General features: G+C 67.6%; 56 protein-coding genes (1 of these 56 running past the window's edge). 28 read left to right on the top strand and 28 right to left on the bottom strand.

Annotated features, from left to right (window positions below; genetic code table 11):
* The 6 genes from GQY20_RS14235 to GQY20_RS14210 form a co-directional block, all read right to left on the bottom strand.
* On the bottom strand, window positions 1-501 hold the 5' end (the start) of the coding sequence (locus GQY20_RS14235; RefSeq protein ID WP_157217765.1) for a hypothetical protein. 1,119 nt of this gene lie to the left of the window's left edge; 501 of the gene's 1,620 nt are visible here — the first part of the coding sequence; it begins with the start codon at window positions 499-501; the stop codon falls past the left edge of the window.
* Window positions 502-503: 2 nt separating this feature from the next.
* Entirely contained in the window at window positions 504-1,463 is a 960-nt protein-coding gene (locus tag GQY20_RS14230; protein WP_157217764.1) for an AAA family ATPase, read from the bottom strand.
* A 13-nt stretch (window positions 1,464-1,476) separates the two neighbouring features.
* Window positions 1,477-3,015, bottom strand: coding sequence for an XrtA system polysaccharide chain length determinant (locus tag GQY20_RS14225; RefSeq protein WP_157217763.1), 1,539 nt, complete (start codon window positions 3,013-3,015; stop codon window positions 1,477-1,479).
* Between the two features lie 46 nt (window positions 3,016-3,061).
* Window positions 3,062-3,706 (bottom strand): XrtA/PEP-CTERM system exopolysaccharide export protein, encoded by a 645-nt coding sequence (locus GQY20_RS14220; RefSeq protein WP_157217762.1) that lies wholly within the window; start codon window positions 3,704-3,706, stop codon window positions 3,062-3,064.
* A gap of 107 nt (window positions 3,707-3,813) precedes the next feature.
* Window positions 3,814-5,064 carry a pyridoxal-dependent decarboxylase, exosortase A system-associated gene (locus GQY20_RS14215; RefSeq protein WP_157217761.1) on the bottom strand — a complete coding sequence of 417 codons (1,251 nt, stop codon included), beginning with the start codon at window positions 5,062-5,064 and terminating at the stop codon, window positions 3,814-3,816.
* A complete protein-coding gene (locus tag GQY20_RS14210; protein WP_157217760.1) occupies window positions 5,061-6,581 on the bottom strand; it encodes an acyl-CoA ligase (AMP-forming), exosortase A system-associated in 1,521 nt (506 codons plus the stop codon). Before GQY20_RS14210 ends, GQY20_RS14215 begins: the two co-directional genes overlap by 4 nt.
* A gap of 112 nt (window positions 6,582-6,693) precedes the next feature.
* Between GQY20_RS14210 and GQY20_RS14205 the strand changes: the two genes are divergently transcribed.
* The 3 genes from GQY20_RS14205 to GQY20_RS14195 are packed head-to-tail and all read left to right on the top strand — an operon-like array spanning window position 6,694 to window position 8,524.
* Window positions 6,694-7,014, top strand: coding sequence for an acyl carrier protein (locus tag GQY20_RS14205; RefSeq protein ID WP_157217759.1), 321 nt, complete (start codon window positions 6,694-6,696; stop codon window positions 7,012-7,014).
* A complete protein-coding gene (locus GQY20_RS14200) occupies window positions 7,011-7,745 on the top strand; it encodes an alpha/beta hydrolase family protein (RefSeq protein ID WP_157217758.1) in 735 nt (244 codons plus the stop codon). The genes GQY20_RS14205 and GQY20_RS14200 overlap by 4 nt, the downstream gene beginning before the upstream one ends.
* Window positions 7,733-8,524, top strand: a complete 792-nt coding sequence (locus GQY20_RS14195) for a hydrolase 1, exosortase A system-associated (protein ID WP_157217757.1) — start codon at window positions 7,733-7,735, stop codon at window positions 8,522-8,524. Before GQY20_RS14200 ends, GQY20_RS14195 begins: the two co-directional genes overlap by 13 nt.
* A 276-nt stretch (window positions 8,525-8,800) precedes the next feature.
* On the opposite strand, the gene trxB is transcribed toward GQY20_RS14195, so the two are convergent.
* From trxB to GQY20_RS32145, 6 genes are all read right to left on the bottom strand, one after another.
* Entirely contained in the window at window positions 8,801-9,766 is a 966-nt protein-coding gene (gene trxB, locus GQY20_RS14190; protein WP_157217756.1) for a thioredoxin-disulfide reductase, read from the bottom strand.
* Between the two features lie 357 nt (window positions 9,767-10,123).
* Window positions 10,124-12,211 carry a TonB-dependent receptor gene (locus tag GQY20_RS14185; protein WP_232476047.1) on the bottom strand — a complete coding sequence of 696 codons (2,088 nt, stop codon included), beginning with the start codon at window positions 12,209-12,211 and terminating at the stop codon, window positions 10,124-10,126.
* 164 nt (window positions 12,212-12,375) lie between these two features.
* Window positions 12,376-13,317 (bottom strand): acetyl-CoA carboxylase carboxyltransferase subunit alpha, encoded by a 942-nt coding sequence (locus GQY20_RS14180; protein WP_157217755.1) that lies wholly within the window; start codon window positions 13,315-13,317, stop codon window positions 12,376-12,378.
* A 12-nt stretch (window positions 13,318-13,329) separates the two neighbouring features.
* On the bottom strand, window positions 13,330-14,238 hold the full coding sequence (locus GQY20_RS14175; protein WP_269769739.1) for a tyrosine-type recombinase/integrase: 909 nt from the start codon (window positions 14,236-14,238) through the stop codon (window positions 13,330-13,332).
* Window positions 14,235-16,085: a hypothetical protein gene (locus GQY20_RS14170; protein ID WP_232476046.1), complete on the bottom strand. Its 1,851-nt coding sequence runs from the start codon at window positions 16,083-16,085 to the stop codon at window positions 14,235-14,237. Before GQY20_RS14170 ends, GQY20_RS14175 begins: the two co-directional genes overlap by 4 nt.
* A 64-nt stretch (window positions 16,086-16,149) precedes the next feature.
* Window positions 16,150-16,287, bottom strand: a complete 138-nt coding sequence (locus GQY20_RS32145; RefSeq protein ID WP_198350954.1) for a hypothetical protein — start codon at window positions 16,285-16,287, stop codon at window positions 16,150-16,152.
* An 80-nt stretch (window positions 16,288-16,367) separates the two neighbouring features.
* On the opposite strand from GQY20_RS32145, the gene GQY20_RS14165 reads away from it, so the two are divergent.
* Together GQY20_RS14165 and aroB are read left to right on the top strand one after the other, a co-directional pair.
* Window positions 16,368-16,913: a shikimate kinase gene (locus GQY20_RS14165; RefSeq protein ID WP_157217869.1), complete on the top strand. Its 546-nt coding sequence runs from the start codon at window positions 16,368-16,370 to the stop codon at window positions 16,911-16,913.
* The gene (aroB, locus tag GQY20_RS14160) at window positions 16,910-18,016 is read left to right on the top strand and encodes a 3-dehydroquinate synthase (RefSeq protein WP_157217754.1); all 1,107 of its coding nucleotides are present in this window, start codon (window positions 16,910-16,912) and stop codon (window positions 18,014-18,016) included. Before GQY20_RS14165 ends, aroB begins: the two co-directional genes overlap by 4 nt.
* 76 nt (window positions 18,017-18,092) lie before the next feature.
* Here the strand turns inward: aroB and GQY20_RS14155 are convergent, their stop codons facing one another.
* The 6 genes from GQY20_RS14155 to GQY20_RS14130 all read right to left on the bottom strand — a co-directional run bounded on the left by GQY20_RS14155 (window position 18,093) and on the right by GQY20_RS14130 (window position 23,239).
* Entirely contained in the window at window positions 18,093-18,440 is a 348-nt protein-coding gene (locus GQY20_RS14155) for a DUF423 domain-containing protein (RefSeq protein ID WP_157217753.1), read from the bottom strand.
* A gap of 10 nt (window positions 18,441-18,450) precedes the next feature.
* Window positions 18,451-20,223, bottom strand: coding sequence for a cation:proton antiporter domain-containing protein (locus GQY20_RS14150; protein ID WP_157217752.1), 1,773 nt, complete (start codon window positions 20,221-20,223; stop codon window positions 18,451-18,453).
* Window positions 20,220-20,651, bottom strand: a complete 432-nt coding sequence (locus tag GQY20_RS14145; protein ID WP_157217751.1) for an iron-sulfur cluster assembly scaffold protein — start codon at window positions 20,649-20,651, stop codon at window positions 20,220-20,222. The genes GQY20_RS14150 and GQY20_RS14145 overlap by 4 nt, the downstream gene beginning before the upstream one ends.
* The gene (locus GQY20_RS14140) at window positions 20,648-21,196 is read right to left on the bottom strand and encodes a CvpA family protein (RefSeq protein WP_157217750.1); all 549 of its coding nucleotides are present in this window, start codon (window positions 21,194-21,196) and stop codon (window positions 20,648-20,650) included. The genes GQY20_RS14145 and GQY20_RS14140 overlap by 4 nt, the downstream gene beginning before the upstream one ends.
* An 11-nt stretch (window positions 21,197-21,207) precedes the next feature.
* Window positions 21,208-22,578: a DNA repair protein RadA gene (gene radA / locus GQY20_RS14135; protein WP_157217749.1), complete on the bottom strand. Its 1,371-nt coding sequence runs from the start codon at window positions 22,576-22,578 to the stop codon at window positions 21,208-21,210.
* A gap of 229 nt (window positions 22,579-22,807) precedes the next feature.
* Window positions 22,808-23,239 carry a UrcA family protein gene (locus tag GQY20_RS14130; RefSeq protein WP_157217748.1) on the bottom strand — a complete coding sequence of 144 codons (432 nt, stop codon included), beginning with the start codon at window positions 23,237-23,239 and terminating at the stop codon, window positions 22,808-22,810.
* A gap of 221 nt (window positions 23,240-23,460) precedes the next feature.
* Here GQY20_RS14130 and GQY20_RS14125 point away from each other — a divergent pair, with 221 nt between their 5' ends.
* From GQY20_RS14125 to GQY20_RS14110, 4 genes are all read left to right on the top strand, one after another.
* Window positions 23,461-23,922, top strand: coding sequence for a (2Fe-2S)-binding protein (locus tag GQY20_RS14125; protein WP_157217747.1), 462 nt, complete (start codon window positions 23,461-23,463; stop codon window positions 23,920-23,922).
* A 3-nt stretch (window positions 23,923-23,925) separates the two neighbouring features.
* Complete coding sequence (locus tag GQY20_RS14120) at window positions 23,926-26,082, top strand: xanthine dehydrogenase family protein molybdopterin-binding subunit (RefSeq protein ID WP_157217746.1); 2,157 nt, start codon at window positions 23,926-23,928, stop codon at window positions 26,080-26,082.
* 1 nt (window position 26,083) lies between these two features.
* Window positions 26,084-26,689 carry an Isoquinoline 1-oxidoreductase subunit gene (locus GQY20_RS14115; protein WP_157217745.1) on the top strand — a complete coding sequence of 202 codons (606 nt, stop codon included), beginning with the start codon at window positions 26,084-26,086 and terminating at the stop codon, window positions 26,687-26,689.
* A gap of 263 nt (window positions 26,690-26,952) precedes the next feature.
* Entirely contained in the window at window positions 26,953-28,311 is a 1,359-nt protein-coding gene (locus GQY20_RS14110) for a hypothetical protein (RefSeq protein ID WP_157217744.1), read from the top strand.
* Between the two features lie 21 nt (window positions 28,312-28,332).
* Here the strand turns inward: GQY20_RS14110 and GQY20_RS14105 are convergent, their stop codons facing one another.
* Complete coding sequence (locus GQY20_RS14105) at window positions 28,333-28,587, bottom strand: hypothetical protein (protein WP_157217743.1); 255 nt, start codon at window positions 28,585-28,587, stop codon at window positions 28,333-28,335.
* The gene (locus tag GQY20_RS14100) at window positions 28,584-29,117 is read right to left on the bottom strand and encodes a hypothetical protein (protein WP_157217742.1); all 534 of its coding nucleotides are present in this window, start codon (window positions 29,115-29,117) and stop codon (window positions 28,584-28,586) included. The genes GQY20_RS14105 and GQY20_RS14100 overlap by 4 nt, the downstream gene beginning before the upstream one ends.
* Before the next feature lie 286 nt (window positions 29,118-29,403).
* On the opposite strand from GQY20_RS14100, the gene GQY20_RS14095 reads away from it, so the two are divergent.
* The 3 genes from GQY20_RS14095 to GQY20_RS14085 are packed head-to-tail and all read left to right on the top strand — an operon-like array spanning window position 29,404 to window position 32,875.
* Window positions 29,404-30,615 (top strand): hydrolase, encoded by a 1,212-nt coding sequence (locus tag GQY20_RS14095; RefSeq protein ID WP_157217741.1) that lies wholly within the window; start codon window positions 29,404-29,406, stop codon window positions 30,613-30,615.
* Window positions 30,612-31,622, top strand: a complete 1,011-nt coding sequence (locus GQY20_RS14090) for an arginine N-succinyltransferase (RefSeq protein ID WP_157217740.1) — start codon at window positions 30,612-30,614, stop codon at window positions 31,620-31,622. Before GQY20_RS14095 ends, GQY20_RS14090 begins: the two co-directional genes overlap by 4 nt.
* Window positions 31,622-32,875: an N-succinylarginine dihydrolase gene (locus tag GQY20_RS14085; RefSeq protein ID WP_157217739.1), complete on the top strand. Its 1,254-nt coding sequence runs from the start codon at window positions 31,622-31,624 to the stop codon at window positions 32,873-32,875. Before GQY20_RS14090 ends, GQY20_RS14085 begins: the two co-directional genes overlap by 1 nt.
* Before the next feature lie 79 nt (window positions 32,876-32,954).
* Here GQY20_RS14085 and GQY20_RS14080 read toward each other — a convergent pair whose 3' ends face one another.
* Window positions 32,955-33,140: a hypothetical protein gene (locus GQY20_RS14080; protein WP_157217738.1), complete on the bottom strand. Its 186-nt coding sequence runs from the start codon at window positions 33,138-33,140 to the stop codon at window positions 32,955-32,957.
* A 190-nt stretch (window positions 33,141-33,330) separates the two neighbouring features.
* On the opposite strand from GQY20_RS14080, the gene GQY20_RS14075 reads away from it, so the two are divergent.
* Window positions 33,331-34,440: a DUF47 family protein gene (locus GQY20_RS14075; protein WP_157217868.1), complete on the top strand. Its 1,110-nt coding sequence runs from the start codon at window positions 33,331-33,333 to the stop codon at window positions 34,438-34,440.
* A gap of 3 nt (window positions 34,441-34,443) precedes the next feature.
* Window positions 34,444-35,439: an inorganic phosphate transporter gene (locus GQY20_RS14070; protein WP_157217737.1), complete on the top strand. Its 996-nt coding sequence runs from the start codon at window positions 34,444-34,446 to the stop codon at window positions 35,437-35,439.
* A gap of 49 nt (window positions 35,440-35,488) precedes the next feature.
* Here GQY20_RS14070 and GQY20_RS14065 read toward each other — a convergent pair whose 3' ends face one another.
* Entirely contained in the window at window positions 35,489-36,994 is a 1,506-nt protein-coding gene (locus tag GQY20_RS14065) for an FMN-binding glutamate synthase family protein (protein WP_408641114.1), read from the bottom strand.
* A gap of 183 nt (window positions 36,995-37,177) precedes the next feature.
* Window positions 37,178-37,639, bottom strand: coding sequence for a winged helix-turn-helix transcriptional regulator (locus GQY20_RS14060; protein WP_157217735.1), 462 nt, complete (start codon window positions 37,637-37,639; stop codon window positions 37,178-37,180).
* 73 nt (window positions 37,640-37,712) lie between these two features.
* Between GQY20_RS14060 and GQY20_RS14055 the strand changes: the two genes are divergently transcribed.
* Window positions 37,713-38,519, top strand: a complete 807-nt coding sequence (locus GQY20_RS14055; protein WP_157217734.1) for an SDR family NAD(P)-dependent oxidoreductase — start codon at window positions 37,713-37,715, stop codon at window positions 38,517-38,519.
* 148 nt (window positions 38,520-38,667) lie between these two features.
* On the opposite strand, the gene GQY20_RS14050 is transcribed toward GQY20_RS14055, so the two are convergent.
* On the bottom strand, window positions 38,668-40,266 hold the full coding sequence (locus tag GQY20_RS14050) for a phosphoenolpyruvate carboxykinase (protein ID WP_157217733.1): 1,599 nt from the start codon (window positions 40,264-40,266) through the stop codon (window positions 38,668-38,670).
* Between the two features lie 192 nt (window positions 40,267-40,458).
* Here GQY20_RS14050 and GQY20_RS14045 point away from each other — a divergent pair, with 192 nt between their 5' ends.
* From GQY20_RS14045 to GQY20_RS14010, 8 genes are all read left to right on the top strand, one after another.
* Window positions 40,459-41,166: a response regulator transcription factor gene (locus tag GQY20_RS14045; protein ID WP_157217732.1), complete on the top strand. Its 708-nt coding sequence runs from the start codon at window positions 40,459-40,461 to the stop codon at window positions 41,164-41,166.
* Window positions 41,135-42,715 carry a sensor histidine kinase gene (locus GQY20_RS14040; protein ID WP_157217731.1) on the top strand — a complete coding sequence of 527 codons (1,581 nt, stop codon included), beginning with the start codon at window positions 41,135-41,137 and terminating at the stop codon, window positions 42,713-42,715. The genes GQY20_RS14045 and GQY20_RS14040 overlap by 32 nt, the downstream gene beginning before the upstream one ends.
* Window positions 42,712-43,155: an HPr kinase/phosphorylase gene (locus GQY20_RS14035; protein WP_157217730.1), complete on the top strand. Its 444-nt coding sequence runs from the start codon at window positions 42,712-42,714 to the stop codon at window positions 43,153-43,155. Before GQY20_RS14040 ends, GQY20_RS14035 begins: the two co-directional genes overlap by 4 nt.
* Window positions 43,152-44,087, top strand: a complete 936-nt coding sequence (gene rapZ, locus GQY20_RS14030) for an RNase adapter RapZ (RefSeq protein ID WP_157217729.1) — start codon at window positions 43,152-43,154, stop codon at window positions 44,085-44,087. The genes GQY20_RS14035 and rapZ overlap by 4 nt, the downstream gene beginning before the upstream one ends.
* 15 nt (window positions 44,088-44,102) lie before the next feature.
* Window positions 44,103-44,507 carry a PTS sugar transporter subunit IIA gene (locus GQY20_RS14025; RefSeq protein WP_157217728.1) on the top strand — a complete coding sequence of 135 codons (405 nt, stop codon included), beginning with the start codon at window positions 44,103-44,105 and terminating at the stop codon, window positions 44,505-44,507.
* Complete coding sequence (locus tag GQY20_RS14020) at window positions 44,504-44,776, top strand: HPr family phosphocarrier protein (RefSeq protein ID WP_157217727.1); 273 nt, start codon at window positions 44,504-44,506, stop codon at window positions 44,774-44,776. The genes GQY20_RS14025 and GQY20_RS14020 overlap by 4 nt, the downstream gene beginning before the upstream one ends.
* 90 nt (window positions 44,777-44,866) lie before the next feature.
* Complete coding sequence (locus tag GQY20_RS14015) at window positions 44,867-45,670, top strand: TrmH family RNA methyltransferase (protein ID WP_157217867.1); 804 nt, start codon at window positions 44,867-44,869, stop codon at window positions 45,668-45,670.
* The gene (locus GQY20_RS14010; protein ID WP_157217726.1) at window positions 45,667-46,905 is read left to right on the top strand and encodes a hypothetical protein; all 1,239 of its coding nucleotides are present in this window, start codon (window positions 45,667-45,669) and stop codon (window positions 46,903-46,905) included. The genes GQY20_RS14015 and GQY20_RS14010 overlap by 4 nt, the downstream gene beginning before the upstream one ends.
* A gap of 44 nt (window positions 46,906-46,949) precedes the next feature.
* Here GQY20_RS14010 and GQY20_RS14005 read toward each other — a convergent pair whose 3' ends face one another.
* The 3 genes from GQY20_RS14005 to recR form a co-directional block, all read right to left on the bottom strand.
* Complete coding sequence (locus GQY20_RS14005) at window positions 46,950-48,338, bottom strand: DNA recombination protein RmuC (RefSeq protein ID WP_157217725.1); 1,389 nt, start codon at window positions 48,336-48,338, stop codon at window positions 46,950-46,952.
* Between the two features lie 135 nt (window positions 48,339-48,473).
* Entirely contained in the window at window positions 48,474-49,007 is a 534-nt protein-coding gene (gene def, locus GQY20_RS14000; protein WP_157217724.1) for a peptide deformylase, read from the bottom strand.
* Window positions 49,008-49,073: 66 nt separating this feature from the next.
* Window positions 49,074-49,670, bottom strand: a complete 597-nt coding sequence (gene recR, locus GQY20_RS13995) for a recombination mediator RecR (protein WP_157217723.1) — start codon at window positions 49,668-49,670, stop codon at window positions 49,074-49,076.
* A gap of 53 nt (window positions 49,671-49,723) precedes the next feature.
* Here recR and fmt point away from each other — a divergent pair, with 53 nt between their 5' ends.
* From fmt to murJ, 4 genes are all read left to right on the top strand, one after another.
* Window positions 49,724-50,629 carry a methionyl-tRNA formyltransferase gene (fmt, locus tag GQY20_RS13990; protein WP_157217722.1) on the top strand — a complete coding sequence of 302 codons (906 nt, stop codon included), beginning with the start codon at window positions 49,724-49,726 and terminating at the stop codon, window positions 50,627-50,629.
* Window positions 50,626-51,366 carry a tRNA pseudouridine(38-40) synthase TruA gene (gene truA / locus GQY20_RS13985; RefSeq protein WP_157217721.1) on the top strand — a complete coding sequence of 247 codons (741 nt, stop codon included), beginning with the start codon at window positions 50,626-50,628 and terminating at the stop codon, window positions 51,364-51,366. The genes fmt and truA overlap by 4 nt, the downstream gene beginning before the upstream one ends.
* 138 nt (window positions 51,367-51,504) lie before the next feature.
* A complete protein-coding gene (gene secB / locus GQY20_RS13980) occupies window positions 51,505-52,005 on the top strand; it encodes a protein-export chaperone SecB (RefSeq protein ID WP_157217720.1) in 501 nt (166 codons plus the stop codon).
* A gap of 40 nt (window positions 52,006-52,045) precedes the next feature.
* Window positions 52,046-53,623: a murein biosynthesis integral membrane protein MurJ gene (murJ, locus tag GQY20_RS13975; RefSeq protein WP_157217719.1), complete on the top strand. Its 1,578-nt coding sequence runs from the start codon at window positions 52,046-52,048 to the stop codon at window positions 53,621-53,623.
* Window positions 53,624-53,629: 6 nt separating this feature from the next.
* Here the strand turns inward: murJ and GQY20_RS13970 are convergent, their stop codons facing one another.
* Window positions 53,630-54,859, bottom strand: coding sequence for a hypothetical protein (locus tag GQY20_RS13970; protein ID WP_232476044.1), 1,230 nt, complete (start codon window positions 54,857-54,859; stop codon window positions 53,630-53,632).
* 27 nt (window positions 54,860-54,886) lie between these two features.
* Here GQY20_RS13970 and GQY20_RS13965 point away from each other — a divergent pair, with 27 nt between their 5' ends.
* On the top strand, window positions 54,887-55,729 hold the full coding sequence (locus tag GQY20_RS13965; protein ID WP_157217718.1) for a helix-turn-helix domain-containing protein: 843 nt from the start codon (window positions 54,887-54,889) through the stop codon (window positions 55,727-55,729).
* Window positions 55,730-55,747 lie beyond the last annotated feature (18 nt).

Genomic DNA, 55,747 nt, shown 5'->3' with positions numbered 1-55,747 from the left:
CTGGTAGCTCGCGCCGATCTGCAGCGGCCCGGCATGGGTCGAGAGGGTCGGGCCGCCATAGAAGCCGAACACCTGATTGATATTGTCCTTGTCGCCGGTGAGGATCAGCGGCGCCGCGCCGCGAATGTCGGTGCGCGTGCGCGTCGCCAGCGCACCGCCCTCGAAACTCAGCGTGTTCGGGATGATCTGGTACTGGCCGCGCGCGATGCCGCTATGGACGTCGCCGCTGCTCATCTTGTCCTTGTCCCAGGGGATGCGATATTCGTAGCGGTAGCTGACGGTGCCCTCCACCCGATGGCCGGTGGCGCTGGCGTCCACGCCTGCGGCGACCGTCGTGTAGGTGAGAACGTCGCTCGGGCTCGAAAGCTGCGCGTCGAGGACCTGCTGGACCTCGATATAGGGCGTCACCTGGGTGCGCGCGTGCGCGACCTTCGGAAACATCGAGACACCGAAGGCGATCGAGACGAGGCCGATCGTGCGCGGCAGGATATCCTTGGCCATGCTCAGCTGCCCGCGCCGTAATAATCGCCGAAGCGGCGGCCATTGGCCGAGAATTGCACCCCGTTGATCACGAGCTGCAGATGGGGGCAGCCGCTCAGCAGCCCGATCGCGTCACGCAATTGCGTCTCCGTCGTCTGATCGGCCTTCACCACCATCAGGATCTGGCCGACGTGGAGCGCCAGCACCGAAGCCGGCGAAGCCACCAGCGCGGGTGGCGAATCGAAGATCACGATCCGGTCGGGATGACCGGATACGAGCTGGTCGAGCACCTCGCCGGTGCGGTTGGAGGCGACGAGCTCGGTCGCCTCATTGCTCTGCCGGCCGGCCGGCAGCACCGAGAGATTGGGGATGTCGGTGCGGATCACGCAGCTTTCGACGTCGATCTTGGGATCGGCGATCGCGTCGATGAGGCCCGGCCCGCCTTCCAGGCCGAGCGTCGAGAGCACTTCGGGCTTCGCGAAGTCCGCGTCCACCAGCAGCACGTCGACGTCCTTCTCGGTCGCCATCGAGAGCGCGAGGTTGACGGCGCAGAAGGTCTTGCCCTCATTCGGCTCGGCCGAGCAGACCAGGATCATGCGGCCATGATCCAGCCCCTCGCTGCCGCGCCGTCCGGTCGCCGCGAGCAGGAGCTGCCGCTTGATGATCCGGAATTCCTCGTTCAGCGCATTGACCGGCGAGTCGGGCAGGATGAAGCCGGCTTCGCGCAATTCCTCCATCGCCACCGTGCCATGGCGGCCGGTGAAGGCGCGCGGGCGGGGCTGTAACCGGGGCGGCGATCCGGCCTGCGTCGCGGCGGGCGCGGCAGGCGCCGGCGCGGCCGCCGCCTCCGCAGCGGTGGGCGGCGGCGCGGGCGGCGTTTCCACCACCGGCGCATTGTCGCGCATCGCCGCATCCAGATCATAAGTCGCCGCTGCCCGCTCCAGCAGCGAGCCTCGGGATTTGATCGAGCTGATCTTGTTCATGCCCGTTCCTTCCTCAGGCGACCATGCCGCGCTGGACGAATTCGACGACCATCAGCAGCGCGTACACGCCGACGAGCGCCCCCGCCCCGCTGGCGAACCACACCAGCTTGCGCCGGCGCTCCTCGCGCCGCATCGGCGTCAATATCTCGGAAACCGAGCCGATCACCGGCAGGCCGGTCGCTTTTTCCAGCCGCGTCGCGGTCGCGTAGGTGACGGCGAGCTGCGCCTTGCCGAATGCCACGGCGAAGCCGGCGCCCAGCCCGATGATCAGGATCGCGGTCAACATCAGCGGACGATTCGGCGCGACCGGCAGGCGCGGCGCGCTCGGCGGATCGATCACCCGGAATTTCACCGCGTCGGTCTGGCTCTGCACGTCGCTGCGCAGCTTCACATCCTCGCGATCGGCCAGCAGCTTGTCATATTGCGCCTTCAGCACGTCATAGTCGCGGTCGAGCTGCTGCTGCTCCGCGGCGATGCCGGGCTGCTGGGCCTGCTTGGCGATGAACTGGTTCATGTCGGACTGGAGCTGCGACTTGCGCGCCATCAGCGCGGCGACCGTCGCCTGCTTCTCCGCCTGCATCGAACGCAGCGTGACATACATGGGGTTGGGCGTGCCGCCGCCCCCGCCGCCCGCCGGCTCGCGTGCCGCGAGCGGACGCAGGCGGGCGATCTGCTGCTTCAGCGCGATCACGTCGGGATGCTCGTCCGTCCAGCCGCGCGCCTGCGCATCGCTGAGCTGACCCTCCAGCGCCGCGAGTCGCCCGGCATAGCCGCCCACCGCCCCGTTCGCGCCCGGCGTGGCGACGGTCGGCGCCAGCCCCGCAAGCTGGCCGTTCAGTGCAGCCAGCGAGCTTTGCGCGGCGGCGAGATTCGAATCGACGTCGGCCAGCTCGGAACGCGATGCGTCCATGCGCTGGCTCACCGATCCGACGCCCGGCAGCATGCCTGCATATTTCTGCTCGAAATCGGCCTTCTTCTGCTCGGCCTCCTGCAGCTGCTTCTCGCGCTGCGCGAGCTGCTCGTCCAGGAAGCGCAGGCCCTGGCTGGTCTCGTCGCGATTGCCGGCCAGATTCTCCTCGACGAAGATGTCGATCAGCTTCTGCACCACCGCCTTGGCGAGCTTCGCATTCTGCTGGTCGGAAAGGCCGCCGGCGCTCGATTTCGCGCTGATCTGGTAGAGATTGTCCTGCGGCGACTTGATCGAGATGTTGTTACGCAGCCGCTCGACGATCGCCGCCACGTCCTTGTCGCTGGTCGCCTGCAGGCTGAGGTCGGTGCCGCGCACCACCTTCTCGAGGTTCACCGTCGAAGCCAGCGTCTGCTGGACGCGATCGATGTCCCGTATCTGCTCGGTGGAGGTGATGCCGATCTTGTCGGGCAGCACGGACTGCATCTGCACGAAGATCCGCGCCTGCGATTCATAGGTGTTGGGAATCAGCGCGACGACCAGCCAGCCCGCCAGGCACACCGTCGCCGCGACCGCCAGCGCCAGCCAGCGGCGGCGCCAGACGAGATGCAGCGCGATCATCACTTCTTCGTAGATGCTGTTCATCGCTTCCCTGTCGCCCCGTTTCCGCCCCCGTTCCTCCGTGCGCCGATCAGAACATGCTTTCGGGGATGATGATCACGTCGCCCGGCTCGAGCCGCACGTTCGCGCCGGCGTCGCCCCGCTTGAGGAGGTTCGCGATCTTCAGCTGATATTCGTGTTGCTGGCCGGTCGCCGGATCGTAGCGGATCAGCCGCGCCCGGTTGCCCGCCGCATATTCGGAAAGCCCGCCGACCGCGATCATCGCGTCGAGCAGGGTCATGTTGGCGCGATAGGGCAGCGACGCCGGCTTCTCGGTCGCGCCGACCACGCGCACCTGCTGGGAATAGGTGCCGGTGAAATTGTCGACGATCACCGACACGAGCGGGTCGGAGATATATTTCGCCAGCGCGTCCTTGATATCCTCGGAAAGCTGCGCCGGCGTCTTGCCGACGGCCGGCAGGTCCGCGATCAGCGGCGTCGTGATGCGACCGTCCGGACGGACCTGCACCTTGGCCCCCAGCTCCGGATTGCGCCAGACGAAGATGGTGAGCTGGTCCATCGGGCCGATCACATATTGCTCGCCCGGTCCTTCCTTCGGCTGCACGAAGGCCGCGGACGGCAACGCCTGGGTCGGCTGGTCCGTCGCGCAGGCGCTGAGCGTCAAGGCGCTCGCCCCCAGGCTCAGCATCAGCTTCATCATGCCCCGATACGCCATCGATCCCTCACCTCTTACTGCCATGCGCCGCGATGCGAGACCCTCCCATCGGTCGCGCAAGGACGCAGGTTCAGCGGCACATTTCAACTAAAGAGGTGAATATTGCGTTAGGATTGACTCGAAAATGGCGGGTCTGCGAGGATTTCGAGCGCCGGTGGATGGCCCAGAAACGCCTGGGGGCTCGCACTGGCGCCATAAGCCCCGGCCATGAAGAGAGCGATAACGTCTCCCGCCTCGGCACGCGGCAGGCTCACCTTGTTCGCCAGCAGGTCCAGCGGCGTGCACAGGCAGCCCACGACGCTCACCGTCTCCTCCGGTTCGTCGCCCATCCGATGCGCCACCGCGACCGGGTAGTTGCGCCGCACCACCGTGCCGAAATTGCCGCTGGCGGCGAGCTGGTGATGCAGCCCGCCGTCGGTCACCAGGAAGGTTTCGCCATGGCTTTCCTTGCGATCGACGATGCGTGTCAGATAGACGCCCGCCTCCCCGACCAGCCAGCGGCCGAGCTCGATCGCAAAGGCCGATTCGGCCAGGATCGGCACGCGTCCGGCCAGCGTCCCGGCCAGCGCCGATCCGATCGCCTCGACGTCCAGCGGCTGCTCTCCGGGAAAATAGGCGATGCCGAATCCTCCGCCGAGATTGACCAGCGGCGGCGCTGCGCCGACCGCGTCGGACAATTCCCCGGCCAAGGCCACCGTCGCCGCCTGCGTCTCCGCGATCGCGGCGGCATCCAGCGCCTGCGATCCGGCAAAGATATGCAGCCCGCGCCACTCCGCTCCCGCCGAAACGATCGCGCGAATCAGCGGCGCCGCGCGTACCGCATCGACGCCGAACGGCCGCGCCCCGCCGCCCATGCGCATGCCCGATCCGCGAATCTCGAAATCCGGGTTCACCCGCACCGCCAGGCGCGGCCGGATCCCCAGCCGATCGCCGATGGCGAGCGCGCGCGTCGCCTCCGCTTCCGATTCGAGGTTGATCGTCACCCCGGCGGCGATCGCCGCCTCCAGTTCGCGATCGCGCTTACCCGGCCCGGCGAAGGAGATGTCGGCCGCCGCCATGCCGGCATCGAGCACGCGGCGCATCTCGCCGGCCGAGGCCACGTCCATCCCGTCGACATAAGGGCGGATCGCCGCGATCAGCGGCGGGAAGGGATTGGCCTTCACCGCATAATGGATGCCCATCGCCTCCGGCAGCGCGGCACGCAGCCTGGCGATGCACGCCCGCACCATCGCCATGTCGTAGACGAACAGCGGCGTGTCGCCCGCCTCGGCGATCCAGTCTTCCGCGGTGCGCCCGGCGATCAGCAGCGCGCCTTCGCGCATGGCGAAATCCGCCGGTATCGAGCCCATCGGCTTCACGCCATCACCTCCCTGCGAATCGCCGCCCGATCCAGCTTGCCGTTCGGATTGCGCGGCAGCTCTTCCCGCCAGTGCAGCGCGCGCGGCTGCATGAAACCCGGCAGCTCGCGCTTGAGATGGGCGGCCAGCCGCGCCTCGCCATCCTCGACGCCCGCCGCGGCGCGCGCGACGATCACGATGGCCTGGCCCAGCCGCTCGTCCGGCACGCCGATCGCCACCGCTTCGGCCACGGCGCCGCTCGCTATCGCTGCCTCCTCTATCTCCGTCGGGCTCACCCGGTTGCCCGCCGTCTTGATCATCTCGTCGTCGCGTCCCACGAAGCGCAGCAGCCCGTCCGCCCCACGCATCATCGTGTCGCCGGACCAGACCGCCGTACCGCCATAGGCCGAGTGGGCGGGCGCCGGGCGGAAGCGCTGCGCCGTCCGCTCCGGATCGTTCCAATAGCCTTGCGCGACCAGCGGCCCGGCATGGACGAGCTCGCCCGGCTCGCCGTCGGCTGCCGGACTCCCGTCGGCCCGCACCACCATCAGCTCCGCAAAGGGGATCGCGCCGCCCACCGCGTCGGGATGGGCGTCGATCAGCGCCGGATCCAGATAGCTCGAGCGGAAGGCCTCGGTCAGGCCGTACATCGAATAGAGATGCGCCGCCGGGAACAGCGCCCGCAATCGCCGCACCAGCGGCACCGGCAGCCGGCCGCCCGAATTGGTCAGCCGGCGCAGGCCCGTCGCGCTCGCCTCCGGCCATTCCGCCTCGGCAAGCTGGATCCAGAGCGGCGGCACGCCCGCCAGGGTGGTGATCGCGAAGCGCTCCACCGCCCGGATCACGTCGCGCGGCGTGAGATAATCGAGCGGGATCGCGCACGCCCCGGCCGCCCAGGTGGAAAGCAGCTGATTCTGCCCGTAATCGAAGCTCAGCGGCAGCACGCACAGCGTCCGGTCGTCGGCCACGAGCTTCAGGTAGCGCGCGACGCTGACCGCGCCGAGCCACAGATTGGCGTGGCTCAGCATCACCCCTTTGGGCCGCCCGGTCGAACCGGACGTATAGAGGATCGCTGCCAGCGCATCCGGCGCAGCATCGCCGGGCGGCAGCGCGTCCGCCGCGTCCAGCCGTGCCGCGATTTCCGCCTCGTCGACCGCCATGCAGCCCCCCGGCAGGTCGCCCGCCTCCAGCGTCGCCAGCCGCCCGGCGCCGGACAGCAGGAGCCGCGCGCCGCTGTCCGCCAGGATGTGCGCGGCCTGGCCATGTTTGAGCAGCGGATTGATCGGCACATGGACGAGACCCGCCCGCGCCGCGGCGAGCGGCAGGAGGCAGGCGAGCCGCGTCTTGCCGAGCCAGCTCGCCACCCGTTCGCCGGTCTCCAGCCCCGCGCCGCGCAGCACGGCCGCAAGCTGGCCGACGGCGCGGTCGAGCGCGGCATAGCTCAGCGTGCCTGCCCGATCGGCATAGGCCGCCGCATCGGGTGCGCCACGCTGCGTGAGATGATCGAGCGGCGCCGGCGCCTCATCCGGATCGTGCATTCGGTCTCCTGTCCAGCCGAGCGGGACTCGGTTAGGGCGGTCGGGGATAATCCACCCGCCGCCGCGTGGAAACCGCTCCGCTGCGCATCCTCTCGGCGCTTGTCCGCCGCGCATGGTGCAGCTAGGCGCTGGCAGCGGGAGCAGAAAGGGAGAGAAGCCGGTGGAAAGAAGCGATGCTGCCGACGTCGAACGCACCGTCCGCGCGGTGCTGCGCGACGTGCTCGGGCTCAGCGAGGAGCGGGTCGAGGCCTTTACCGAGGCGACGCCGCTGTTCGGATCACTGCCCGAACTCGATTCGATGGCCGTCGCCGGCCTGCTCACCGAGCTGGAGGATCGCCTCGGCATCGTCATCGAGGATGACGAGGTGGACGGCGAGCTGCTCGAAAGCTTCGGATCGCTGCTCGAATTCGCGTGGAACAAGACGCTGATATGAACCCGGCGGAGCCCCGCTTCGCCTCCTATGCCTGGCGCGACACGCCGCAACCGATGCTGGCCTACGGGCCGGCGGATGGGCCGCAGCTTCTCGTCCTCCAGCCGCTGTTCGCCGAGATGAACCGCTGCCGCCGGCTGATCGGCCGGACGCTGCGCCTGCTCGCCGCGGACGGCGTCGGCTGCTGGATGCCGGATCTGCCCGGTTGCGGTGAAAGTCCGGCCGCGCTCGCGTCGATCGATTTTCGCGACTGGCAGGATGCCGTGGCTGCCGCGGCCGAAAGCGTCGCGCGCGGCTGCGGCCGCCGGCCGCTGGTCGCCGCATTCCGTGGCGGCGCGCTGCTCGACGGGATCGAGGCGGCCGCGCATTGGCGGCTGTCGCCGCTGGCCGGCCGCATGGTGCTGCGCGATCTGGTCCGGGCCCGCCTCGCCTCGGACCGCGAGGAGGGCACCGCATCCACCAGCGCGGCGATCGAGGCGCAGGCCGCCGAAGGGGAGATCCTCCTCGCCGGCTATCGGCTCGCGCCCGGCCTCAGCGGGGCCATCGCGAAGGCCGGCCTCCCGTCCTATGCCGAGGCGCTCCGCACCGTGCGGCTGGAGGGCGACGCCGCGCCGGCCGACGCCTATCTCCCCGGCCCGCCGCTCTGGCGCCGTGCGGAGCCCGGCGATTCGCCAGCGCTGGCGGCCGCGATCGCCGCCGACATTTCCGGCTGGGCGCGCGCATGGGCAGCCTGATCCGCTTCGCCTGCGAGGGGCAGACCCTGGTCGGCACGCTCGACGAAGGGCGCGCCGCCACCGGCCTGCTGATCGTCTCCGGCGGCAGTGAGATACGCTCCGGCGCGCATGGCGGCATGGCCGCCCTCGCCCGCCGCATCGCGGCGCGCGGCCTCCCCGTCTTCCGCTATGACCGGCGCGGCGTGGGGGACAGCGAGGGCGACGATCCGGGCTTTGCCGGGAGCCTGCCGGACCTGGCGGCCGCCGTCGCCGCTTTCCGCACGCACTGCCCGCATCTCGAACGGCTGGTCGCCTTCGGCAATTGCGATGCCGCGACCACGCTGGCGCTGAACCATCGCGCCGTCGGCATCGATGCGCTCATCCTCGCCAATCCCTGGGTGGTAGAGCCGGCCGGCGACATGCCGCCGCCCGCGGCGATCCGGCGCCGCTATCGCGACAAGCTGCTCAGCATCGAAGGCTGGAAACGGCTCCTGACCTTGCAGGTCGATTTCAGGCAGATCCTCAAGGGCGTCCGCCGCGCGAGTACCGCCGGCATCACCGAACTCGGGCTAGCGGTGGCCAAGGCGCTCGGCGTCAGCAACGCGCCACTCACCATCGTCCTCGCAGAGGGCGACGCCACGGCCATCGCCTTCGAAGATGCCTGGAAGACGTCGCTCTTCGATCGCCCGCGCGGCCACGCCCACGTCTTCCGCGTCCCCAGCCGCTCGCACAGCTTCGCACGCGTCGAGGATGCGGAGCGACTCTATGGCGCGGTCATGGAAGCCCTGGCACGCCGCTGACCCCCCAATCCTCCCCCGCAGGGCAGGGCTATCGCATATGAACGGCAGAGTTCTTCATCCTCCCCATCGCAGATGGGGAGGGGGACCGCGCGCAGCGCGGTGGAGGGGAAATGCGCGGCCGGCTAACGGCTCGCACTTTGCAAATGCACGGTATTTCCCCTCCACCAGCCTTCGGCTGATCCCCCTCCCCAGCAGAGCTGGGGAGGATGAGGAGGCCCGCATGCAGCGATTTCGCCATATGCGATTGCCCTGCCCCGCAGGGGGAGGAGGAATAGGCTATGCCGCAACCTTCTCTTCGAAATCCGCTTCCGCAAGGAAACGCTCGGCATCCAGTGCCGCCATGCAGCCTGTGCCGGCAGCGGTGACCGCCTGGCGATAGATTTTGTCCATCACGTCGCCGCAGGCGAACACGCCGGGCACGCTGGTGTGGGTGCCTCCCGTCTCAACCTTGATATAGCCGTCCTCGTCGAGGTCGAGATGGCCCTTGAAGATCTCGGTCGCCGGGTGATGGCCGATCGCGACGAAGCCGCCCTCGGCGTCGAACCGGCTTGCCTCCCCGGTGACGGTGTCGACCAGGTCGAGGCCGACGAGCCCTTCAGGATCGCCGCCGCCGACGAAACGGTCGACGCGCTTGTTCCACAACACCTTGATGCGCGGATTGGCGAACAGGCGATCCTGCAGGATCTTCTCGGCGCGCAGCGAGTCGCGGCGATGGATCAGCGTCACGTCATGGCTGTGGTTGGTCATGTACAGCGCTTCCTCGACCGCGGTATTGCCGCCGCCGATCACCGCCACCTTCTTGCCGCGGTAGAAGAAGCCGTCGCAGGTGGCGCAGGCCGACACGCCCTTGCCGCCCAGTTCCTGCTCGCCCGGAATGCCGAGCCACTTGGCCTGTGCGCCGGTCGCGATCACCAGCACGTCGCCCGTGTAGATGGTGCCGCCATCGCCTGTCAGGCGGAAGGGGCGCTGGGTCAGGTCGACGTCGACGATCGTGTCCCACATCATCTGCGCGCCGACATGCTCGGCCTGCGCCTGCATCTGCTCCATCAGCCAGGGACCTTGGATCACGTCCTTGAAACCGGGATAATTTTCGACGTCGGTGGTGATCGTCAGTTGCCCGCCCGGCTGCAGCCCCTGCACGACGATCGGCGCCATGCCGGCCCGCGCGCCATAGATGGCGGCGGACAGGCCCGCGGGCCCGGAGCCCAGGATCAGCATGCGGGTGGAATGGGTTGCAGTCATGATCGGCAGCGTCTCTCTCGGTGAATCCGTATCGGGGCGAGAGATAGGGATTCGGGCATAGGCGGGCAACAGAAAGAGATTTTGCAGTCCGCAACAGGCCAAGTTTAGAGCGCTTTCCAAGCAGAAGGAATCATCTGCTGACTCGGAAAATCGCGTTCAAACAAAAGGCTGGAGCGGCCGACGCAGGCTATCGACCCCACCCCGTTCGTCCCGAGCGAAGTCGAGGGACTCGTTCGAGCGTAGCCGAGAACTGCGCGGTCGCCGCCCGGCTCCGCTCGGCTTGGCCCCTCGACTTCGCTCAGGGCGAACGGAGCGCGCGGCACTCCGGCTTCGATCGAGATTGGCGCCCGCCGCGCCTTAAATCCGGAACGTCGCCCCTACCCTTATGTCCCGCCCGGCCAGCGGCGCATAATCCTTGAGCAGCGAGGCATGACGCCGCGCATCGACGTCCAGCAGGTTGTTGCCCATCAGGCGCAACGTGACGGCACCGTCCTTGCCCATCGGCCGCCAGGCGATCGAGGCGTTGACCATCGTATAGCCCGGCGTGCTGGTCTCCAGCGGCGCGGTGCGGTGCTGATCCCACACATGCTCCACCTCGATCCGCCCATCGATCGGATCGGACTGATATTCGATGCCGCCGAGCACGCGCAGCGGCGGGATCAGCGGTGCTGGGCCATAGTCGCGCACCGTCGCGCGGGTATAGTCCGCCATCGCGTCCGCGACGATCTTTGCATTGGTCAGCTCCGCCAGGGTCAGCGTGCCCTGCGCCTCGAAGCCGTAAAGCGTCGCCTTGTTCTGGGCCATCGCATAGACGGGCAGATCCTCCTCGATCGCGCCGGTCGGCAGCTGATAGAGGAAGTTGCTGAAGCGGTTATAATAGAGAGAAACATCAAGGCTGTAGCGGCTGCCCTGGCCACGCAGCGTCAGCTCGGCGCCATTGCTCTTCTCCAGCTTCGCATTGGGCAGCCCGATTTCAAACGCTTCGGTGCCTCCGTGCGGACCGTTGGCGAACAGCTCCTCGACCGTCGGCGCGCGCTCGGTATGGGTGAGGTTCACGCCCACCCGCCACGTACCGACCAGCCCGACGCTCGCTCCCGCGGATGCGGAGAAGGAATTGAAGGTGCGGCTGAGATTGGGATTGCCGATCACCGGATCCGCGGTCGCCTGCGCGTTGGTCAGCTCGTAGCGCGCGCCTGCCTCGGCCTTCACCTTGCCGAAATCGAACTGCTGGACGGTGAAGAAGCCTTCCTGCTCGGTATGCGAGGGCGGCAGGAACTTCTCGTCGCCGACGACGCGGAAATCGCGGTTGACCGCTTGCACGCCAAAGGCGCCGCTCCATGCGCCATGATGCGACTGCACGAACTCCAGCCGGCCTTCCATGCCCTTGTTGTAGAAGCTGGTGCCGATCGAGCCGTCCTGCTCCAGCTCGTCATGGCGATAATCGCCATAACCTGCCCGCAGCGTTATCTTGTCGAGGAAGCCGCCGCCGGTATTCACCTGCGCCCGCAGGTCCAATCGGGTCTGCCGCATCGAGATGCGCGGCGCCTCCGCCTCGGCGTTGGGATCCAGCGAATAGCGGATCGGCACGCCATAGAAATTGTCGAGGTGCGAGACCGAGAAGCCGATATTGCCCCCTGATCCGATATAAGCGAGGCCACCGGCGACATTCCATGTCTTGGAGGCGGTGTTGGGCAGCTTGCCCTTGAGATCGGCCAGCGCGCGGATGCCGGCGTCGGGCGAGGCCGCCGCCTCCGCACGCAGCGCCTTGGAAAGAATATAACCGCCGGTCTCGAGATCGTCGGTCTTCAACCAGCTCCCGTCGGCATGGGCCACGAAGCCGCCGCCGAGCGGCACGTCGATCGTCCCGGCGATATTCCGTTCCTTGGCGGCGCTGCCATAATTGGCGTCGACCTCCGCATGCACGGGCTCGTTCGGCACATGGGTCGGGATACGCGAGTCGATCACGTTGACGACGCCGCCGATCGCGCCCGATCCGTAGAGCAGCGCCGAAGGCCCGCGCACCACCTCGATCCGCTCGGCAGTCAGCGTATTGATCGCCACGGCATGATCGACGCTGGTGCCGGACGCATCGAACGCGCCGATGCCATCGGTCAGCAGCCGCACCCGATCGCCCTGCAGGCCGCGCAGCACCGGCCTCGCCGCGGAGGGGCCGAAAGACGAGGAGCTGACGCCCGGCGTGTGCGCAAGCGTATCGCCGATCGTCGCGCGTTTTGCCTCGGCAAGATTTTCAGCGCTGAGCACAGACACGCCGGACAACACGTCCGAGCGCCCGCGCGATAGCGCCGTCACCACTATGTCTTGAGGCGTATCGTTATGACGCGACGCAGCATTTCCCTGGTCGGGAGCCTCCTCCGCAAATGCCATCTGGGGCGCTGAAGCCACCCCGGCGAGCAACAGGACGGACAGGCGACGCGCAAATGACATTCGGAAACTCCCCAAGGCGACGGGAAATCGGACGAATTCGCCCGAAGGTTCGCACGTCGCGATCGACAAGGATTTGGACTCGGTTTCCGGGCGTCGTGATTGTTATATTATATCATGTCAAGAGGAGATTTCGCAGATGCGGCATGGTGAACCCGAATTCACGCTCAACCGATGGCGAGATATTTGTCCCGGCGGCTTGCGCGGATCTGGTCGGGGGTCTGGCCGGAGAAAGAATCAATCTCCTCGCCCAGCGCCTTGGCCAGGCTGTCGATCGCCGCGGTCGGCGCACGATGGGCTCCGCCCAGCGGTTCCTCGACGATTCGATCGACCACGCCCAGCTTCTGGAGATCCGCCGCGGTCACCTTCATCGCCTCGGCGGCGTCGGCAGCCTTTTCGGATGTACGCCACAGGATCGAAGCGCAACCTTCGGGCGAGATGACAGAATAGACAGCATGTTCGAACATCAGCACGCGATTGGCCGCCGCCAGCGCCACCGCGCCGCCCGAACCGCCCTCGCCAACCACCGCTGCGACCAGTGGTACGCCGAGCTCCAGGCAGGCTTCGGTCGAACGCGCGATCGCCTCGGCCTGGCCGCGCTCCTCGGCCTGAATGCCCGGGAAAGCGCCGCTGGTGTCGACCAGCGTCACCACCGGCAGGCCGAAGCGATCGGCCAGCTTCATCAGGCGGATCGCCTTGCGATAGCCTTCGGGCTTGGCCATGCCGAAATTATGCTTAAGGCGGCTCGCGGTGTCGTCGCCCTTCTCATGGCCGATCACCATCACCCGCCGGCCGCCCAGCCGGCCGAGGCCGCCGATGATCGCAAGATCGTCCGCAAAGGCGCGGTCGCCCGCCAGCGGCACGAATTCCTCGATCATCTGGGCGACATAATGTTTGAAGTGCGGCCGCTCCGGATGGCGGGCGACCTGCGTCTTCTGCCAGGGCGTCAGCTTGGCATAGGTCTCGCGCAACAGCTTGTCCGACTTCGCCTGCAGCTTTGCGACTTCCGAGGCGATGTCGATCGAGCCATTGTCGGCCGTCTCGCGCAGTTCGGCGATGCGCGACTGGAGCTCGGCGAGCGGCTTTTCGAAATCGAGGAGACTGACCATCGTCGCGCGGGACTAAGGCCGGCTCCGCCCCGCGTCAACGAGCGGATGGCGTGCGTTGACCAGCTCAACCAGCCGGCGCGAGTCGACATGGGTATAGATCTGGGTCGTCGCGATGTCGGCATGGCCGAGCAGCATCTGCAGCGCGCGCAGGTCCGCGCCGCCCTCCAGCAAATGGGTGGCGAAGGCGTGGCGCAGCACATGCGGGCTCAATTTCCCGGGCGGGATCCCCGCATCGGCACCGAGCGCGCTGAGCAGCTGGTAGAGGCGGATGCGCGAAATATGGCCCTTGCCCGACGGGAAGAGATAGGCGCCCGAGGGCGGCAGGGTGCGCGCCCATGCGGCGACCGCCGCCCGCGCCCGGTCGGAAATCGGCACCAGCCGTTCGCGGCCGCCCTTGCCGCGCAATATGAGAAAGGGCGCATCGCCGCGGATCGCGTTGCGGGGCAGCGAAACCAGCTCCGTCGCACGCAGGCCGGAACCGTAGAGCAACTCGAGAAAGGCCGTGAGGCGCAGCGTTTCGGGCCGTTCCGGATCTAGTGCGCGGCGTCGCTCCATCTCCGCGAACAGGCTGTCCACCTGGCCATGGTCGAGAGTCTTGGGCAGGCTGCGCGCCGCCGATGGCTTGGGCAGCACATGACCCGGATCGTCCGCTCGATGCCCCTCGTCCGCCAGGAAGGCGAAGAAACGGCGCAACGCCGCCGACTTGCGCGCTACGGTCGTGCGGGCGAGGTCGGCCCATGCCTCGCCCAGCGTCGACAGCGCCTCGGGCGTCGCGGAGACCAGTCCGCCATCCAGCTGCTCCGACGCGCCGCGCAAATCGGACCGGTAGGCCATCAGCGTGTTGCGCGCCGCGCCCGCCTCGGCCGCCAGCATTTCCAGGAAGCGATCGATCAGCCGAGCATCGTCGCCCGCCGCGATCACAGCCGGGTCACCGCCTCGGCCGCGATCATCCGCGCCACCGCGCCCTGCCCCGTCTGGCGCAGCGCCGAGATGATGTGGAACAGGAAGGCCGGCGGCACGCCGCGCCAATCGGTGGTCTGCATGCCGATCGCGGCCAGCAGCACGACCGTGCCCGGCTGGCGCTGCGCGACCGCCTTGTCGAGCAGCCGCGTCCAGCTGTTCTGCTGGCCCACCGGCACGCCGAGCTCCTGCGCCAGCCGCTCCGCGTCCGGCCCGGAAATCCGGCCGAGCCCCGCCAGCGCGGCGAAGAGCATGCGCGAACGCAGCGCTCCGTCATCACCGGCGCGCTTGGCATAGGCTGCGATGCGCGCATAGCCGGTGTCCACCACCCGGCCCGGCGCGCCGACCGCGAGCAGCGACCACGCCGGGTCCGCCTTGGCTTCGTCCATGCGCGCGACCAGTGCCGCCCAGCGTGCCGCCGGCAGGTCCAGCCCGGCCGACATCATCGAGGCGATCAGCGCCGCGGCATCGCCCGCCCGATCCTCCGAAGGCGCGATCCGGGCCGCGGCGCGCGCGGTCAGTATCATGCTGCCGTAAAGGTCGCGCGGACTCTTCGGATCCTTCCACAGCGTACGCATCGCCGACATGCGCCCGCCTTGATCGTCGGCCACATAGGCGGCGCGCAGATAGCCCGCGGGCGACTGGTCGATCGCATAGGGATCGGTCTTGTCGGCAACCTGGCTGTAGAGATCGACGAGCGACGCGTTGGAGAAGACGCCCAGCGCCGCCGCGATGCGCGCGGCGTTCATGCGCTGCTCGGGCGGCACCATGGGCGTGCGGGCCAGCCAGGCCTGATATTCCGGCCCGACGGTCGCGTAGAGCCGATCCGGCACCTGCACGGCGACGGCATTGGCAAGGCCGAAGCGCCAGGGGGTCAGCGCATCGACCGAATCCCACTCGATGTTGATCGCGCGGCGGCCGTTCGATCCCGCGCCCGCCACCTTCTGGGCGAGCAGCATGTCGATGTCGCGGCTGTTGTTGAGCCGGGTGCGATCGATGATCGCCGAGGAAGTCGCCGCCTCGCCCGAGAGCCCCGCGCAGATCGCGCGCGCCAGCGGCCAGGCCGGCTGGCCGTCGATCGATTCGACCGCGTCCGCGATCGGGCAGAAGCCGGCCGGATCGGACGTCGCCAGCGCGCTCTGCACCGCGACCGCATACATCTTCGGCGAATAGCGATCGACGTCGACGCCCTGCACCAGCAGGCGCGCGGCATCCGCCTCGCCCATGCGCAGCAGCAGCCAGGCGCGCTCGGCCACCCAGTCCGCGGGGGCCACGCCGCGCGGTGCCGGCACGTTGGAGAGCAAGGCTCGGCGCAGCTGGATCGACAGCCAGCGCGACGCGATCGGCGCATCCAGCCGCCGCATCAGCCCGTCGATCAGCGCGCCGCTGCTGTTGCCATAGGCGTCCGCGCCGAAGCCGCCGTTCGAGACGTCCATCGCGCCCACCTGCGCGAGCGAGCGGCGCGCATAGTCGGGAAGCTCGTAGACCTGCTGGACGGCGCTGTTGCCCAACGCATCGTTGCCGAACGCCTCCGTCGCGTTGTCGGCTATGTCCGGCGGAGGCGGCTGCAGCGCGATGACGGGCGCGCCATTGTCGATCGGCGTGCTGCTCGGCGGCGGCGTGGAGGGCGCGGGTGCAGACGCCGGCGCGTCGCCAAATCCGGGCGGCAGCAGCGATTCGGGGCGGTCCTGCCCCTGGGCGGGTATTCCGATGGCCAGCGCCGCGGCACTGGCGACGAGCGCCGCGCCGAAAGCTCTGGTGGATCGTATCCGAGAAAAGCGTCCGCTTTTATCGGAGGTCCGATCCACTAAACCATGGATGAGTGGTCCGATTTTCCGAAACGGATGCGAAGCACCCGTTCCGGTCAGACCGCTAGTGCGCCAGGACTTCATTCGAGACGGCTTTTTCGACACGTGTCTGCGGCACTTCCGTGTTCGTGTTGGCGAGCAGGACCAGGCCGAGCACGATCAGCACGGCAAGGACGATCAGGATCAGGCTGGTACGCGACATCGTTTTCCCTTGGGTCTTCCCTTGGCATCTGCGAGCGGGCTTTTGCCCGATGCGGCGGCTGTGTGTATAGCCCCGCCGCCATGCCGCATAGCCTTTCCCCCCTTCCACGCCTGCAAAACCAGACGATCGTGCTGATCGGGCTGATGGGCGCCGGCAAATCCACGATCGGCCGCCGCCTCGCGACCCGCCTGCACATGCCGTTCGTGGATGCCGATCATGAGATCGAGGCGGCGGCTGGAATGACGATCACCGAGATATTCGAGCGCTTCGGCGAAGCCCATTTCCGCGATGGCGAGCGGCGGGTGATCGGGCGGCTGATCGACGGCGTGCCGAAGGTGATCGCCACCGGCGGCGGCGCCTTCATGCAGGAGGAGACACGCGCGCTGATCCTCGAACGGGCGACCGCCGTGTGGCTCGACGCGGATCTCGACGTGCTGGCCGATCGGGTGCGCCGGCGCGAGGGCCGGCCGCTGCTGAAGGACAAGGATCCGCGCGCCGTGCTCGCCGAACTGGCCAGGGTGCGCAATCCCGTCTACGCGCTGGCGCCCGTCCGGGTCAGCAGCCAGCCGCTGCCGCACGACGCGACGGTGGATGCCATCATCAAGGCGCTGGAGGAGGCGGCATGAGCAGGATCACGGTGCCGCTGGGCGAACGCAGCTACGACATCGCGATCGAGGAAGGCGCGCTCGATCGTGCCGGAGCCCTGCTCGCCCCCTGGGCGAAGCGCGGCCGCTTCGTGATCGTCACCGACGCGCATGTCGAGCCGACCCAGTTGCCTCGCCTCGCCGCCGCGCTCGCCGCGGCCGGCATCGCGATCGAGACGATCGTCCTCCCGGCCGGCGAATCGACCAAGAGCTGGGCGATGCTGGAAGAGCTCACCGATCGCCTGCTGGCGCTGGAGGTCGAACGCAGCGACACCGTCGTGGCGCTCGGCGGTGGCGTGATCGGCGATCTCGTCGGTTTCGCCGCGTCGATCCTGAAGCGCGGCTGCGACTTTCTCCAGGTGCCGACCACCCTGCTCGCACAGGTCGATTCGTCCGTCGGCGGCAAGACCGCGATCAACTCGCGCGCCGGCAAGAATCTGATCGGCGCCTTTCACCAGCCGGTCCATGTGCTGATCGATCCCTCCACGCTGGATACGCTGCCGATGCGCGAGGTGCGCGCCGGCTATGCCGAGGTGGTGAAATATGGGCTGATCGACGATGCCGATTTCTTCGGCTGGTGCGAAACCCACGCCGCGGCGCTGTTCGCCGGCGATGCCGAGGCGCGGCGCACCGCGATCGGCGTCAGCGTCTCGGCCAAGGCGCGCATCGTCGGCGAGGACGAGCGCGAGACGAGCGGCCGCCGCGCGCTGCTCAATCTCGGCCACACCTTCGGCCACGCGCTGGAGGCCGAAACCGGCTTCTCCGATCGGCTGCTGCATGGCGAGGCGGTGGCCGCCGGCATGGCGCTGGCCTTCCGCTATTCCGCCGCGCAAGGCCTCTGCCCGGCGGAGGATGCCGCCCGCGTGAGCGCCCACATCGCCGCCGCCGGCCTGCCGAACGGGCTCGCCGCCGCGGGCATCGATGCCGATGGGGCGACGCTCGTCGCCCACATGGCGCATGACAAGAAGATGGAGGGCGGCAAGCTGCCTTTCCTGCTCGCGCGCGGCATCGGCCAGACCTTCCTCGCAAAGGACGTGTCGCTCTCGAACGTGGCCGCCTTCCTCGACGCCGAACGCGGTCGCTGAGCGGGCCGGACTGATCCTCCTGTTTCTGTTCGGGAGAGCTCCCGGCTTCAATTCCAGCCCGAATCCGCAGCGATGCTCACCGCCGCAGCAGCCCCACCCCCAGCCACGCCCAGCCGGCGATCAACCCCGCGCCCCCGATCGGCGTGATCGCGCCGAACCAGTTCGGCGCGCCGAACGCCATCGCGTAGAGCGTGCCTGCGAACAGCGCGCCGCCCGCCACGAACAGCCAGGCGACCGCGCGACTACCGGCCAGCGCCAGCACCGCGATCGCCGCCACGGCGTGGACCAGCTGATAATGCGCGCCGGTGCGCAGCAGTTCGGCCGCGCGCCCGCTCGCGCCATGCGCCGCGAATGCGCCGGCCGCCACCGCGATCGCGCCGGAGAAGGCGGCCAGCGCGCCGATGATCCGGTCCCCGCCCCTCATGCTCCGCCTCTCACGCATTGTCCTTTCGATGCGACCAGCCCGGCTTCAGCATGGTGTGACGCAAGGCGAAAAGGTCGCCGGACTTGATCTGCGCGCACAGCCGATCATTGTCGGCCCGCCGATATTCCTCCTCGATCGTCGCGACCTCTTCCTCGCTGATCCCCATCGCGATCAGCGCCTGGCGCCCCATCACGATCGCGGATTCGAACAGCTCGCGGACCGCGCCGGTGATCTCGACGCCTTCCAGACGGATGAGCTGACGCCGGTCGAAGCTGCGCACGAACAGCGCCGCCTGCGGAAAGGCCTCGGCGATCGGCCGAAGCAGGTCGGCATCGACCCGGTCTCCGTCGACGCAGAACAGAATCGCCCGCGCCTCGTCCGCGCCGGCCTGGCGCAGCAGATCGAGGCGCAGCCCGTCGCCATAATAGACTTTGACGCCGAAGCGGCCGGAAACGTCGATCTGCTCGGGTTCGGAATCGATGATCGTCACCGGCAGGTCACGCGCCAGCAGCATCTGGACCACCGTCTGGCCGAAGCGGCCATAGCCGACCACGATCGCGCTGCCGCCTTCGCCGGCCTGCGGCTCATCCAGATCGTCGCGCTCCTCCGGGGGCTCCTGGCGCAGGCGCCGGGAGAGGTTCATCAGGAACGGCGTCGTCGCCATCGAGAGGGTGACGACCGCGCCCAGCAGGCTCGCCGCCTCCGTGCTGATCAGCATCGCCCGCTCGGCCTGCGCGAACAGCACGAAGCCGAATTCGCCGCCCTGGCTGAGCAGCAGGCCGAGGCCGAGCGCCTGCCGCCAGCTCATCCGTGCGATCAGCGCCAGCCCGCTGATGATCAGCGCCTTCACCGCGACGACGCTGAGCGCAAGGCCGATGACGAAGGCGGGCCGCGCGGCGATCGCATGGAGATCGAGCATCATGCCGACGGCGAGGAAGAACATGCCGAGCAGGATCGTGCGGAACGGCTCGACGTCCGCCTCCAGCTCGTGCCGATAGGGCGAATCCGCCAGCATCACGCCGGCGATGAACGCGCCGAGCGCGGGCGAGAGATGGAGCATCTGCATCACCGCGGCGCTGGCGAGCACGGTGAAGAGGCCCGCCGCGACGAACATCTCGCGCTCGCCCAGCCGCCCGATCAGCCGGAACAACGGGTTGAGGACATAGCGTCCGGCCGCCACCAGCCCGGCGATCGCGACGACGGTGTAGATCGCCAGCAACCAGCCCGGCGGCACGGTGGGATCGGCCGGCGCGCGCGACAGGGCGGCGACGATCGTGATCAGCGGCACGATCGAGAGATCCTGGAACAGGAGGATCGAGAAGGAGCGCTCCCCGAACGGCGTGTGCAGCCGACCGGCCGAGCGCAGCATCGGCAGCACCTGCGCAGTCGACGACAGCGCGAGCGGCAGGCCGAGCGCGATCGACGCGGCGAGCGTGAAGGGCGTGCCGAAATAGATCATCGTCGCGAGCGCCGCGCCGCACAGCACGACCTGCGCCGTACCGAGCCCGAATATGTCGCGTCGCAGCCGCCACAGCCGGCTCGGATGCAGCTCCAGCCCGACCAGGAAAAGCAGCAGCACGATGCCGAAATCGGCGATGCCGAGCTTGCTCTCCGCGTCGCCCGTCAGCCCCAGCACCTGCGGCCCGATCACCGCGCCGGCAACGATATAGGCGAGTACGGCGCCGAGCCCGAGCCGCCGGAAGATGAGCGCCGAGCCGAGCGCGGCGCCGAGCGGAATCACGCCTTCATAGAGCAGGGTCAGGCCGGCGCCGGCCGCGCTCACGCCCCCTTCCCCGCCCGCTCGGCCGCCTCGGCCACCGCCTCGAAGGCCAGCCGGATCGAGGCATGGCGCGCGCTATAGTCCCGCGCCGGGCCGAATATCTCGAGGCCCGGCCAGTCGCCCGGGTCGTCGCGGGCCCCGGCGAGGAAATCGGTCAGCGCGTCGCGGGCCGCCGCCAGCTCGCCGGCGCTGCGCCCGATCGCATGGGCGCCCATCAGCGAGGCCGAGGCCTGGCCGAGCGCGCAGGCGCGCACCTCCTGGCCCAGCCCGGCGATCCGCCCCGCCTCGTCCAAACGCACGTCCACGGTCACCCGGCTGCCGCAGATCGGCGAGCGCCTCTCGACCGAGGCCTGCGCATCGGGCAGGCGCACGGCGTGCGGGATGCTCGCTGCCAGACGCAGAATCGCGCTGTTGTAGAGCGGTGCGCTCACCGGCCGGCCTCCCTTTCCTTGTCCGCCCGCGGGAGCGGATCATGATGCCGCCGCGCCTCGACGAAATCGACGATCGCGCGGCTGCTCGCGTTGAGCAGCGCATAGGTACGCGAAGCGCGCATCCAGTCGGGCCGCTTCGCATTCGATCCATAGACCAGGTCGACGCCGAGATTGGCGAGCAGATAAAGCAATGCCGCGATCAGCAGGCCCTTCAGCGCGCCGAAGCCGAAGCCCAGCACGCGATCGATCGGGCCGAGCACCGACTGCCGCACGCTGTCGCCGATCGCGTTCGCCGCCATGCGCCCGGCCACGTACATCATCACGACGATGATCACGAAGGCGAGCACGGACGCGCCGGTGCCCGTGTTCACCGGACCGGTCAGCACGCCGGTGAGGGGCGCGTGCGCGATCTTGAGCACGAGGACGATCACGATCCATACGATCAGCGACAGCACCTCGCTGACGAAGCCACGCATGAGGCCAAGCGCCGCGCCGCCGCCGACCAGCACGAAAACGATGATGTCGAGGGTGGTGAGCGGCGGCATGGCCTGCCCAGCTAATGCCGGCCCAGCAGATAATCAACGAGCGCGCCGAGCGTGCGGTAGCCATTTGTCGTAACGCCGCCCTCGCCATTCACCGAAGCCGGCACGATCGCCTTGGAAAAGCCGAGCTTGCCCGCCTCGCGCAGCCTGAGCGGCGCATGCGCGACCGGACGTACCTCGCCCGACAGCGCCACTTCGCCGAACGCCACAACGTCGGCCGGCACCGGCCGTTCGGACAGCGCCGAAACCAGCGCCACCGCCACGGCGAGGTCCGCGCCCGGATCGGAGATGCGATAGCCGCCGGCGATGTTGAGATAGACCTCGGCAGTGGAGAAGCTGAGCCCGCAGCGCGCCTCCAGCACCGCCAGGATCATCGCCAGCCGTCCCGAATCCCAGCCGACCACCGCGCGCCGCGGCGTCGCCCCGCTGGCGAGGCGGACGACCAGCGCCTGGATCTCGACCAGCACGGGCCGCGTCCCCTCCAGCGCGGGAAAGACCATCGCGCCGCTCACTTCCTCCTCGCGATGGGTGAGGAACAGCGAGCTGGGATTGGCGATCCCCTCCAGCCCGCGCTCGACCATGGCGAAGACGCCGATCTCGTCGGTTCCGCCGAACCGGTTCTTGATCGCCCGAAGCAGGCGATACTGGTGGCTGCGCTCGCCTTCGAAGGAGAGCACCGTATCCACCATATGCTCCAGCACGCGCGGTCCCGCGATGCTGCCGTCCTTGGTGACGTGCCCGACGAGGATCAGCGCGGTGCCGGACTCCTTGGCGAAGCGGATCAGCTCCTGGGCGGAGGCACGCACCTGGCTTACCGTGCCGGGCGCCCCTTCGATCATGTCCGAATGCATCGTCTGGATCGAATCGATCACGAGCAGCGCCGGCGGCGCCCTGCCGCTGAACGTCGCCAATATGTCCCGCACCGACGTCGCCGCCGCGAGCATCACCGGCGCCGCGCCGAGGCCCAGCCGCTGCGCGCGCAGCCGCACCTGGTCGGCCGCCTCCTCGCCCGAGACATAGGCGACGCTGTGCCCTGCAAGGGCGAGTTTGGCCGCCGCCTGCAAAAGCAGCGTCGATTTGCCGATGCCGGGATCGCCGCCGATCAGCGTCGCGGATCCGGTGACGAGTCCGCCGCCCAGCGCGCGATCGAACTCCGCTATGCCCGTCGCCATGCGCGGCGGCAGCGCGATCTCTGCATCCAGCCCGACGAGCGCTACCGGGCGTCCGCCGCTGCGCAGGTCATGCTTGAGCGCGAAGGGCGTGACGACCGCGCCGGCCTCCTCGATCATCGTATTCCATTCGGCGCAGTCGGCGCACTGCCCCATCCACTTCGTCGCCACCGATCCGCATGCCTGACAGACATAGCGTTTCTGCGGCTTGGCCATGCGTGCTCCCCATGCTCGAACGAATGGAGAACATAGAAGCGGGAACGACAAAAGGAAAGGCCGCTCGCTACGCCCGTCCCCGGTCGGCTACGGCATTCACCTGATCTGGAGCCTGCCCTTGTCCGTCACCCCATGGAAGCCGGAGTGACGCGGAAAAGGCCGCCAAAGCGACAGGGCAATGCCGTAGCCGAGCTGGCGCTAGGGAAGCGCGGGTGCGGTATCGGTCCGCTCAGGGATAACGCTGCGCCCAATCGCTGCTATAGGGCGCCTGCCAGGCCGGCCCTGCGACCCAGGTCGAACCACGGGGCGCGAAGCTCGCTTCCATCGTGCCGATCCGGTCCATCGCGTCCTTATAGGCCGCGTCGCGGCAGGATGGTGCCGGCGGCGTCGCCGAATCGCTCTCGCCGAGCTTGTCGCACAGATAGCGCGCCGTCAGGCTGACGCGATGGCGCAGTTCGTCCCGGCCAGCGCGCGTGGAAAGGTCGAGATCGGCATAGCTCACATTTTGCGAGAGGCTCTGCACGCTGTCGGGCACGCGGCCGTAGCGGCCGGTGACGACGATGTCCTCTTCGCTCTGCGCCAGGCTCGGCGCCGCAATGCTCAGGAAGGCCGCCCCCACCACCAAACAACCCGCCCCCCGGATAAAACGGGACTTTCTCATGACTGCATCCTTTCGAAACACTCGGCGATATCTGGCCCCGAGCACCGATAGGACCGATGACGCGAAAACACCGATGGCCGCCGACGGGTTCCGAAGACGCCCGTTTTTCACTGCCGGTATGTGCCGCGGTGCTTCGATAAGCGCTGTATTTACCGATGCATATTGCTTTCACCCCCGTAAAGGTCCGAAAATGAAACCTAAACAGGGGCAACGAGGCCACCATGGCATATCAGATCAAGGTCAACGGCACCGACCACAGCGTGGATGCCGACGAAGATACGCCGCTGCTCTGGGTGCTGCGGGACTGGCTTCACCTGACCGGCACCAAGTTCGGCTGCGGCATTGCGCGCTGCGGCGCCTGCACCGTTCATATGGACGGCCAGCCGCTGCGCTCCTGCACCCTGCCGATCTCGGCCGTCGGCACGTCGGAGATCACGACGATCGAGGCGGTCGAGGGGCCTGAGGCGAAGGCGGTGCAGGATGCCTGGGTGGCGCACGACGTGCCGCAATGCGGCTATTGCCAGTCGGGCCAGGTGATGAGCGCGGTCGCGCTGCTTCGCGAGGTGCCGAAGCCCAATGACCGCGACATCGATCTGGCGATGAACGGCAATATCTGCCGCTGCGCCACCTATGTCCGCATCCGCGCCGCGATCCACGCCGCGTCCGAAAAGCTGGGGGGCTGAGCCATGGGCGCCGAGGACATCACTCTCTCCCGCCGCACCGCGCTGCAGGGCGCGGGCGCGCTCGTTCTGGGTTTCCTGCTGCCGCTGAAGGGCGTGCGCGCGCAAGGCGCCGCGCGGCCGATGGTTACCGCGCCGAACGCCTTCCTGCGCATCGGCGCGGACGACAGCGTGACCGTGCTGGTCAAGCATATCGAGTTCGGTCAGGGCCCCTGGACCGCCGCCGCGACGATCATCGCCGAGGAGCTGGACGCGGACTGGGCGCAGATGCGCGCCGAGCATGCGCCGGCCAATGTCGCGCTCTACGCCAACACGCTGATGGGCATCCAGGCGACCGGCGGCTCCTCCGCCACCGCCGAAAGCTATGACCAGATGCGCATCGTCGGCGCCAAGGCGCGCGCCATGCTCGTCCAGGCCGCGGCGAATGCATGGAAGGTGAAGCCGGCCGAGATCCGCGTCGAGAAAGGCGTGATCAGCCATGCCGCCTCGAAGCGCCAGGGCCGCTTCGGCCAGTTCGCCGATGCCGCATCGAAGCTGCCCGAGCCGGCCGATGTGAAGCTCAAGGATCCCGCCGCCTTCACCCTGATCGGCAAGGACAAGTCGGTCGCGCGGCTCGACAGCGCGGCCAAGTCCACCGGCAAGGCGATCTTCACGATCGACATCCACGAGCCGGGCATGCTCACCGTCGTGGTCGCCCACCCGCCCCGCTTCGGCGCCAAGCCCGCCTCCTTCGACGCCACCGATGCGCTGAAGGTGAAGGGCGTCGTCGCGGTGAAGCAGATCGGCAGCGGCTTTGCGGTCTATGCCGAGAATATGTGGGCGGCGATCAAAGGCCGTAACGCGCTGAAGACGGTGTGGGACAACAGCGCCGCCGAAACCCGCAGCAGCGACCAGATGTTCGCCGATTATCGCGCTCTCGCGGCCAAGCCCGGGCGGGCGGTCGGCACCAACAAGGATGCGCCCGAAAAACCGCTGCCGCAGGGCAAGCTGATCGAGGCGGAATTCCTCCTTCCCTATCTCGCCCATGCGCCGATGGAGCCGCTCGACGGCTATATGCTGTGGGACGGCCAGACCGCGAAGGCGCGCTTCGGCAGCCAGCTCCAGACCGCGGACCAGGGCGCGATCGGCAAGGTGTTCGGCCTGCCGATGGAGAAGGTGTTCATCGAGACGATGCTGGCCGGCGGCAGCTTCGGTCGCCGTGCGCAGACCACCGCCCATTTCGCGGTCGAGTTGGCCGAGGTCGCCAAGGCGATCGGCCCGAACAAGCCGGTCAAGCTGGTCTGGACGCGCGAGGACGACATCAAGGGCGGCTATTATCGCCCGCTCTTCTACCACAAGTTCCAGGGCGTGGTGGCGGGCGGCAAGATCGCCGCCTGGCGCAACCGGGTGGTCGGCCAGTCCTTCATGAAAGGATCGCCCTTCGAATCGATGATGCATGACGGCGTCGACCCGATCGTGACCGAGGGCGCCGACGAGCTGCTTTATGCGATCGGCGATTTCCGCTGCGAATTCCATTATGCCGACAGCCCGATCACTACCCTGTGGTGGCGTTCGGTGGGCCACACCCATACCGGCTATGCGGTGGAATGCTTCCTCGACCGGCTGTTGCAGGAGGCCGGCCAGGATCCGGTGCAGGGCCGCCTCGCGCTGATGGCCGAAAAGCCGCGCGCAGCCGCCGTGCTGAAGGCCGTGGCCGATCTCGCCGGCTGGAAGGGCTCGGCCGCCGGTAACGGCCGTGCCCGCGGCGTGGCGGTGTGCGAGAGTTTCGGCAGCTTCGTCGCGCAGATCGCCGAGGTCTCGATCGGAGACAATGAAGAGCCGCGCGTCCACAAGATCTGGTGCGCGGTCGATTGCGGCCAGACCGTGAACCCCGACATCGTACGCGCCCAGATGGAGGGCGGAATCGGCTATGCCGTCGGCCACGCCCTCTATGCCGAGGTGCCGATCGTCGATGGCGGCGCCGCCATCGGCAATTTCGACGAATATCGTTCGCTGCGCATCAACGAGATGCCGGAGGTGGAGGTGGTGATCGTACCGTCCAGCGAGAAGCCGACCGGCGTCGGCGAACCCGGCGTGCCGCCCACGGCGCCCGCCATCGCCAACGCGCTCGCCCATCTCGGGCGGGAACGGCCGAGCCGACTGCCGATCGTGCGGAGGGTCTGAGATGCGCAGCCTCGTCATCCTCCTCACCTGCGCGATCGCCGCGCTCACCTCCGTCGCGCTCAACGCGACGAACAAGGCGCTGCCGACGACGCTCCAGCCCGTCTCGGCCTTCGCCACGATCAAGGATCCCAAGGCGCGGTCGGTGGCTTTGTTCACCGAGGCGGGCAAGGTCATCCAGCATCCCCGTTGCCTGAATTGCCATCCGGCGACCGAACGGCCGACCCAGACCGACGCGATGCGCCCGCACGAGCCGCTGGTCGTGCGCGGCGACGGCGGCATCGGCGCCGCGGGCCTGCGCTGCATCACCTGCCATCACAATGCCAATTTCGATCCCGCCGGCGTGCCCGGCAATCCGAAATGGGCGCTGGCGCCGCCCGAGATGGCCTGGCAGGGCAAGTCGCTCGGCGACATCTGCCGCCAGATCAAGGATCCGGCCCGCAACGGCGGCCGCAGCATGGCCGAGCTGGTCCATCACATGGCCGAGGACGAATTGGTCGGCTGGGGCTGGCACCCAGGCGGCAAACGCACCCCCGCCCCCGGCACCCAGGCCGAGTTCGGCGCGCTGATCAAGGCATGGGCGGACAGCGGAGCGAATTGCCCAGCCTGACTGAGCTTCCCTCTTCCCGACGGGGAGAGGGCGGGCCAGATCGAAGCGCCGGGAGGGCGAGGGCATGCCCCGCTCGACCGGAAGCATCCGCCTCGATCAGTTTTCGATCGCTCGCGCTCACCCCTCCCCTTCAGAGTGGGGGTGGGGCTTGTCGCTCATGATCGCTCTCCGAAATATGTTCAGGCATTTGCGCATCTACGAGCTGGATCGCAACGGATCGCATCTCCTCGCGGCAATCCCGCCGGCCATGCCAGCCTCGCGGCATGAGCCAGATCGCCGCCTACAGCCCCGCCCTGATCCCCGCCGCCCGCACGCTTGCCGAGCGCGGCGCGCTCGACAAGGATCTCGCCACCGCCTTCGGCGTGTCCTTCACGACCATCCGTGCATGGAAGCAGCAGCATCCCGAATTCGCCGCCGCCTGCCGCCTGTCTCCCGAAGCGGCCGACGCCGCCGTCGAACGCGCGCTGTTCCGGCTGGCCACCGGCCATGACCGCGAGATCGAGCAAGTCACCCTGAGGGACGGCGAACTGATCCGCACCACCGTCACCGAACATGTCCCGCCCAACGACAAGGCCGCCGCCTTCTGGCTGCGCATCCGCCGCCCCGAGCGCTGGGCCGCGCCGATGGTGATCCGAAGGGCCGGACCCGACGATCTCACGCCTACCGAAGAGACGCTGCGCGAGATCGAGCATGTCGCCTATGAGGCCTGGTGCGCCGCGATCGACGGCGAGCCGGAGATGGAAGGCGACGCCGACACGCTCGCCCGCATAGACGCGCTCGCTCCCGCGACTGCCGACGATACCGATCCCCTCCAGTTTCTCGCCGATCATCCTCCCCCGCAGGGGGAGGGGGACCGTGCGGAGCACGGTGGAGGGGTTCCCGCGTATGACAGGCGACGCGCCCGCAGTGGAGGTGAGCCCCTCCACCAGCCTGCGGCTGGTCCCCCTCCCCCTGCGGGGGAGGATGAAATGGCCGAACCGACGGCAAGCGATACCCTCCCTCATCGCATACACCCCCCTCTGCCGGATCCGATCACCGCACCCCTCGTCGAACCCATCGACGCCGATCCGCCCGCACCCGCATCACGCTACGACCCCGCCTTCGTGCCCTTGGCCCGCGCCCTCGCCGGACAAGGCGCGCTCGACCGCGATCTCGCCCGCGCCTTCGGCGTCACCACCACCACCATCCGCCAGTGGACGCTCCGCCACGCCGCCTTCGGACAGGCAACGCGCCTTCCCAAAGACGTCGCAGACGATGCCGTCGAAGCCGCCCTCTTCGCCCGCGCCACCGGCTACAGCCATGTCCGTGAGAAACTCCTGCGGAACGACGACGGTGACATCATCCGCACCCGGACCCGCGTCGAGCAGCCGCCTTCGCTCGCGGCCATCCTCTTCTGGCTCTCCCGCTGTCCCGACCACCGCTGGTCGCTGAACGCCCGCCCCGATCTCGATCCGGACGAGGCCGCTGCCCTCATCGCCGAGACCCGCGAGCGCGTCGCCGACTATGATCTCCACCGCCGCCACTGGCGCACCCATGGCTGCGCCCCGCCCGGCCGCGACGAGCCCGAGCCGCCAGAGTGGCTCTGGGACGAGGAGCATGAATTTGACGATGACGAAAGCTGAACCGCGCAACGGCCGAAAGGCTCAGCGGTCGTTCAGCAGTCCTTTCGGCCGTCCGGCCTTCACCATCTCCACCTCCTGCCAGAGCACGTCGTACAGGCCGATGAGCTCGGCGATGTGGGGAATGTCGTGCCGGCGGACGTAACGATATTTCTCGACCAGCAGCGCGGTCTCGGCAAGGATCAGGCGCGCAAGTTCACCATGCGCGTCCAGCGACGGGATGGCCTCCAGGGCTTCGATCACCTCGACGCGATGCAATGCGTCGGGATGAGCGTTCATAAGGCGGTTCCAGTCAGCGCGGTCAGCCGCGCGATCAGCTCGTTCCAGGCGCCGGTGCCGATCAGCATGCCCGCGCAGACGAGCGCCGTCACCAGGAACAGCAGCGCCAGCAACAGGACCGGCCATGGTCTTCCGGTTTCCGCGTCATCGCCTGCCCGCTCGACGGCGGCCGGCTCCGCGTAAATCTCGTCCGTGCTTTCGGGCAGGCCGGCGCCGGCGGCCGGCGGCGGTTCGATCCAGCCCGGCACCGCGGCGGATGCCTTGCCGACCCCGGCGGTCAGGGTGAACTTCTCGCGCGCCAGGCAGATGCGCTGTTCCTCCATCTCGCGCTGCATGCGGGTGATGACGGTCGGCGACACCGGAATATCCTGCAGAAAGTCCCGGATCCGTCCGTCCAGGTCGACCAGGTCGTCCATGGTTTGCAAGGCGAGCCGCCGGTCGCGGCGCTCCATCGCCAGTTGCAGGCGGATCACCTTCATCGTGCTGGCCCTGACCAGCATCAGCCCCTGGACGAGCTCGTCGCTGCCCACCGGTCTGCCGCCGTCTCCCGCTCCATAAGGAAGGGCCGCTGTCGCTCCTTCGGCCACAGGCTTTCAGCTCCCATACGCCATGGCGGCACGCCATCGATCCGCCAATCCGCATAGCTAATCCCCAATCACCCGCCCGGGAAATCCCACCTGCCCTGCCAAAAGGCCAAGTGGTTGCACCGGCGAGACGAAGTCGAATCGCCCCCGGATGGTGTCTCGATCTGCCGCTGATGCGGGGCATTTCATCCGCGGGGGTTACTTTCCGGACCTGGAACGATTAGATGAAGCGATGGCAACGCTTGCCCGCTCCCTTTCCGCCGTGCTCGACACCGCTGCGGCCGCGCCGATGCTTTCGCAGATCCAGACATGGGCTGCGATCAACAGCGGCTCGCGCAATCTCGCCGGTCTCGCGACCGTCGCCGGGCTGCTCGCCGACGCCTTCTCGGTGCTGCCGGGGGAGGTCGAACTGGTCGACGCCGGCACGTCCGAAAGCGTGGCGGCTGACGGCACCGTCGGCAGCCTCGCTTATGGGCGCAACCTGCGCGTGACGGTACGGCCCGACGCGCCCTTCCAGATCCTTCTCACTGGCCATATGGACACGGTCTTCGCCGTCGATCACCCCTTCCAGGCGCTGCGCTGGCTCGATGCGGGCTCGCTGAACGGCCCCGGCGTCGCCGACATGAAGGGGGGCATCGCGGTGATGCTCGCCGCGCTCGCCGCGCTGGAACGCTCCACCCTCGCCCCCCGGCTCGGTTATCAGGTGATCCTCAACAGCGACGAGGAGGTCGGATCGCTGGGATCCGCCGCGCTGATCGCCGAAGCCGCCCGCGGCAAGCGCGCAGCCTTCACCTATGAGCCGGCGGCCCTGCCCGACGGCACGCTCGCCGGTGCTCGGCCCGGCAGCGGCAATTTCTCGATCGCGATCGAGGGCCGCAGCGCCCATGCCGGCCGCAATCCGGAGGACGGGCGCAACGCCATCCTCGCCGCGGCGGATCTCGCGCTGCGCCTCGCCGACGCGGTTGGCCCCGGCCTCTCGGTCAATCCTGCCAAGATCGATGGCGGCGGTCCGAACAACATGGTGCCCGACCGGGCGGTGCTGCGCGTCAACATGCGCCCGCGCACGCCCGAGGACGAACTCCGCGCCCGCACCCTGCTGGGCGAGGCGGTCGCCGCCGTCGCGGCACGGCACGACGTCCGCGTCCATGTCCATGGCGGCTTCAACCGCCCGCCCAAGCCGATGGACGCTGAGGCCGAGCGGCTGTTCGGCCTGGTGCGCGAGTGCGGGACGGAACTGGGCCTCGCCATCGGCTGGAAGGCCAGCGGCGGCGTGTGCGACGGCAACAACATCGCCGCCTGCGGGGTGCCCGTTGTCGATACGATGGGCGTGCGGGGCGGCGCCATCCACTCTTCCGACGAATATCTGATCGTGGACAGCCTGACCGAGCGCGCGCAGCTTTCCGCCCTCGTCCTGATGCGCCTCGCCGAACGGGGGATCGCATGAGCTTCGTGGTACGCCCGTCCCGCCCGGACGATCTCGGCTCGCTTTACGACATGGCCAAGCTGACCGGCGGTGGCTTCACCAATCTGCCGCCCGACAAGAAGTCGCTGAAGACCAAGCTCGAACGATCCGAAGCCGCCTTCTCCAAGCCACAGGACGCGACGGGCGACGATCTCTATCTGCTGATCCTCGAAAATCTCGAAACCGGCAAGGTTGCCGGAACCGCGCAGATCTTCTCGCTGATCGGCCAGCATTGGCCCTTCTACAGCTATCGCATCGGCACGCTCAGCCAGACGAGCAAGGAACTCGGCCGCACCTTCCGGGCCGAGATGTTGTCGCTCACCACCGATTATGAAGGCGCGAGCGAGGTCGGCGGGCTCTTCCTTCATCCGCAGGAACGTGCCGGCGGCCTCGGCCTGCTGCTCGCGCGCAGCCGCTATCTCTTCATCCGCGCCCATCGCAAGCGCTTCGCCGAGCGGGTGATCGCGGAGTTGCGCGGCGTGATCGACGAGGGCGGCGGCTCGCCCTTCTGGGACGGGCTGGCCGGCAAATTCTTCGGCATGGGCTTTCGCGAGGCGGACGAGTTCAACGCCGTCCATGGCAACCAGTTCATCGCCGATCTGATGCCCAAGCATCCCATCTACACCGCGATGCTGCCCGAGACGGCCCGCCAGGTGATCGGCCTGCCGCACACCAGCGGCCGCGCCGCGATGCGCATGCTGGAAAATGAAGGTTTCCGCAACGAAGGCTATGTCGATATCTTCGACGGCGGCCCGACCATGGCGGCCCTCACCGACACCATCCGTACCATCCGCGAAGCCCGCGACGGCATCGTCGACGCGACCGACCTCGAAGAAGGCGAGACGATGCTGGCCGCGACCGGCCGGCTCAAGGATTTTCGCTGCGCCTATGCGAAGATCGAGGATCGCGACGGGCTGCGCATCGATGCGGCGGGAGCCGGCACGCTCGGCATCTTCCCGAACGACCGGCTGAGCTATATTCCACGCTGATGCCTCTGATCGAGATCAACTTCGACGGGATCGTCGGGCCGACCCATAATTATGCCGGGCTCAGCCTCGGCAACCTCGCCGCCACGCGCAATGCCGGCAGCGTGTCGCGTCCACGCGCGGCGGCGCTGCAGGGCATCGCCAAGATGCGCGCCAACATCGCGCTCGGCCTCGCCCAAGGCGTGCTGCTGCCGCATCGCCGCCCCGACAGGGCGTGGCTTGCCGCACTGGCGACGACGCCGGAGGACGCCGCCCCCGCACTCCTCGCCAATGCGCTCTCGGCTTCGCCGATGTGGGCTGCCAATGCCGCCACCGTGTCGCCCGCACCCGACACGGCGGACAAGCGCTGCCACCTGACCGTCGCCAATCTCGTCACCATGCCGCACCGCAGCCACGAATGGCCCGAGACGCTCGCGCAGCTGCGCCTCGCCTTCGCGGATCGCACGCGATTCGCCGTCAACGGCCCCGTGCCGCCGCCTTTCGGAGACGAAGGCGCCGCCAATCACATGCGCATGGCGACGGCGCACGATGCGCCCGGCGTCGAGATATTCGTCTATGGCGTGCCGGGCGGTCCTTTCCCCGCCCGCCAGCATGTCGAGGCCAGCCGCGCGATCGCACGGCTCCACGGCCTGGATGCCCAACGCACCCTCTTCGTCCAGCAATCCGAACAGGCGATCGCGGCCGGCGCCTTCCACAACGACGTCGTCGCCGTCGCCAACGGGCCCGTGCTGTTCGCGCACGAACTGGCCTTTGCGGACAAGGAGGGCTTCTACGCCGATCTGCGGCGGCTGATGCCCGAAGCCGAGATCGTCGAGGTGCCGGCCAGCCGGGTCAGCCTCGCCGATGCGATCGCCAGCTACCTGTTCAACGCGCAGCTCGTCACGCTTCCCGGCGGCGAAATGGCGCTGATCCTTCCCGGCGAGGCGCGCGCCAACCCCGCGGTCTGGAACTGGCTGCAGGATATGGTGGCGGGCAACGGCCCCATCCGGCGGCTCGAGGTGGTGGACGTTCGTGAATCGATGGCGAACGGCGGCGGCCCGGCCTGCCTGCGTCTGCGCGTCGTCGCCGATCCGGCAACGATCGATCCGCGCTTTCTCGTGGACGATGCGAAGCTCGACCGGCTGGAAGCCGTCATTGCTGCGCACTGGCCGGAAACGATCGATCCCGCCGGCTTTGCCTCTCCGTCCCTCTGGCAGCAGGCGGCAGCCGCCCGCGAAGAGTTGCTGACCGCACTCGATCTCGCAGCGCTCGCTTGAAGCATTCGCCGGCGACTCGGTAACAAGGCAACCGGCAAAGATCGTCAATGCCGCAGGATCGTATATGCAGGTGTCGGCCTCAGCGTCCCTGCGTAGCGATCATCCGAAGCGGCTCGCTGCTGGTCCGGGCATGACGCGCGCGAGTCGCATATTGAACCGACATGCCGTGATGCGCCGCGGCGACCTCGGGTTTGTCGGATTTCAGCGCCAGCCAGGCCTCTTCGCGGGCCCGGCGCATGCAATATTCGGCTTCCGTATCCGCCATTGCATCCTCCTTCGGGTTTTGATTTTCGCGCGCAGCCTAACCCCTATGGCACAAAGGAGGCTGGCTTTGGAGAGGAATGCGACGGATCGTGCGTCCAGATGGATCGCGTTCCGGGGGTCACTAACCTGTAATATGGTGGAAAACGCGGCGTAAACACTATATGGGGCGACCTGATGAAAGGAACCCCAAGATAAAGCAGATTGCCGCCCTCCCTTACCGTATCGAAGACGATGGCTCGGCAAGCGTGCTGCTTATCACGTCCCGGGAAACGCGGCGCTGGGTGATTCCGAAGGGCAATCTCATTCGCGGGCTCGATGCCCATCAGGCGGCGGCGCGCGAGGCGTTCGAGGAAGCGGGCATTTCCGGCATCCCCTGTCCGAGTCCGATCGGTCAGTATCGCTATGACAAGCGGCGCAAGAACGGGAAGGTCGAGGAAGCGAACGTCCGCGTCTTCCCGCTCGCCGTGGTCTCCCAGTTCGACCAATGGCCCGAGCACGGCCAGCGCGACACACGCTGGTTTAGTCTGCCCGAAGCGGCTAACGCCGTGCAGGAATCCGAGCTCAAGATGATCATCAGGTCCTTTCGCGAGCCGACGAAGACGGGGCTGACCCAAAGGGCGGTCGCCTGGGCTCGGGAAAAAGGGGGCGAGAAGATACCGATGCTGAAGTGGTTCCAGCGGCTGATGCCGCAGCAGGGCCGATTCTTCGAGTTGTTCGAGGCGCATGCCGCGACGCTGGTGACGGGTGCGGACGCGCTCGCCCGGCTGCTGCAGGGCGACGATGTCGAGGGGCACAGCCGCACCATCCGGGATGCCGAGCATGAGGCCGATTCGATCACCCGCGAGGTGCTGCAGGACGTTCGTCGCATCCTGATCACGCCGTTCGACCGCAGCGCCATCACCGGCCTGATCGGCGTGATGGACGATGCGATCGATCAGATGAACAGCACCGCCAAGGCGATCGAGCTGTACGAGGTCACCGAATTCGACCAGTGCATGCGCGACATGAGCGGCATCATCGTCGAGGCCGCGCGCATCACCGCGGAGGCGATTCCGCTGCTGCGCGCGCTGGGCAACAACAGCGCACGGCTGCACGATCTCACCGAACGGCTGGTGAAGATCGAGGGCCACGCCGACGAGATTCACGATTCCGGGCTGAAGGCGCTGTTCCACGGCAAGGCGGAACAGCAGCCTCTCGCCTTCATCGTCGGACGCGAAATCTATGGCGATCTGGAGAAGGTGGTCGACCGGTTCGAGGATGTAGCGAACGAGATCCAGGGTCTCGTCATCGATCACGCCTGACCCATGCACGAGATTCTGAGCCTGCCGCTGCTCGTCGGCCTGATCGGCGTTGCCCTGGCCTTCGACTTCCTGAACGGCCTGCACGACGCCGCCAACTCGATCGCCACCGTCGTCTCGACGCGGGTGCTGCGTCCGCAATATGCGGTCGCCTGGGCGGCCTTCTTCAACTTCATCGCCTTCCTCTTCTTCGGCCTGCATGTCGCCGAGACGGTCGGCAAGGGCATCGTCGACGTGCACATCGTCGATGCCTCGGTGATCTTCGGCGCACTGATGGGCGCTATCGTCTGGAATCTCGCGACCTGGATTCTCGGCATTCCATCGAGCAGCAGCCACGCCTTGATCGGCGGTCTGCTCGGTGCCGGCATCACCAAGGCGGGCGTCTCGGCGATCGAATGGGGCGGCGTGGGCAAGACAGCCGCCGCGATCGTGCTTTCTCCCACGGTCGGCCTGATCCTCGCGCTGGTCCTCGTCCTGATCGTTTCATGGACCTTCCTGAAATTCACCCCGCTCGGCGCGGACCGGGTGTTCCGCAAGCTCCAGCTGGTTTCCGCCTCGCTCTATTCCCTCGGCCATGGCGGCAACGACGCGCAGAAGACGATGGGCATCATCGCGGTGCTGCTCTATTCGCAGGGCCATATGAGCGGAGGTTTCCACGTGCCGATCTGGGTGGTGCTCTCCTGTCAGACGGCGATGGGACTCGGCACGCTGTTCGGCGGCTGGCGGATCGTCCACACCATGGGTTCGAAGATCACCCGCCTCACGCCGTCCCAGGGCTTCTGCGCCGAGACCGCGGGCGCGCTGACCCTGTTTGGCGCGACATGGCTCGGCGTCCCGGTGTCGACCACGCACACCATCACCGGTTCGATCGTCGGGGTCGGTGCCGCGCGCCGCATGTCCGCGGTGCGCTGGAACGTCGCGAGCAGCATCGTCGTCGCCTGGGTGGTCACCTTGCCCGCGGCCGCGCTGTTCGGCGCCTTCTTCTACTGGCTGGTGCGTTAGGGTTCTTCCGGCAGGGGGAGCAAGGCTCAAGGATTTGAACGGCCAGGGCCTAGAAGGCCTCGGCCCGTGCCAGTTCCCAATTGCGGTTGTAGAAGCCATCCTCGCACCGGCCGTCCAGCAGCACGCCCGGCTCGAGGAAGGTGTGGAGCTGGGAGAACTGCTTCACCTCCGTCGCGCTGACGCGGCGCACCAGATGGTGCGGCCCCACGTCGGACGGGTGGGCGATGCCGGCGGCGGCCAGCATGTCGGACAGGGCACGCAGCGTGTTGGCATGGAAAAGGCGCACCCGCTCCGCCTTGTCGGGAACGTCGATCGCCCGCTGGCGCACCGCATCCTGCGTCGCGACCCCAGTCGGGCAACGATTGGTGTTGCACGAAAGGGACTGGACGCAGCCGAGCGCGAACATGAAGCCTCGCGCCGCATTGGCCCAGTCGGCGCCGATCGCCAGCACGCTGGCGATATCGAAGGCGCTGACGATACGGCCGGCCGCGCCGAGGCGGATGCGATCGCGAATGCCCGCACCGGTCAGCACATTGTGCACGAACAGGAGGCCTTCGCGCATCGGCACGCCGATATGGTCGCTGAACTCAACCGGCGCGGCGCCCGTGCCCCCCTCGGCACCGTCGACCACGATGAAATCCGGATAGACGCCGCTGGCCAGCATCGCCTTGACGATCGCCATGAACTCCCAGGGGTGGCCGATGCACAGCTTGAAGCCGACCGGCTTGCCTCCTGAAAGCGTACGCAGCTGGGTGATGAAAGCCATCAGTTCCAGCGGCGTCGAAAAGGCGCTGTGGCGTGGCGGCGAGATGCAGTCCTGCCCCATCGGCACGCCACGCGTCTCGGCGATCTCCTGCGTCACTTTCGCGGCCGGAAGGATGCCGCCATGGCCGGGCTTCGCACCCTGGCTCAACTTGATCTCGATCATCCGCACCTGCTCGGCCGCCGCCTGGATACGGAATTTGTCCGGATCGAACCGCCCTTCTGCATCGCGGCAGCCGAAATAGCCGCTCGCCACCTCCCAGACGATGTCCCCGCCATGCTCGCGATGATAAGGGCTGATGCTGCCCTCGCCGGTATCGTGGCTGAAATTGCCGAGCTTCGCGCCCTTGTTGAGCGCGCGGATCGCATTGGCCGAAAGCGAGCCGAAGCTCATCGCCGAAATGTTGAACACCGAAGCCGAATAGGGCTTGGAGCATTGCTCCCCGCCGATCTTAATTCGGAACGTCTCGGGGTCGGCGGCCGGCACCGGGCAGGTCGAGTGGCCGATGAATTCATAGCCGCGCCGATAGACGTCGAGGAGGGTTCCGAACGGATGTTCGCCAGCCAGGCCTTTCGCCCGCTGATAGACGAGCGAGCGCTGCGCGCGCGAGAAAGGCGCCGCCTCTTCGTCTGCCTCGATCAGATATTGGCGCAGCTCCGGCCGAACGAGTTCGGCGAACCAGCGGATATGGCCGATGATCGGATAGTTGCGCTGGATCGAATGAAGAGGCTGCCAGAGGTCGCGCAGGCCAACCAGTGTCAGCAGGACCGCCACGATCGCGGGGACCAGCAGCCAATGGTGCCGGGAAAGCAGCGCGCAGGCGACCACGGCAATCAGGGCGCACAGGACGAGAGTGGTGAAGCGGCTGATTCTCAAAGATCTTCCCCCTTCCGATGTCTGCTTAGCGCAGCGGTTTCCAGCCAGCGAGTTACAATTGCCCCCTCCCCGGCCGGCATACGCCGTCACCTCAAGCCTTCACTCCACCAGCAATTCGTCCTCGCGGCCCGGCACCGTGAGCCGGAGCGGCCGGCTCCCGATCGGCGCACCGCTGTTGCGGTCGATTACCACCGGATCGATGACGCGACCGGTCTCGGCATCCGTTGCCCGGGTCAAGGGACCACCGCCGTGATGCCGCGCGCCCCAGGCCCCGATCGCGTAGAGGATCGGCAGGAAATCGCGGCCCGCCGCGGTCAGCACATATTCGTCGCGCGGCGGACGCTCGGAATAACGCCGTTTTTCCAGCAGTCCATCGTCGGTCAACGCCTTGAGGCGGCGCGTGAGGATGTTCGGCGCGATGCCTAGGCTGACCCGGAACTGATCGAAGCGCGCGAGCCCATAGCTTGCATCCCGCAGGATCAGCATACTCCATGCATCGCCCACCCGAGCGAGGCCCCGTGCCACCGGGCAGTAGCCCCCGGAAAATTTTTCAGCGTCCATTGCATATCGATAGTCTCATAACTATCAAAATGCAAGTGACTTGGAGCAAGCCGAGTCGGAAGGAGATTCCATCATGTCCACCATCATTTCGGGCACTGCCCTGATTACCGGCGCCTCCACGGGGATCGGCGCCGTCTACGCCGATCGGCTGGCCCATCGCGGCTATGATCTCATCCTCGTCGCCCGCGACGGCGCGCGCATGGAAGCGCTGGCAGAGCGGTTGCGTGGCGAGACCGGACGCACGGTGGAGGTGGTTCCAGCGGATCTGACCGACCGGGAGGATGTCGCCCGAATTGCCGCGCGTTTCGCAGCTGACGAGGCGATCAGCCTGCTCGTCAACAATGCGGGCATGTCGCTGAACGGCGGCCTGCTCGAAAACGAGCCGGCGGCGATCGAACGGCTGATCGCGCTCAACATCACCGCGCCGACGCTGCTCGCATCCGCCGCGGGCAAGGCGTTCGTCGCGCGCGGCCGGGGCACGATCATCAACATGGCATCGGTGCTCGCGCTCGCCCCCGAGATGTTCGAAGGGGTCTATAGCGGCTCCAAGGCCCATATCCTGAACTTGTCGCAGTCGCTCGCCGCGCAGCTCGAAGGCAAGGGGGTGCGCGTGCAGGTCGTGTTGCCCGGCGCGACTCGCACGGAAATCTGGGAACGCTCGGGCAAGGACGTGAACTCTTTCCCGCCCGAGATCGTGATGGAGGTCGGCGACCTGGTCGATGCGGCCCTTGCCGGCCTCGACAAGGGGGAGACCGTGACCATTCCGCCACTCGCCGACGAAGGTCAATGGACGCGCCTCACCGAGGCACGCCTCGCCATGGCTCCCAATCTCTCGCGCCGCGAGGTCGCCACGCGCTACCGGGTGGCTCTTGCCGCCTGATCCGCCAGTCCTGGCGCCGCCTGCAGGGCGGTGCCGGATCAGCCGAACGCCGGCTGGCAGCGATGCAGGTGCACGCTCTCAGCCGCCGCAAAAAGGAAAGCGCGCCGGCCACTGGGCCGACGCGCTTTCCATAAGGCAATAATGGAGTTCAGGCGGCCTTCGGCGCAGCCTCCAGAACGCCCGCATCGACATGCTCTTCGAACTGCGAGAAGTTGTCGATGAACTGCTGCACGAGCTTGCGCGCCGTGGCGTCATAGGCTTCGGCGTCCGGCCAGGTGCCGCGCGGATCGAGGATCTTGGTGTCGACGCCGGGCACCGCCACCGGCACCTTGAAGCCGAAGTTCAGATCGACCCTGAACTCCGCATCGTTCAGGCTGCCGTCGAGCGCCGCGTTGAGCAGCGCGCGGGTTGCCTTGATCGGCATGCGCGAGCCAACGCCGTAGCTGCCGCCGGTCCAGCCGGTGTTGACCAGCCAGCAATCGACACCGCCCTTGGCGATCCGCTCCTTGAGCAGGTTGCCGTAGACGGTGGGGTGGCGCGGCATGAAGGGGGCGCCGAAGCAGGTCGAGAAGGTTGCCGAAGGTTCGGTCACGCCGATCTCGGTGCCGGCGACACGCGCCGTATAGCCCGAGAGGAAGTGATACATCGCCTGGTCCGGGGTCAGCTTCGCGATCGGCGGCAGCACGCCATAGGCATCCGCGGTCAGGAAGATGATGTTCTTCGGAACCGGGCCGAGATTCTTCTCCGACGCGTTCGGGATGAAGTCGATCGGATAGGAACCGCGGCTGTTCTCGGCGAGGCTGTCGTCGTCGAGATCGATCTCGCGGGTCTGCGGATCGATCACCACATTCTCGAGTACCGTGCCGAAGCGCTTGGTGGTCGCGTAGATCTCCGGTTCCGCCTCGGGCGAGAGGCGGATCATCTTGGCGTAGCAGCCACCCTCGAAGTTGAAGACCGCCGTATCGGACCAGCCATGCTCGTCATCGCCGATCAGGGTACGGCTGGCATCGGCGGAGAGCGTCGTCTTGCCGGTGCCGGACAGGCCGAAGAACACTGCCGTGTCGCCGTTCGGACCGATGTTTGCCGAGCAGTGCATCGGCATGATGCCATCGACCGGCAGCTTGTAGTTGAGAATGCCGAACACGGACTTCTTCATCTCGCCGGCGTAGCGGGTGCCGCCGATCAGGATCAGCTTCTCGGTGAAATTCACCGCGATCACCGTCTCGCTGCGGCAGCCATGGCGTTCGGGATCCGCCTGGAAGGTCGGCAGATCGATGATCGTGAATTCGGGAACGAAAGCCTTCAGCGCGGCTTCTTCCGGACGGACCAGCAGCGTGCGGATGAACAGGTTGTGCCATGCGAATTCGGTGATGACCCGCACGTTGACCCGATGCTCGGGCTGCGAACCGCCGTAGAGGTCCTGCGCGAAGAGCGTGTCCTTGGTGCCCAGATGGGCGAGGAAATCTTCCTTGAGAGCGGCGAACTGCTCCGGCGTCATGCCCTTGTTCGTCTTGCCCCACCAGACCGTGTTCTCGGTCTCGGCGTCGCGGACGATGAACTTGTCATTGGCCGAGCGGCCGGTGTGGCGGCCAGTGGCCACGACCAGAGGACCATCCTTGGAGAGGATGCCCTCGGCCCGGGTCACGGCGGCCTCGATCAACGGCGCGGTCGTCATGTTCCAATGGATCGTGGCACGGGCGGTGAAGCCCTGCGCGTCGAGACCGTGATCGGGCACACGAATGGACAATTATGTTCTCCCACAGGCTGGTCATAATGCTGGGGACGTGCCTGCCCCCAGCCCGGAATATAAGAAGCGTTAGCATCGGTCAAAATGACAACGGTGGACAATTCTAGGTCATGGCCGGATTCACCATCTGTTGCGGTCACCGGAGCCTTCGGCTAGGCGGTTGCTACCACTATCGGAGCATGTGCGGGCGTCATGTCGGCAACGATCGCGCTGGTCGATGACGACCGCAACATTCTCACGTCCGTCTCGATAGCCCTGCAATCGGAGGGCTTCACCGTTCGCGTCTATTCCGATGGCGAGACAGCGTTGAAGGCGCTGATCGAGAATCCGCCCGATCTCGCCGTGCTCGACATCAAGATGCCGCGGATGGACGGCATGGAGTTGCTGCGCCGGCTGCGCGAGAAGAGCCCGATTCCGGTCATCTTCCTCACCAGCAAGGACGATGAGCTGGACGAGGCGTTGGGTCTCGCCATGGGCGCGGACGATTACATAACCAAGCCTTTCTCCCAGCGGCTGCTGATCGCGCGCATCAAGGCGATCCTGCGCCGGACCGATATCCGTGCCGCGGCCGAAAGCGGCGACGAGCAGCCCCCGCCCGAACGCATCGTGCGCGGCCGGTTGGAGATGGATCCGGCCCGCCACCGCGTGAGCTGGAATGGCGTGGACGTCACGCTGACCGTCACGGAATTCCTGATCCTCGAGGCGCTGGCCCAGCGGCCCGGCTTCGTAAAATCGCGCGACCAGCTCATGGACACGGCCTATCAGGACGACGTCTATGTCGATGACCGCACGATCGACAGCCACATCAAGCGGCTGCGCCGGAAATTCCGGCAGGTCGATTCCCAGTTCAAGGCGATCGAAACGCTCTATGGCGTCGGCTACCGCTTCTCGGAGGAGTGAGGAGCTGCGCGCGAGCCTGGCGCTCTCGTCGCGCTGGACGCTCACGCGCCGCATCCTCGCCGTCAATATCTTTGCGATCGGGCTGCTCGCCGGAAGCTTCTTCTATCTCGACAGCTATCGCGAGCGGATCGTCGACGAGCGGCTGAACCTCTCGGCGACGGAGGCGAAGCTGATCGCCGACGCCCTGGATGCTGCGCCGCAGTCCGTGTGGCTACCGTTGATCGAGAAGATGGACGACCGCGCTCAGGTGCGGCTTCGGATCTACGCTCCGGACGGCACGCGAATCGCCGACAGTTGGCAAAGCGGTCACCGAACCTATGAGCTGCGCGATCCCAATCTGGAGCCTTGGCAGAAACGCGTCGCCCGCTTCCTGGATCGGGTGATCGACGACGTCGTGGGCGCGGAACGTCCCCCGCCTTTTGCCGAGCCTCCCGTCGATCGGATGCAGGCCTGGCCCGAGGCGGTGGAAGCGCAGCATCGGCGCGAGGTCGCCACCAGACTCCGCGCCGCGCCGGACAAGACCCCGCTGCTTTCCACCGCCGCCGCCTTCGGTCCGGACAAGGGCCGCGTGCTGCTGCTCACCAGCAATGCGCGCGACATCACGCGGCTGGTGCGCGCCGAGCGGTCCATCCTGGGCATGATCCTCGGCATGGTACTGATCGTGTCGGTGCTGCTCTCGCTGTTCCTCGCACGCACCATCGTCCGCCCGCTGCAGCGCCTCGCCCTCGCCGCGCATCGCGTGCGGCTCGGCCGAGCGCGCGAAGTGGTCGTGCCGCGCCTGCCCGAGCGGCGCGACGAGATCGGCATGCTCGCCCGCGCCGTCTCCGACATGAGCCAGGCGCTGCGCCAGCGCATCGACGCGACCGAAGCCTTTGCGGCCGACGTGGCGCACGAACTCAAGAACCCCCTCGCCTCGTTGCGCTCCGCGGTCGACAGCCTCGATCTGGTGAGGGATCCCGCGCTCCAGGCGCAGCTCGTGGAGGTGATCCGGGACGACGTACGCCGGCTCGACCGGCTGATTACCGACATCGCAGAAGCGTCCCGGCTGGATGCCGAGCTGTCGCGCGCCAGTTTCGAGCCGATCGATCTGGGAGCGATGCTCGCCTCGCTCGTGGCCGTGCGCGAATCGCGCGGCATCGACGGCAATGTCCGCGTCGCCTTCGCTCGGCCCCACGCAGGCTCCACCATCGTTCTCGGCGACGAATCGCGCCTGGTGCGCGTGTTCGAAAATCTCATCGACAATGCCATTTCGTTCAGCCCCCCCGGCGGCCTCGTCCAGATTGCTGCCACGCGCGATGGCGAGGAAGTGGTCTGCAGGGTCGACGACGAAGGCCCGGGCGTTCCGCTCAAGGCGCGTGAAGCGATTTTTAAGCGCTTCCACAGCATAAGGCCGGAGGGCGAGGCATTCGGGCGGCACAGCGGCCTCGGCCTCGCCATCGCCAAGGCGATCGTCGAGGGGCATAATGGCACGATCGAGGTTCAGGATCGGGACGATGCCGCTTCCGGCGCGCGCTTCCTGATTCGCCTGCCCGCCGCCTCCGTGCCATGAGCCGCGTCTCCTCCGAAACCGTGCATGCCAGCTGCGTCGCGATCGCCGGCCGCGGCGTGCTGATCACCGGCCGCTCGGGGAGCGGCAAATCCGATCTCGCGCTGCGGCTGATCGATCGCGGGGCGGAGCTGGTGTGCGACGATTACAGCTTCGTGCGCCGCGTCGGCACGCGCCTGCTCGCCAGCGCGCCAGCCACCATCGCCGGCAAGTTGGAGGTACGGGGCATTGGCATATTGGAGGTGCCGCATGTCGGCGAAACGGAGATTGCCCTGGTCGTGACGCTGGACGAGCCACCGCAGCGCATGCCCGAGGAGGGTGCGACCCGGCCGATCGCCGGCATCGCCATTCCGGTGATCGCGCTCGACGCGCGCGAACCTTCGGCACCGATCAAGACGGAGCTCGCCTTGCTGCAATTCGGACTGCCGGGATCCAGGCCATGACCACGCGGCGCGGCCCCAAGCGGATCCTGCTCGTCACCGGCATGTCCGGAGCGGGAAAGACCACCGCACTCAAGACGCTGGAGGATATGGGCTGGGAGGTCGTCGACAACCTTCCTTTGCTTCTGCTGGATCGGCTGCTCGATTCCCCGCCGCCGGAAGGCGCCACGGACGAGGAGCGACCGATCGCGATCGGCATCGACAGCCGCACGCGCGGCTTCGACGCCGAAAGCATCGTACGGCGGATCAAGCGCCTACGCGAGGAGCATGGCCACACCGTCGATACGCTCTTCCTCGATTGCAGCGGCGCCGAGCTCGCACGCCGCTTCTCTGAAACGCGCCGCCGCCATCCGCTCGCGCTCGATCGCCCCGCCAGCGACGGCATCGCGCGCGAAAGGGAACTTATGGGCCCGCTGAGACGCTGGGCGGATCATGTCGTCGATACCACCGACACCGCGACCAATGCCCTGCAGCATGAGCTGCGCACGCGTTTCGCGGGCAGGGAGGGCGCAGAGACGCCAACGCTGTCGGTCATGTCCTTCGGCTTTTCCCGCGGCGTGCCGCGCAATGCGGACCTGCTGTTCGACATGCGTTTCTTGCGCAACCCGCACTGGGACGATCAGTTGCGTCCCCATACGGGCCTCGACGCCGACGTCGCAGCCTATATCGCCGCCGATCCCGCTTATGATCAGGCACTGGGCCAGATCGAAAGCCTGCTCGAACTCCTCCTGCCGCGTTACAGTGCGGAGGGAAAAGCTTATGTTACCATCGCATTTGGCTGCACCGGAGGGCGTCATCGCTCAGTTCATGTCGCTGAGACCATCGCAGAACGGTTGCGGAAGAACGGTTTTTCGCCCACCCTGTCGCATCGGGATCTTGCGTCGACACCGCACGACTCGCTGGAGGGGACGCCGAACACGGCGCGGGGTAAATGATCTACGGGTGCAGGAATGATCGGATTGGTGCTCGTGACGCATGGCCGCCTCGCGGCGGAGTTCGTGACCGCGATGGAACATGTCGTCGGGCCGCAGCAGGACATAGAAGCCATCTGCATCGGCCCCGATGACGATATGGAGAGCCGCCGCGCCGATATCGCGCGGGCGGTCGCTGCTGTGGATAGCGGCAACGGGGTGATCCTGCTTACCGATCTGTTCGGCGGCACGCCGTCCAATCTCGCCATCTCGCTGATGGAGCCCGGCCGCGTCGAGGTGATCGCCGGCATCAACCTGCCGATGCTGATCCGGCTTGAAGGTGCGCGCAAGATGATGAAGGTTAAGGCCGCGGTGGCCGCCGCGCGCGAGGCGGGAAGGAAGTATATCTCCGTTGCGTCGGAAGTGCTGGGGGAGGCTGCATGAACGCCTTTGAGAAGACGGTTCTGATCAGCAACAAGCGGGGCCTCCATGCCCGCGCAAGTGCCAAGTTCGTAACCCTCGCCAGCGCGCAGCCCGCGTCGATCGAGGTCGAGAAGGATGGATCGCGCGTCGCCGGGACGTCGATCATGGGTTTGATGATGCTGGGCGCCGCGATGGGCGACACGGTGACGATCAGCGCGGCCGGCGAAGGTGCCGAGCAGGCGGTCTCGGCGCTCGCCCAGCTCGTCGAAGCCAAGTTCGGAGAAGATTGAGCAGGGCCGCCAGCGGCGATTGCATCTCGACATGGCCGTTGCAAACGGTAGTGAGGCGGGCTGTTCCGGCCGATCCTAGAGAGACCCGCCCTGCCCCGCCGTATCACCGCCTTTTCCAATACGCTCGTCAAACGGGTGCGATCGCTGCGCGACAAGAAGCACCGGCGCGAGGAAGGCCTTTTCCTGGCGGAAGGGCTGCGCATCCTCGCCGAGGCAGAGGAAGCGGGGCGCCTGCCCCATTTCATCTTCTATGCCGCTGAATCCGCGGGACATCCGCTCGTGCAGCGGCTTTCGGCTGCCGTCGAAGCACAAGGCGGCGAAGCAATCGAGACGGACAGGGACATACTGCACAAGCTGTCGGGCAAGGATAATCCGCAGACTGTGATCGGCGTCTATCCGGAGTTCGCGCAGCGGCTCGACGCCATCGACCGCAACGCCGCGGACATCTGGATCGTCGCCCAGTCGCTGCGCGATCCGGGCAATCTCGGCACGATCCTGCGCACGGGCGACGCGGTCGGCGCAGGCGGCGTGATCCTGGTCGACGATTGCGTCGATCCCTTCTCCGTGGAAGCCGTGCGTGCCTCGATGGGCGCGCTCTTTACCCAGCGCATCGCCCAGGCCCGCTGGCCGGAGTTCATCGCCTGGCTACGCGCCGGGCCGGGCCAACTCATCGGCACCAGTCTCAACACCAGCTTCGATTATCAGGAGCCGCGCTACGCGCCGCCCGCGTTCATCCTTGTCGGCAACGAACAGGCGGGTCTCCCGGCCGACTACGAGACGCAATGCGACATTCTCGTGAAGATTCCGATGCTGGGCAAAGCGGACAGCCTCAATGCCGCGGTGGCTACCGCAGTGATGGCCTATGAGGTCCGCAACCAGTGGCGCCGGCGATGACTGTCGCTCGGCCGAGCGACGGCCAGCCGGTCCGCAAACGCATCGTCGCCTTCCTGGCGGGCTTCGATGCGCGCGGCGCCACCTGGTATCACCACAGCTATATCGAGGAAGCCGCGCGGCAGGCGAAGATTTCCGGCCATTCGATCACGATCGGCAAGCGCCGCCAGCCCATGGCCGATATCGGCGCGTGGGATGTCCACGCGCGGATCGACGGTGTCGAGGTGGATACGCGCTACGAATTCTGGCGGTGGGACGACATCGTTCGCACCGAATGGGCGCGCGGCCATATCCGCGGCGTCACGCGCACGCTGGTCAGCGCGATCGACGGCGTCGTCAACGGCATCTACCGGCGAATGTTCGCCTGGTCCTGGCCCGTCGGGGTTTCGGCCGCGCTGCCTGTGATGTTCCTCGTCGCGGAGTTGCTCGCCGCACTGCTGCTGGTGACCATCGGCTATCAGATCGGCCTGCGCGGCGGCTGGGGCGCGACGGTCGCGAGCACCGCGCTCGGCGGGCTCGTGGCGGCGCTCTTGCTGCGCTGGGGACGCGCGATCGAGGCGCGTTACAATCTGAGCTGGCTCGGCCGGATCATCAGCTTCACCTCGCGCCACGCACGCGGCCGGGTTCCAGGCATTGTCGAGCGGCGGCGGCTCTTCGCGGAACGGCTGGTCTCCCACTGGCAGGCGGGCGAGGTCGACGAGATATTGCTGGTCGGCCACGGCCTCGGCGCGCAGATGGCCGTCTCGGTGCTGGCCAGCGCCCTGCGCGCCGCTCCGAATCTCGCTGCCAGCGGCCCGCGCATCGGCCTGCTCACCCTCGGCCAGACCATTCCCTGTCTCGCATGGCATCCAAATGCGCAATGGATGCGGGACGATCTGACCGAGGTGGCGGACAATCCCGCAATCGACTGGGTCGACATTTCGTCGCCGCGCGATTCGGTCTGTTTCGCGCTGACCGATCCCGTCACAGCGCTCGGCGAAGGCCATGCAGAGCGAACCAATCCGAAGATGATCAGCGCGCTCTTCCGCGAGGCGATGCCCGCGGAGGTCTATGCCCATGGCAACCATGACTGGGCGCGCATCCATTTCCAATATGTGATGGCGCGGGAAAAACCGTCGGTGCTGGATTATTTCGCGATCACCGCCGGGCCGCAAAGCCTGCACGATCGCTTTGCCGGCATGACCTCGATCCGCGACTTCACGCGCTTCCGGAGCACGAAGCTGCAGGCGGTGAGATAGATCGTCCCCATCCTCCCCAGCCCAGGCGAGGATGAAACGAGAGCCTATTCCGGCGCCGGCAGCAGCTCCGCCGCCGGCTCGCGGGCCAGCGCTTCCACGGCCTCGACGGATTCGAGTTCCTTCGAACCTGTCTCGACATTGAGCTCACGGAACCGGCGGGCGGAAACCAGCACACGGCCTTCGAAGCTCGAGACGAACTTGTTGTAATTGTCGACGGCGCTGTTGAGACCAGTGCCGACGCGCCGCAAATGGCCCGCGGCCACCGCCAGCCGATCATACATCTCCTTGCCCAGCGCGCCGATCGCCTTGGCCTCCTCGGCCAGCTTCTCCTGGCGCCACACGCTGGCGACGGTCCGCGCGATCGCGACGAGATTGGTCGGCGTGGCGAGCAGCACGCGCCGCTCGAACGCCCATTCCCACAGCGCCTCGTCCTGCTCCAGCGCGGCGGAAAGGAAATGTTCGCCGGGAATGAACATGACCACATAGTCGGCCGCCTCGCCGAACCGGTCCCAATAGGCCTTCTGGCCGAGTTGCGCGGCATGGGTGCGCAACGCCTGGGCATGGCTCTTGAGCAGAGCGACGCGTAGCGCCTCGTCCACCTGCTCGGCCGCGTCGAGATAGGCGTTGAGCGAGCATTTCGCATCGACGATCAGCTTGCGGCCGCCGGGCAGGCGGATCACCACGTCAGGACGCAGCCGCCCGTCCTCGGTCTCCACCGAAACCTCGGTTTGATAATCGGCATAAGGGGAAAGCCCCGCCTGCTCGAGCACATTGCGCAGCGACTGCTCGCCCCAGCGGCCCCGCGCCTTCGGGCTGGAGCGCAACGCGTTGACCAGCCGCGCGGTCTCGTCGCGCACCTGGCTCTGGCCGGTCCGGACATGCTCCACCGCCTCGCGCAGCCCGGCATAGCTGTCGATGCGTTCCTTCTCGACGCGCTGCAGCCCGTCCTCATAGCGCTTGAGCGTTGCCTCGACCGGGCTCAGCAGCGCCTTGAGCTGCGCTTCACTCTTCTCGCCGGCCTGGTGGAAGCGCTGGTCTGCCCGCTCCAGGAACTGACGCTGCGCCTCGCCGAGCAACCGGGCACCGACCTCGCCGAACTGGGCGGACAGCGCCTCGCGCGCATCGTTTAGCTGGCGGAGTTGCGCCTCGAACGCCTCCGCCCGCGCCTCCCTGTCGGCCATCAGAGCCGCGCGATCGGCATGGGCCGCCGCCGCCTCGGCCCGCACCGAAGCGAGTTCGGCCCGCAAGGTCGCAATATGCTTGGCCTCGCCCAGCGCGAGGTTGAGATCGGCCACCGCCTTCGACGCCTTCTCGCGCCACTCGTCGCGCTCCGCTCGTGCCATCTGCACGGCATTGCCCCACAGCAGCCAGCCGATAGCCGCTCCGGCGGCGATCGCAGCAAAAATGGCGAAGACGAGTATCAGGCTATCCATGCGTCACCCGGAAGAGGAACAGAGCAGGAACCTGCACCGCGGGCATGCGATTTGCAACGGCGTTGCGACGGGCACTCAGACGGCGCCCTCCTTCGATGCTCCCCGCACGGATCTCGCCCGGCGAGGTGGGGCGGTTCAGGCGGCGCGCTTCTGCCGACGGGCCTTGTCGAGCTTCTTCAAGAGCATGTCGCGCTTCAGGCGCGAAAGATGATCGATGAAGAGGATGCCTTCCAGATGATCCATTTCATGCTGCAGGCAGGTTGCGAGCATGCCCTCGATCCGTTCCTCATGCGCTTCGCCCTTCTCGTCCAGCCAACGCGCATGGATGACGGCGGGCCGTTCGACCTCGGCATATTGCTCCGGCACCGAAAGGCAGCCCTCATTGTAGACCGATAGCTCGCCGGACGGATCGAACAGCTCGGGATTGACGAAGACGAGCGGCTTGCGGATCGGCTTGCCCTCCTCGTCCTGCTCCTCCTGCAGGTCGATCACCAACACCCGCTTGGGAACGCCCACCTGGATCGCGGCGAGGCCGATGCCGGGCGCATCGTACATCGTCTCGAACATGTCGGCGATCAGGGCGCGCAATTCGTCGTCCACGCCGTCAACGGGCTTGGAAATGGTCCGCAGCCGGGGATCCGGCGCCTCGAGGATCGGCAAGATGGCCATGTTTCCCAGCTAGGCCACGCGCCTCGGCTTTTCAAGACAATCGCGCTTGGGAATACCCGAGAATAACTAGCTTACGGGCCGCCGCGCGCGCAGCGCCTGGGCCAGCGTCCCCTCGTCCAGATAGTCGAGCTCACCGCCCACGGGGAGGCCATGGGCAAGCTGGGTCAGCCGCACCGGGAAGCTCTCGATCCGCTCGGCGATATAATGGGCGGTGGTCTGCCCTTCGAGCGTCGCGTTCATCGCCAGCACCACCTCGTCTATGCCGCCCGCCGCCACGCGCCGGATCAGCGAATCGATCGCCAGATCCTCCGGCCTCACCCCCTCCAGCGCGGACAGCCGCCCGCCGAGCACATGGAAGCGCCCGGGAAACAGCCGCGCGCGATCCAGCGCCCACAGATCCGCCACCTCCTCGACGACGCAGAGCAGGCGCGCGTCGCGGCGCGGATCGGCGCAGATGGTGCAGGGATCGGTGGTGTCGACATTGCCGCACACATGGCAGGTGACGAGGCGCTCGTTCACCGCCTCCAGCGCGCGCAGCAGCGGCGCCATCGCCGCCTCGCGCTTCTTCAGCAGGTGTAGCACCGCGCGCCGCGCCGATCGCGGCCCGAGGCCCGGAAGCCGCGCCAGCGCCTGGGTCAGCGTCTCTATCTCTGGGGAAGCCATGGAGACCGAATAGGGGCTTGCGCCGCGCGCCGCCAGCGTTTCAAGGGAGCGCCATGCGTATCGCCTTCATGGGAACCCCCGATTTCGCGGTGCCGACGCTGGATGCGCTGGCCGCCGCCGGGCACGACCTTGCCGCCGTCTATTGCCAGCCGCCCCGCCCCGCCGGCCGCGGCAAGGCGCTGATGCCGTCGCCCGTGCAGAAGCGAGCCGAAGCGCTCGGCATCCCCGTGCGAACCCCGCTCAGCCTCAAGGGCGAAGCCGAGCAGACCGCATTTGCCGCGCTCGCGCTCGATGTCGCGGTGGTGGCGGCCTACGGCCTGATCCTGCCACAGGCGATCCTGGATGCGCCACGTCACGGCTGCATCAACGTCCATGCCTCGCTGCTGCCGCGCTGGCGCGGCGCGGCGCCGATCCACCGTGCGATCCTGGCCGGCGATGCCGAGACCGGGGTCACTATCATGCAGATGGAACGCGGGCTCGACACCGGGCCGATGCTCCGCGTCGATCGCTGCCCGATCGACCGTCAGACCGGCGGCACGCTCACTGCAGCCCTCGCCCATATGGGTGCGCGGCTGATGGTGGAGACGCTCGCGGAGCTCGACAGGATCACGCCGCAGCCCCAGCCCGAAGAGGGCGTCACTTATGCCGCGAAGATCGCCAAGGCTGAGGCGCGGCTGGATTTCGCCGCCGGCGCGCTGCAGGCGGAACGGCAGGTACGCGCCTTCAACCCGGCGCCCGGCGCCTTCTTCGAATGGCAGGGGGAACGGATCAAGCTGCTCGCCGCCGAGGTGGAGCCCGGCACGGGCGAGCCCGGCACGGTGACCGACGACGCGCTCGGCATCGCCTGTGGCGACGGCATCCTGCGGCCCACCCTCGTCCAGCGCGCCGGGCGCGGCGCGATGACCCCGGCGGACCTGCTGCGCGGCTTTGCCATTCCGGCCGGCGCGCACCTCTCATGACGCGGTTCCGCCTGACTGTCGAATATGACGGACGGCCTTTCATGGGCTGGCAGCGCCAGGCGCATGGCCCGAGCGTGCAGCAGACGATCGAGGACGCCGCCTTCACGATCACCGGCGGGGAAACGACCGTCCACGCCGCCGGGCGGACGGACGCCGGCGTGCATGCCGAGGCGATGGCCGCGCATGTCGACATTTCCCGCGACATCGCCCCCTTCCGCCTGATGGAGGCGCTCAACGCGCGGTTGCGCCCTGCTCCGGTCGCGATTCTCGCCTGCGAGCCAGTAGCGGACGACTGGCATGCGCGTTTCTCCTGCATCGGCCGGCGCTATGTCTATCGGATCGTCAACCGGCGTGCCCCGCTCGCGCTGGAGGCCGGCCATGCCTGGCGCATCGCCGCGCCGCTCGATGCCGAGGCGATGCATGCTGCCGCACAGATCCTCGTCGGCCGTCACGATTTCACCACCTTCCGATCGGCCCAGTGCCAGGCGGACAGCCCGGTGAAGACGCTGGACCGGCTGGAGGTGACGCGTGACGGCGAGACCCTCGCCATTCGCGCGGCGGCGCGCTCCTTTCTCCATCACCAGGTGCGCTCGATGGTCGGCTGCCTCGCGCTGGTCGGTCAGGGCAAGTGGAGCGCGCAGGATCTGCGCGACGCGCTGGAGGCGCGCGATCGCAGCGCGCTCGGCCACAATGCGCCGCCGGATGGCCTATTCTTCGCGGGCGCGGTCTATCCCTGAAGCACAGCGTCAACCCTTCTTCCGCAAGCGAGAGACAGGGCCAGCGATCGCATCCGCCATTGCCCTGCCCCCATGCGCCTGCTAGGCGCGCGGGCCAGTGACGGCCGGGGGGCCGATCGAACAACGGGAACAGCCAGCATGGCCGAAGAAGAAGGTTTCGTGACGAGCAACATCGGCGCCAATGGCGAGGACAATCTGCCGGAAGTCGGCCTGATCGCTCAATATGTGAAGGATCTCTCCTTCGAGAATCCGAACGCCCCCGCCGTCTTCCAGTGGCAGGGCCAGCCCCGCATCGACGTGCAGTTCAACATCGCCTCCTCACAGGTGGGCGAGGATGTGCACGAGGTGGTGCTGAAGATCGAAGTGTCGGCCGCCGCCGCGGACAAGACCGCCTTCCACGTCGAGCTCAGCTATGGCGGCCTGTTCGGCTTGCGCAACATCCCGCTCGAGCAGATTCAGCCCTTCCTGCTCGCCGAAGCCCCGCGCCTCCTCTTCCCCTTCGCTCGCCGCGTGGTCGCCGATGCGGTGCGCGACGGCAACTTCCCGCCGCTGATGCTGGAGCCGATCGATTTCGGCGCCCTCTACATGCAGCAGGCCGAGCAGCAGCTCGCCAACTCCGAGCCCGTCGGGGAAGCCTGAGCTTCTATCGGACCAGGCCAAAGCCGATCACCCGCCCGGCATGAGCCTGGTCCGCAACACCTTCACCATCGGCGGGCTGACCCTGGTCAGCCGCGTGCTCGGTTTCGTGCGCGACATGCTGATGGCCCGCTTCGTCGGCGCCGGCTTCGCGTCCGACGCGTTCCTGATCGCCTGGCGGCTGCCCAATCTCTTCCGTGCGCTGTTCGCGGAAGGCGCCTTCTCGGCCGCCTTCGTGCCGATGTTCAATCGCACGGTGGCCGAGGGCGACGCGGAACGGCCCGGCGAAGGGCTGCCGAACGGGCTGCGCTTCGCCGAGAATGTGCTGTCGGTGCTGTTTCCGATTCTCGTCGGCTTCACCGCATTGATGATGATGGCCGCCGGCCCGATCGTCTGGGCGATGACGGGCGGCTTTCCCGACGGGGGCCCCGAAAAATTCGCGCTCGCCGTCGAATATACGCAGATCACCTTTCCTTATCTGATGCTGATCAGCCTGGTCTCGCTGCTCGGCGGCATCCTGAATTCGGTGAACCGTTTCTGGGTGAATGCCGCAGCGCCGGTGCTACTCAACGTCTGCCTGATCGTCGGGCTACTCTTCTTCCGCGGGCATAGCGACACTGATACGGCGCGCACGCAGGCGATCGCAGTCACCATCTCCGGCGCCATGCAGCTGCTCTGGCTGATCTGGGCATGCCGGCAGGCCGGCATCGTCCTCCGGCTGCGCCTGCCCCGGCTCAACCCTGAGGTACGCCAGCTGCTCAAGCTGATCTGGCCGGCCGCGCTCGGCGCCGGTGCGGTACAGTTCAACCAGCTGATCTCGACGACGCTCGCCGCCCGCTTCCTGCCGCAAGGCTCGGTCTCGGCGCTCTATTATGCCGATCGGCTCAGCCAGCTCCCGCTCGGGCTGATCGGCATCGGCGTCGGCACGGCCATGCTGCCGACGCTTTCGCGCCAGCTCGCCGGCGGCGATGCCAAAGCGGCATTGAACACGCAGAATCGCGCGATCGAACTCGTGCTGCTGCTCACCCTGCCCGCTGCGGCCGCGCTTGTGGTGAGCGCCACGCCGATGATCCGCGCGCTGCTGCAGCATGGCGTTTTCACGGCGGCGAACACCATCGCGAGCGCGCAGGCGCTGGCGGCCTATTCGCTCGGTCTGCCCGCCTATGTCCTGATCAAGGTACTCACTCCCGGCTTCTATGCCAGGGCCGACACCAAGACGCCGGTGCGGATCGCGCTCGTCGCCATGCTGGTCAATCTCGTCGGGAACCTGATCCTGATCTGGCCGCTCGCCCATGTCGGCCTGGCGCTTTCCATCTCGATCTCCGCCTGGGTCAATGCCGGGCTGCTCTACTGGACGCTGCATCGGCGAGATCATTTCCGCAGCGATGCCCGGCTGCGTTCGCGCACGGCGCGTCTCGCGCTCGCCACGATCGCGATGGCGGCGGTGCTGCTGCTGCTCAATCCGTGGATCGATCCCTATATGCACGGCGCCTTCCTGCGCCGCGTTATCGGCCTCGGCGTGCTCGTCGGTATCGGTGGCACGGTCTATTTCGTCATGGCCTTCGTCACCCGTGCATTCTCCATCGCCGAGTTGAAGAGCCAGCTTCGCCGGGGACGCTGAGCCCGGCTATCCTGGGAGCGGCGCCAGATCGGCCCGCTTCACCACCTGGCACCGCGGAATGGGGTGCGCATCGGCGCTCACCCATCGCCACATGATCGCGCCGCAGCGATGCCCGGCGGTTTCGACATAATTCCACCCCGCCATCGGCTGGTGCGACAGCAGGATACGCACGCGGCCATCCGCTTCCGGCCTGGCGGTGCGGTTGTTGTGGTGGATCTGGAAGTGGCGATAGTCGAGCGACTCGTCCCAATAGTTATTCACCTGCACGTTCCAGTAGCGGCAGGCCGGAACCTCGCTCTCGATGAGCAGCGCCTCGTCCGGCTCCAGCGTCCAATAGCCCCACAGGTAGAAGATGGCCGGATCGCCGCCGATGCGGCGCCATTCCGCCTGGTCGATCTCGCTGAAGCGGTTGGGCTGTTCCTGGAAACGGACCATCCAGTCTGCGAAGACGCCCGCGGTCACATCGACAAACGCCGCGGTCTTCTCCAGCGCCGCTGCGAGCGTTGCCGCCGCCAACGGCCGAGGCCGCACCGGCCCGTCCAGGCAGGCGATCGTCATTTCGGCCGGGATGCGCCCCGTCCGCGGCCCATGCGTCTCGCGCACCAGCAGCATCGAGCTGGCTTGCGTCATCGGCAGCCAGTTGCCGGGCTGCGGATCGCGCGCCACGATGAGCTCGAATCGCCCGTCCGCATCCACCGCCATCGCGCCGATGTCGATCTCGCCGGTCGAGAGGATGTCGCCGTCCGCGGACAATCCGTCGGCCTTGGTGCCGAAGCTCAGCAGTTCGGCATTGCCTAGCCGGCCGGTGATCCGGTAGCGTCGGTCGCCCGAGATCACCGCGTTGCGATAGACATTGTCCGGATTGTCGCTGCCGATCTTTATCGTCTCGTGCGAGAGCGCGTAGAAGACCGGGAAATCCGGATCGGCGAATTCGACCGATCGCTCCAGCCCGGCACGCAGCAGCCGCGTGAGATAACGATAGCCTTCCGCCCGATCGAGATCCGCCGCCGGCGCCTCCGGACGCAGCACGGTCCGTCCGGCCACCTTGAGCCGGTCACAAAAGGCCGCCCAGGCCGCCTCCAGATCGGTGTCTTCCTGCATATCGCGCTCCTCGATGGTGGCCCCTGCTGCACGCGGAAGATGCCCCGCGCCAAGCGAGGGCACGGCTTCGCGTCCGGCCGCGGCAAATTCGTCCGCCATGATGAAAAGCCGCGCTGCCGGCGAGCGGCCGGCCATGCTAGAGTGACTCGCGGGAGAGAGCAGATGATCCCAGGCTGGGAGATCGAGACGGCGGTCAACGCCGGCGGCACGACCGTAACGATCGCATCGCACGATCCGGTCAGCGGCGCCTCGCGTCGGCACAAGGCGCATGAGCTTAGCATCGGCATGTTCGCCGACGACGGCCCGGCGAGCAGCATTGGACGCTTCCATCCCCAGCTCGGTACTGCTTTCCATCCGTTCGGCCGGCTGGTCGTCGTGCCCGGCGACGTCGAGCTGGAGGTGCGCATCGCCGCGGAGTCGCGCCGCCGCATGATCTGGTGCCGCTTCGATCGGGATCGGATCGCCCTGCCCCACCTGCCCGGCCTCGACACCCCCTTCATCCCCGACATCTTCTTCGATCTCGGCTCGCGCTCGGTCGCCGGCTATGTCCGCATGCTGGCCGAGGAGGCACGCATGCCGAAACTGGCCTCCGACGCCCGCATCGCCGCCCTGTCCGTGCTCACCCTGATCGAGGTCGCCCGCGTGGCGGAGGCCGAAGCCGGCAAGCTGCAACGTGGCGGCCTTGCCCCATGGCAGCTGCGCCGCATCAGGGCCGAGATCGAGGCACGGTACGGAGCCGTTCCGATTTCGGCGTTGGCCGCTCTGTGCGGGCTGAGCGAGCGGCACTTCCGCCGTGCCTTCCGGCAGAGCACGGGCCTGACCGCCGGCGCCTATCTGCGCGAGCGACGGCTGGCCGCGGCAGAGCAGCTGCTTTGCGAGACGCGGCTGTCCATGGCCGCCATCGCCGACCGGCTCGGGCTCAGCGGCCCCTCCACCTTCACCGCGCTCATCCGCGACGCCCACGGCATGACACCGAGCGACTTCCGGCGGCAACGGCGGAGATAGCAGCGGCGGCCTTTTCGC

The organism is Flavisphingomonas formosensis, assembly GCF_009755815.1.
Classification (GTDB): domain Bacteria; phylum Pseudomonadota; class Alphaproteobacteria; order Sphingomonadales; family Sphingomonadaceae; genus Flavisphingomonas; species Flavisphingomonas formosensis.
This window is presented reverse-complemented; position numbering and strand designations above follow the sequence as displayed.

Bases quoted from the DNA above. Each gene is read 5' to 3' on its own strand.
- GQY20_RS14010 (WP_157217726.1), top strand. From the start codon at position 45,667: ATGACTGTCGCTCGGCCGAGCGACGGCCAGCCGGTCCGCAAACGCATC.
- GQY20_RS14025 (WP_157217728.1), top strand. From the start codon at position 44,103: ATGATCGGATTGGTGCTCGTGACGCATGGCCGCCTCGCGGCGGAGTTC.
- GQY20_RS14060 (WP_157217735.1), bottom strand. From the start codon at position 37,639: ATGGACGCTGAAAAATTTTCCGGGGGCTACTGCCCGGTGGCACGGGGC.
- GQY20_RS14045 (WP_157217732.1), top strand. From the start codon at position 40,459: ATGTCGGCAACGATCGCGCTGGTCGATGACGACCGCAACATTCTCACG.
- rapZ (WP_157217729.1), top strand. From the start codon at position 43,152: ATGACCACGCGGCGCGGCCCCAAGCGGATCCTGCTCGTCACCGGCATG.
- GQY20_RS14140 (WP_157217750.1), bottom strand. From the start codon at position 21,196: ATGCCGCCGCTCACCACCCTCGACATCATCGTTTTCGTGCTGGTCGGC.
- murJ (WP_157217719.1), top strand. From the start codon at position 52,046: ATGAGCCTGGTCCGCAACACCTTCACCATCGGCGGGCTGACCCTGGTC.
- GQY20_RS14155 (WP_157217753.1), bottom strand. From the start codon at position 18,440: ATGAGGGGCGGGGACCGGATCATCGGCGCGCTGGCCGCCTTCTCCGGC.
- trxB (WP_157217756.1), bottom strand. From the start codon at position 9,766: ATGACTGCAACCCATTCCACCCGCATGCTGATCCTGGGCTCCGGGCCC.
- GQY20_RS13965 (WP_157217718.1), top strand. From the start codon at position 54,887: ATGATCCCAGGCTGGGAGATCGAGACGGCGGTCAACGCCGGCGGCACG.
- secB (WP_157217720.1), top strand. From the start codon at position 51,505: ATGGCCGAAGAAGAAGGTTTCGTGACGAGCAACATCGGCGCCAATGGC.
- GQY20_RS14085 (WP_157217739.1), top strand. From the start codon at position 31,622: ATGCCTCTGATCGAGATCAACTTCGACGGGATCGTCGGGCCGACCCAT.
- GQY20_RS14125 (WP_157217747.1), top strand. From the start codon at position 23,461: ATGGCATATCAGATCAAGGTCAACGGCACCGACCACAGCGTGGATGCC.
- GQY20_RS14120 (WP_157217746.1), top strand. From the start codon at position 23,926: ATGGGCGCCGAGGACATCACTCTCTCCCGCCGCACCGCGCTGCAGGGC.
- GQY20_RS14220 (WP_157217762.1), bottom strand. From the start codon at position 3,706: ATGGCGTATCGGGGCATGATGAAGCTGATGCTGAGCCTGGGGGCGAGC.
- GQY20_RS14200 (WP_157217758.1), top strand. From the start codon at position 7,011: ATGAACCCGGCGGAGCCCCGCTTCGCCTCCTATGCCTGGCGCGACACG.
- GQY20_RS14230 (WP_157217764.1), bottom strand. From the start codon at position 1,463: ATGAACAAGATCAGCTCGATCAAATCCCGAGGCTCGCTGCTGGAGCGG.
- GQY20_RS14035 (WP_157217730.1), top strand. From the start codon at position 42,712: ATGAGCCGCGTCTCCTCCGAAACCGTGCATGCCAGCTGCGTCGCGATC.
- GQY20_RS14080 (WP_157217738.1), bottom strand. From the start codon at position 33,140: ATGGCGGATACGGAAGCCGAATATTGCATGCGCCGGGCCCGCGAAGAG.
- GQY20_RS14005 (WP_157217725.1), bottom strand. From the start codon at position 48,338: ATGGATAGCCTGATACTCGTCTTCGCCATTTTTGCTGCGATCGCCGCC.
- GQY20_RS32145 (WP_198350954.1), bottom strand. From the start codon at position 16,287: ATGTCGCGTACCAGCCTGATCCTGATCGTCCTTGCCGTGCTGATCGTG.
- GQY20_RS14020 (WP_157217727.1), top strand. From the start codon at position 44,504: ATGAACGCCTTTGAGAAGACGGTTCTGATCAGCAACAAGCGGGGCCTC.
- GQY20_RS14195 (WP_157217757.1), top strand. From the start codon at position 7,733: ATGGGCAGCCTGATCCGCTTCGCCTGCGAGGGGCAGACCCTGGTCGGC.
- GQY20_RS14180 (WP_157217755.1), bottom strand. From the start codon at position 13,317: ATGGTCAGTCTCCTCGATTTCGAAAAGCCGCTCGCCGAGCTCCAGTCG.
- GQY20_RS14040 (WP_157217731.1), top strand. From the start codon at position 41,135: ATGGCGTCGGCTACCGCTTCTCGGAGGAGTGAGGAGCTGCGCGCGAGC.
- GQY20_RS14115 (WP_157217745.1), top strand. From the start codon at position 26,084: ATGCGCAGCCTCGTCATCCTCCTCACCTGCGCGATCGCCGCGCTCACC.
- GQY20_RS14095 (WP_157217741.1), top strand. From the start codon at position 29,404: ATGGCAACGCTTGCCCGCTCCCTTTCCGCCGTGCTCGACACCGCTGCG.
- GQY20_RS14110 (WP_157217744.1), top strand. From the start codon at position 26,953: ATGAGCCAGATCGCCGCCTACAGCCCCGCCCTGATCCCCGCCGCCCGC.
- GQY20_RS14165 (WP_157217869.1), top strand. From the start codon at position 16,368: ATGCCGCATAGCCTTTCCCCCCTTCCACGCCTGCAAAACCAGACGATC.
- GQY20_RS14210 (WP_157217760.1), bottom strand. From the start codon at position 6,581: ATGCACGATCCGGATGAGGCGCCGGCGCCGCTCGATCATCTCACGCAG.
- GQY20_RS14055 (WP_157217734.1), top strand. From the start codon at position 37,713: ATGTCCACCATCATTTCGGGCACTGCCCTGATTACCGGCGCCTCCACG.
- GQY20_RS14225 (WP_157217763.1), bottom strand. From the start codon at position 3,015: ATGAACAGCATCTACGAAGAAGTGATGATCGCGCTGCATCTCGTCTGG.
- GQY20_RS14130 (WP_157217748.1), bottom strand. From the start codon at position 23,239: ATGAGAAAGTCCCGTTTTATCCGGGGGGCGGGTTGTTTGGTGGTGGGG.
- aroB (WP_157217754.1), top strand. From the start codon at position 16,910: ATGAGCAGGATCACGGTGCCGCTGGGCGAACGCAGCTACGACATCGCG.
- def (WP_157217724.1), bottom strand. From the start codon at position 49,007: ATGGCCATCTTGCCGATCCTCGAGGCGCCGGATCCCCGGCTGCGGACC.
- GQY20_RS14105 (WP_157217743.1), bottom strand. From the start codon at position 28,587: ATGAACGCTCATCCCGACGCATTGCATCGCGTCGAGGTGATCGAAGCC.
- GQY20_RS14185 (WP_232476047.1), bottom strand. From the start codon at position 12,211: ATGTCATTTGCGCGTCGCCTGTCCGTCCTGTTGCTCGCCGGGGTGGCT.
- GQY20_RS14205 (WP_157217759.1), top strand. From the start codon at position 6,694: ATGGTGCAGCTAGGCGCTGGCAGCGGGAGCAGAAAGGGAGAGAAGCCG.
- recR (WP_157217723.1), bottom strand. From the start codon at position 49,670: ATGGCTTCCCCAGAGATAGAGACGCTGACCCAGGCGCTGGCGCGGCTT.
- radA (WP_157217749.1), bottom strand. From the start codon at position 22,578: ATGGCCAAGCCGCAGAAACGCTATGTCTGTCAGGCATGCGGATCGGTG.
- GQY20_RS13970 (WP_232476044.1), bottom strand. From the start codon at position 54,859: ATGGCCGGCCGCTCGCCGGCAGCGCGGCTTTTCATCATGGCGGACGAA.
- truA (WP_157217721.1), top strand. From the start codon at position 50,626: ATGACGCGGTTCCGCCTGACTGTCGAATATGACGGACGGCCTTTCATG.
- GQY20_RS14090 (WP_157217740.1), top strand. From the start codon at position 30,612: ATGAGCTTCGTGGTACGCCCGTCCCGCCCGGACGATCTCGGCTCGCTT.
- GQY20_RS14070 (WP_157217737.1), top strand. From the start codon at position 34,444: ATGCACGAGATTCTGAGCCTGCCGCTGCTCGTCGGCCTGATCGGCGTT.
- fmt (WP_157217722.1), top strand. From the start codon at position 49,724: ATGCGTATCGCCTTCATGGGAACCCCCGATTTCGCGGTGCCGACGCTG.